This window comes from Tenacibaculum aquaeponti, from assembly GCF_052084715.1.
Taxonomy (GTDB): domain Bacteria; phylum Bacteroidota; class Bacteroidia; order Flavobacteriales; family Flavobacteriaceae; genus Polaribacter.
The window spans coordinates 230,687-288,357 of the sequence record NZ_CP197288.1; the positions used below are offsets into that span (position 1 = coordinate 230,687).

Annotated in this window: 54 protein-coding genes and 1 other RNA gene (1 of these 55 cut by a window edge); 39 read left to right on the forward strand and 16 right to left on the reverse strand. The window is 30.3% G+C overall.

The features are described from left to right. The first annotated feature begins 91 nt into the window (after positions 1-91). Both ACSIGC_RS01090 and murA read left to right on the forward strand, forming a co-directional pair. Positions 92-730 carry a DUF4290 domain-containing protein gene (locus tag ACSIGC_RS01090; protein ID WP_442266339.1) on the forward strand — a complete coding sequence of 213 codons (639 nt, stop codon included), beginning with the start codon at positions 92-94 and terminating at the stop codon, positions 728-730. Next, positions 731-2,044, forward strand: coding sequence for a UDP-N-acetylglucosamine 1-carboxyvinyltransferase (gene murA, locus ACSIGC_RS01095; protein ID WP_442266340.1), 1,314 nt, complete (start codon positions 731-733; stop codon positions 2,042-2,044). A 56-nt stretch (positions 2,045-2,100) separates the two neighbouring features. Here the strand turns inward: murA and ACSIGC_RS01100 are convergent, their stop codons facing one another. After that, positions 2,101-2,292 (reverse strand): hypothetical protein, encoded by a 192-nt coding sequence (locus ACSIGC_RS01100; RefSeq protein ID WP_442266341.1) that lies wholly within the window; start codon positions 2,290-2,292, stop codon positions 2,101-2,103. 200 nt (positions 2,293-2,492) lie between these two features. Here ACSIGC_RS01100 and ACSIGC_RS01105 point away from each other — a divergent pair, with 200 nt between their 5' ends. From ACSIGC_RS01105 to ACSIGC_RS01145, 9 genes are all read left to right on the forward strand, one after another. After that, on the forward strand, positions 2,493-3,077 hold the full coding sequence (locus tag ACSIGC_RS01105) for a nucleotide exchange factor GrpE (RefSeq protein WP_442266342.1): 585 nt from the start codon (positions 2,493-2,495) through the stop codon (positions 3,075-3,077). 55 nt (positions 3,078-3,132) lie between these two features. Continuing rightward, the gene (gene dnaJ, locus ACSIGC_RS01110; protein WP_442266343.1) at positions 3,133-4,257 is read left to right on the forward strand and encodes a molecular chaperone DnaJ; all 1,125 of its coding nucleotides are present in this window, start codon (positions 3,133-3,135) and stop codon (positions 4,255-4,257) included. A gap of 159 nt (positions 4,258-4,416) precedes the next feature. Beyond that, an RNA gene (gene rnpB, locus ACSIGC_RS01115) (RNase P RNA component class A) lies at positions 4,417-4,732 on the forward strand. 409 nt (positions 4,733-5,141) lie between these two features. Next, positions 5,142-7,916, forward strand: coding sequence for a bifunctional aconitate hydratase 2/2-methylisocitrate dehydratase (locus ACSIGC_RS01120; RefSeq protein ID WP_442266344.1), 2,775 nt, complete (start codon positions 5,142-5,144; stop codon positions 7,914-7,916). 152 nt (positions 7,917-8,068) lie between these two features. Then, positions 8,069-10,336, forward strand: coding sequence for an aconitate hydratase (locus tag ACSIGC_RS01125; RefSeq protein ID WP_442266345.1), 2,268 nt, complete (start codon positions 8,069-8,071; stop codon positions 10,334-10,336). 117 nt (positions 10,337-10,453) lie between these two features. Further along, on the forward strand, positions 10,454-11,665 hold the full coding sequence (locus ACSIGC_RS01130; RefSeq protein WP_442266346.1) for an anti-sigma factor: 1,212 nt from the start codon (positions 10,454-10,456) through the stop codon (positions 11,663-11,665). Between the two features lie 62 nt (positions 11,666-11,727). After that, entirely contained in the window at positions 11,728-12,411 is a 684-nt protein-coding gene (locus ACSIGC_RS01135; protein WP_442266347.1) for a peptidoglycan DD-metalloendopeptidase family protein, read from the forward strand. Next, on the forward strand, positions 12,401-12,868 hold the full coding sequence (locus tag ACSIGC_RS01140; protein ID WP_442266348.1) for a DUF6495 family protein: 468 nt from the start codon (positions 12,401-12,403) through the stop codon (positions 12,866-12,868). Before ACSIGC_RS01135 ends, ACSIGC_RS01140 begins: the two co-directional genes overlap by 11 nt. A 65-nt stretch (positions 12,869-12,933) precedes the next feature. Next, positions 12,934-13,311 (forward strand): lipocalin family protein, encoded by a 378-nt coding sequence (locus tag ACSIGC_RS01145; RefSeq protein WP_442266349.1) that lies wholly within the window; start codon positions 12,934-12,936, stop codon positions 13,309-13,311. On the opposite strand, the gene ACSIGC_RS01150 is transcribed toward ACSIGC_RS01145, so the two are convergent. Then, positions 13,288-13,980, reverse strand: coding sequence for an SIR2 family NAD-dependent protein deacylase (locus ACSIGC_RS01150; RefSeq protein ID WP_442266350.1), 693 nt, complete (start codon positions 13,978-13,980; stop codon positions 13,288-13,290). The genes ACSIGC_RS01145 and ACSIGC_RS01150 overlap by 24 nt on opposite strands. Positions 13,981-14,014: 34 nt before the next feature. Here ACSIGC_RS01150 and ACSIGC_RS01155 point away from each other — a divergent pair, with 34 nt between their 5' ends. Beyond that, positions 14,015-14,683 carry a TrmH family RNA methyltransferase gene (locus tag ACSIGC_RS01155; RefSeq protein WP_442266351.1) on the forward strand — a complete coding sequence of 223 codons (669 nt, stop codon included), beginning with the start codon at positions 14,015-14,017 and terminating at the stop codon, positions 14,681-14,683. A 566-nt stretch (positions 14,684-15,249) separates the two neighbouring features. Here the strand turns inward: ACSIGC_RS01155 and ACSIGC_RS01160 are convergent. Both ACSIGC_RS01160 and ACSIGC_RS01165 read right to left on the reverse strand, forming a co-directional pair. Next, positions 15,250-16,293, reverse strand: a complete 1,044-nt coding sequence (locus tag ACSIGC_RS01160; RefSeq protein WP_442266352.1) for a T9SS type A sorting domain-containing protein — start codon at positions 16,291-16,293, stop codon at positions 15,250-15,252. Between the two features lie 389 nt (positions 16,294-16,682). Continuing rightward, positions 16,683-19,004 (reverse strand): DNA topoisomerase 3, encoded by a 2,322-nt coding sequence (locus ACSIGC_RS01165; protein ID WP_442266353.1) that lies wholly within the window; start codon positions 19,002-19,004, stop codon positions 16,683-16,685. A 107-nt stretch (positions 19,005-19,111) separates the two neighbouring features. On the opposite strand from ACSIGC_RS01165, the gene ACSIGC_RS01170 reads away from it, so the two are divergent. Beyond that, positions 19,112-19,558 carry a hypothetical protein gene (locus ACSIGC_RS01170; protein ID WP_442266354.1) on the forward strand — a complete coding sequence of 149 codons (447 nt, stop codon included), beginning with the start codon at positions 19,112-19,114 and terminating at the stop codon, positions 19,556-19,558. Between the two features lie 54 nt (positions 19,559-19,612). Here ACSIGC_RS01170 and thrC read toward each other — a convergent pair whose 3' ends face one another. The 12 genes from thrC to ACSIGC_RS01230 all read right to left on the reverse strand — a co-directional run bounded on the left by thrC (position 19,613) and on the right by ACSIGC_RS01230 (position 34,837). After that, on the reverse strand, positions 19,613-20,896 hold the full coding sequence (thrC, locus tag ACSIGC_RS01175; RefSeq protein ID WP_442266355.1) for a threonine synthase: 1,284 nt from the start codon (positions 20,894-20,896) through the stop codon (positions 19,613-19,615). A 2-nt stretch (positions 20,897-20,898) separates the two neighbouring features. Next, positions 20,899-21,828 carry a homoserine kinase gene (locus tag ACSIGC_RS01180; protein WP_442266356.1) on the reverse strand — a complete coding sequence of 310 codons (930 nt, stop codon included), beginning with the start codon at positions 21,826-21,828 and terminating at the stop codon, positions 20,899-20,901. A gap of 11 nt (positions 21,829-21,839) precedes the next feature. Beyond that, the gene (gene thrA / locus ACSIGC_RS01185; RefSeq protein ID WP_442266357.1) at positions 21,840-24,281 is read right to left on the reverse strand and encodes a bifunctional aspartate kinase/homoserine dehydrogenase I; all 2,442 of its coding nucleotides are present in this window, start codon (positions 24,279-24,281) and stop codon (positions 21,840-21,842) included. A 414-nt stretch (positions 24,282-24,695) separates the two neighbouring features. After that, positions 24,696-25,694 (reverse strand): NAD-dependent epimerase/dehydratase family protein, encoded by a 999-nt coding sequence (locus ACSIGC_RS01190; protein ID WP_442266358.1) that lies wholly within the window; start codon positions 25,692-25,694, stop codon positions 24,696-24,698. A gap of 57 nt (positions 25,695-25,751) precedes the next feature. Further along, complete coding sequence (locus tag ACSIGC_RS01195) at positions 25,752-26,318, reverse strand: Crp/Fnr family transcriptional regulator (protein WP_442266359.1); 567 nt, start codon at positions 26,316-26,318, stop codon at positions 25,752-25,754. 73 nt (positions 26,319-26,391) lie between these two features. Further along, the gene (locus ACSIGC_RS01200) at positions 26,392-28,626 is read right to left on the reverse strand and encodes a M1 family metallopeptidase (protein WP_442266360.1); all 2,235 of its coding nucleotides are present in this window, start codon (positions 28,624-28,626) and stop codon (positions 26,392-26,394) included. 134 nt (positions 28,627-28,760) lie between these two features. Beyond that, positions 28,761-30,899 carry a M1 family metallopeptidase gene (locus ACSIGC_RS01205; protein WP_442266361.1) on the reverse strand — a complete coding sequence of 713 codons (2,139 nt, stop codon included), beginning with the start codon at positions 30,897-30,899 and terminating at the stop codon, positions 28,761-28,763. Positions 30,900-30,958: 59 nt separating this feature from the next. Further along, positions 30,959-31,450 (reverse strand): DUF6702 family protein, encoded by a 492-nt coding sequence (locus tag ACSIGC_RS01210; RefSeq protein WP_442266362.1) that lies wholly within the window; start codon positions 31,448-31,450, stop codon positions 30,959-30,961. 58 nt (positions 31,451-31,508) lie between these two features. Beyond that, positions 31,509-32,300, reverse strand: coding sequence for a hypothetical protein (locus ACSIGC_RS01215; protein ID WP_442266363.1), 792 nt, complete (start codon positions 32,298-32,300; stop codon positions 31,509-31,511). Positions 32,301-32,375: 75 nt separating this feature from the next. After that, a complete protein-coding gene (locus ACSIGC_RS01220) occupies positions 32,376-33,176 on the reverse strand; it encodes a hypothetical protein (protein WP_442266364.1) in 801 nt (266 codons plus the stop codon). Continuing rightward, positions 33,176-33,943 (reverse strand): hypothetical protein, encoded by a 768-nt coding sequence (locus ACSIGC_RS01225; protein WP_442266365.1) that lies wholly within the window; start codon positions 33,941-33,943, stop codon positions 33,176-33,178. Before ACSIGC_RS01225 ends, ACSIGC_RS01220 begins: the two co-directional genes overlap by 1 nt. A 102-nt stretch (positions 33,944-34,045) precedes the next feature. Next, positions 34,046-34,837: a hypothetical protein gene (locus ACSIGC_RS01230; RefSeq protein ID WP_442266366.1), complete on the reverse strand. Its 792-nt coding sequence runs from the start codon at positions 34,835-34,837 to the stop codon at positions 34,046-34,048. 81 nt (positions 34,838-34,918) lie between these two features. Between ACSIGC_RS01230 and pepE the strand changes: the two genes are divergently transcribed. From pepE to ACSIGC_RS01360, 26 genes are all read left to right on the forward strand, one after another. Next, entirely contained in the window at positions 34,919-35,632 is a 714-nt protein-coding gene (pepE, locus tag ACSIGC_RS01235; protein ID WP_442266367.1) for a dipeptidase PepE, read from the forward strand. 43 nt (positions 35,633-35,675) lie between these two features. After that, entirely contained in the window at positions 35,676-36,365 is a 690-nt protein-coding gene (locus tag ACSIGC_RS01240; RefSeq protein ID WP_442266368.1) for an NUDIX hydrolase, read from the forward strand. A gap of 65 nt (positions 36,366-36,430) precedes the next feature. Then, the gene (gene prs / locus ACSIGC_RS01245; protein WP_442266369.1) at positions 36,431-37,258 is read left to right on the forward strand and encodes a ribose-phosphate diphosphokinase; all 828 of its coding nucleotides are present in this window, start codon (positions 36,431-36,433) and stop codon (positions 37,256-37,258) included. Between the two features lie 218 nt (positions 37,259-37,476). Then, on the forward strand, positions 37,477-38,112 hold the full coding sequence (locus tag ACSIGC_RS01250; RefSeq protein WP_299840071.1) for a DUF4291 domain-containing protein: 636 nt from the start codon (positions 37,477-37,479) through the stop codon (positions 38,110-38,112). Between the two features lie 16 nt (positions 38,113-38,128). Next, positions 38,129-38,947, forward strand: a complete 819-nt coding sequence (locus ACSIGC_RS01255; protein ID WP_442266370.1) for a TIGR02452 family protein — start codon at positions 38,129-38,131, stop codon at positions 38,945-38,947. A 65-nt stretch (positions 38,948-39,012) separates the two neighbouring features. Further along, positions 39,013-39,981, forward strand: a complete 969-nt coding sequence (locus tag ACSIGC_RS01260; protein ID WP_442266371.1) for an ADP-ribosylglycohydrolase family protein — start codon at positions 39,013-39,015, stop codon at positions 39,979-39,981. Then, entirely contained in the window at positions 39,974-40,408 is a 435-nt protein-coding gene (locus ACSIGC_RS01265; RefSeq protein WP_442266372.1) for an NADAR family protein, read from the forward strand. The genes ACSIGC_RS01260 and ACSIGC_RS01265 overlap by 8 nt, the downstream gene beginning before the upstream one ends. Next, positions 40,405-40,827, forward strand: a complete 423-nt coding sequence (locus tag ACSIGC_RS01270) for an ADP-ribosylation/crystallin J1 (protein ID WP_442266373.1) — start codon at positions 40,405-40,407, stop codon at positions 40,825-40,827. Before ACSIGC_RS01265 ends, ACSIGC_RS01270 begins: the two co-directional genes overlap by 4 nt. A gap of 140 nt (positions 40,828-40,967) precedes the next feature. Further along, entirely contained in the window at positions 40,968-41,474 is a 507-nt protein-coding gene (locus ACSIGC_RS01275; protein ID WP_442266374.1) for an O-acetyl-ADP-ribose deacetylase, read from the forward strand. Positions 41,475-41,578: 104 nt separating this feature from the next. Continuing rightward, positions 41,579-42,052, forward strand: coding sequence for a macro domain-containing protein (locus ACSIGC_RS01280; RefSeq protein WP_442266375.1), 474 nt, complete (start codon positions 41,579-41,581; stop codon positions 42,050-42,052). A gap of 82 nt (positions 42,053-42,134) precedes the next feature. Continuing rightward, entirely contained in the window at positions 42,135-43,001 is an 867-nt protein-coding gene (locus ACSIGC_RS01285) for an MBL fold metallo-hydrolase (protein ID WP_442266376.1), read from the forward strand. Positions 43,002-43,084: 83 nt separating this feature from the next. Further along, positions 43,085-43,630 (forward strand): RNA 2'-phosphotransferase, encoded by a 546-nt coding sequence (locus ACSIGC_RS01290; protein WP_442266377.1) that lies wholly within the window; start codon positions 43,085-43,087, stop codon positions 43,628-43,630. Between the two features lie 7 nt (positions 43,631-43,637). Next, positions 43,638-44,186 carry a prolyl hydroxylase family protein gene (locus tag ACSIGC_RS01295; RefSeq protein WP_442266378.1) on the forward strand — a complete coding sequence of 183 codons (549 nt, stop codon included), beginning with the start codon at positions 43,638-43,640 and terminating at the stop codon, positions 44,184-44,186. A 21-nt stretch (positions 44,187-44,207) separates the two neighbouring features. Further along, positions 44,208-44,807 (forward strand): macro domain-containing protein, encoded by a 600-nt coding sequence (locus tag ACSIGC_RS01300; protein ID WP_442266379.1) that lies wholly within the window; start codon positions 44,208-44,210, stop codon positions 44,805-44,807. A 10-nt stretch (positions 44,808-44,817) separates the two neighbouring features. Then, positions 44,818-45,411: a DUF4291 domain-containing protein gene (locus ACSIGC_RS01305; RefSeq protein WP_299677949.1), complete on the forward strand. Its 594-nt coding sequence runs from the start codon at positions 44,818-44,820 to the stop codon at positions 45,409-45,411. Positions 45,412-45,656: 245 nt separating this feature from the next. Continuing rightward, on the forward strand, positions 45,657-46,469 hold the full coding sequence (locus tag ACSIGC_RS01310; protein WP_442266380.1) for an SIR2 family NAD-dependent protein deacylase: 813 nt from the start codon (positions 45,657-45,659) through the stop codon (positions 46,467-46,469). Between the two features lies 1 nt (position 46,470). Beyond that, positions 46,471-47,247 (forward strand): metallophosphoesterase family protein, encoded by a 777-nt coding sequence (locus ACSIGC_RS01315; protein WP_442266381.1) that lies wholly within the window; start codon positions 46,471-46,473, stop codon positions 47,245-47,247. 311 nt (positions 47,248-47,558) lie between these two features. Further along, a complete protein-coding gene (locus ACSIGC_RS01320; RefSeq protein ID WP_442266382.1) occupies positions 47,559-48,101 on the forward strand; it encodes a DUF6939 family protein in 543 nt (180 codons plus the stop codon). Between the two features lie 12 nt (positions 48,102-48,113). Next, complete coding sequence (locus ACSIGC_RS01325; RefSeq protein WP_442266383.1) at positions 48,114-48,665, forward strand: NADAR family protein; 552 nt, start codon at positions 48,114-48,116, stop codon at positions 48,663-48,665. Next, positions 48,662-49,654, forward strand: coding sequence for an ADP-ribosylglycohydrolase family protein (locus tag ACSIGC_RS01330; protein ID WP_442266384.1), 993 nt, complete (start codon positions 48,662-48,664; stop codon positions 49,652-49,654). Before ACSIGC_RS01325 ends, ACSIGC_RS01330 begins: the two co-directional genes overlap by 4 nt. A 105-nt stretch (positions 49,655-49,759) precedes the next feature. After that, entirely contained in the window at positions 49,760-50,095 is a 336-nt protein-coding gene (locus tag ACSIGC_RS01335; protein WP_299621980.1) for a hypothetical protein, read from the forward strand. Positions 50,096-50,097: 2 nt separating this feature from the next. After that, on the forward strand, positions 50,098-50,955 hold the full coding sequence (locus ACSIGC_RS01340; RefSeq protein ID WP_442266385.1) for a hypothetical protein: 858 nt from the start codon (positions 50,098-50,100) through the stop codon (positions 50,953-50,955). A gap of 2 nt (positions 50,956-50,957) precedes the next feature. Then, on the forward strand, positions 50,958-52,031 hold the full coding sequence (locus ACSIGC_RS01345) for an adenylosuccinate synthetase (protein WP_442266386.1): 1,074 nt from the start codon (positions 50,958-50,960) through the stop codon (positions 52,029-52,031). Then, positions 52,028-53,476 (forward strand): nicotinate phosphoribosyltransferase, encoded by a 1,449-nt coding sequence (locus ACSIGC_RS01350; RefSeq protein ID WP_442266387.1) that lies wholly within the window; start codon positions 52,028-52,030, stop codon positions 53,474-53,476. The genes ACSIGC_RS01345 and ACSIGC_RS01350 overlap by 4 nt, the downstream gene beginning before the upstream one ends. 121 nt (positions 53,477-53,597) lie before the next feature. Continuing rightward, positions 53,598-56,978: an amidohydrolase family protein gene (locus tag ACSIGC_RS01355; RefSeq protein WP_442266388.1), complete on the forward strand. Its 3,381-nt coding sequence runs from the start codon at positions 53,598-53,600 to the stop codon at positions 56,976-56,978. Between the two features lie 120 nt (positions 56,979-57,098). Next, positions 57,099-57,671, forward strand: the 5' portion of a protein-coding gene (locus ACSIGC_RS01360) for a S8 family serine peptidase (protein ID WP_442266389.1). 651 nt of this gene lie beyond the right edge of the window; 573 of the gene's 1,224 nt are visible here — the first part of the coding sequence; its start codon is at positions 57,099-57,101; its stop codon lies beyond the right edge, outside the window.

The window sequence follows — 57,671 nt, forward strand, 5'->3', positions numbered from 1 at the left end:
CTCAAAATAATTGTCATTCAACAATAATTAATATGTCTATAATTGTTAACCGACAATTAATCCTTACTTTGCACTAAATATATTAAAGGAAATGACGTTTGATTTAGAATATAATTCAGGAAGAACAAAACTTATAATACCAGAATATGGTAGGCATATTCAAAAATTGGTAGATCATTGTATAGGGTTACCTACTAAAGAAGAAAGAAATACGATGGCCAAAGCTATCATAGATGTAATGGGAAATCTACAACCTCATTTACGTGATGTTCCTGATTTTAAACATAAGTTATGGGATCAATTACATATCATGTCTGATTTTAAATTAGATGTTGATTCTCCTTACGAAAAACCTTCTCAAGAAGAATTAAAGGAAAAACCTCAATCGATGCCTTATCCAAAATCGGCTTCTAAGTATAGGTTTTACGGAAATAATATTCAAAACATGATTGATGTTGTTTTAACTTGGGAAGAAGGAGAGATGAAAGAAGCCTTAGTATACACTATAGCTAATCATATGAAAAAATGTTATCTAAATTGGAATAAAGATAATGTTGATGATGAAGTAATATTAGACCATTTATACGAATTAACAGACGGAGAAATAGACTATAGAGGTAAAGAAGATGAGTTGGCAGATATTAAAATTTTATTAAAACAAAGAAGTAATCAAGGGCAAGGAAAAAAGAAATCAACTCACAACAAAAATTCAAAAAACAGAAAAAAATAAATGGCATCTTTTAAAATTGAAGGAGGACATCCACTAAAAGGTACAATAACCCCTCAAGGAGCAAAAAACGAAGCATTACAAATTATATGTGCGGTTTTATTAACAGCAGAAAAAGTAATTATCAATAACATTCCTGATATTATTGATGTTAATAAATTAATATTCATCCTAGGAGAATTAGGAGTTAAGATTGAAAAATTAGGAGATAACTCTTATAGTTTTCAAGCAGATGATATTAATTTAAAATATTTAGAAAGCGCAGATTTTAAAAGAGATGGAAGTTCTTTAAGAGGTTCTATTATGATCGTTGGGCCTTTATTAGCTCGTTTTGGAAAAGGATATATTCCTCGCCCTGGTGGAGATAAAATAGGAAGACGTCGTTTAGATACGCACTTTGAAGGTTTCATAAACTTAGGAGCTAAATTCCGTTATAATAAAGAAGAATATTTCTATGGAGTTGAAACTGATTCAGGGTTAACAGGTACAGATATGTTACTTGATGAAGCTTCTGTAACAGGAACAGCAAATATTGTAATGGCTGCTGTTTTAGCTAAAGGAAAAACAACAATTTATAATGCTGCTTGTGAGCCTTACTTACAACAACTTTGTAAAATGTTGAATAGTATGGGAGCTAAAATTACAGGTGTTGGTTCTAACTTGTTAACTATTGAAGGTGTTAAAGAGTTAAGTGGGTGTGAACACCGTATTTTGCCTGATATGATTGAAATAGGTAGTTGGATCGGTATGGCTGCTATGACTAAATCTGAATTAACAATTAAAGATGTTAGTTGGAAGGATTTAGGACAGATTCCTAATGTATTTAGAAAACTAGGAATACAGTTAGAAAAAAGAAACGATGATATTTATATTCCTGCTCAAGAAAGCTATGAGATTCAAAATTATATCGATGGATCTGTTTTAACAGTAGCTGATGCTCCTTGGCCAGGTTTTACACCTGATTTATTAAGTATTGTTCTAGTTGTTGCTACACAAGCAAAAGGAACAGTTTTAATTCATCAGAAAATGTTTGAAAGTAGATTGTTTTTTGTGGATAAATTGATTGATATGGGTGCTAAAGTCATTTTATGTGATCCTCATAGGGCCACTGTTATTGGACATAATAGACAATCACAATTAAAAGCAACAAAAATGACTTCACCAGATATTCGAGCTGGTATTTCTTTATTAATTGCGGCTTTGTCGGCCAAAGGAACAAGTATTATTAATAATATCGAACAAATCGATAGAGGTTATGAACGAATTGTTCCTCGCTTACAGGCATTAGGTGCTAAAATAGAAAGAATAGAAGATTAAATAGATGATATAAATATTTAATTTGAAAAAAAAAGCGACTTATAAGTCGCTTTTTTTTACATTTCTTCGTTGCAAGTATACTCTTGTGGGCAAGCAATAACTTGTTCGCAATATTTTGGTCCAGTTACTCTACCAGCACAATCACAACCACAATATTTTGGATCGATTAAGAGAATTCCGCCAGTTAAAGTTTTCTGATCTTTTTTGGTTAAAACAGATACACCATTAATGTTCAATAAGTTTTTCATAATAAGTTTGATTTATGAGGTTAATAAAATTATCAATTATAAAATTAAAAAGTTTTCTTGTTAATTAAAATATAAATTCAGTTTTTAAATGTTAAAAAATCATTTTTAAATCACAAAAAAGATGTCATTATGACATCTTTTTTGTGATGGCAGTATTCTTGCTTTTAGTTTGCAAACTAAAATTAAAGAAGCGATTTACAATGAGTAAAGATCAATATACTAAAGAAGATGAGTTTAACGATGCTATGAAAAGTGCAGAGTATAAATCAAGTGAAGAGCAAGTTAATGATAATGAAGCAGAGAATAAAGAAGAGGATGTTATAGAAGAAGAAGGAAAACCATCTTTCGAAGAACTATTACAAGGTGAAAAAGATAAATATTTGCGTTTATTTGCAGAATTTGAAAATTACAAAAAACGTACTTCAAGAGAAAGAGTGGAGCTTTTTAAAACAGCAAACCAGGAATTAATGACAGTTTTACTGCCAATTTTGGATGATTTTGAAAGAGCTTTAACACATATTGAAGATGATAAAGAAGCAGAGGAATTAAGGAAAGGAGTTTTATTAATTTATCAAAAACTAATTAAAACTCTAGAACAAAAAGGTTTATCTTCTATTGAGGTAAATCAAGGAGATATTTTTGATGCAGATACACATGAAGCTATAACACAAATTCCAGCACCTTCAGACGATTTAAAAGGGAAGATCATAGATTGCGTAGAAAAAGGTTATAAACTTGGAGATAAAATTATTCGTCACCCCAAAGTTGTTGTAGGACAGGCGTAAAGATTGATCAATTGTTAAAAGTTAATGATAATTGTTCATTCATAATTGAAAAGACATGGCAAAGCAAGATTATTACGAAGTATTAGGTGTAGCTAAATCAGCTACTCAAGCAGAGATAAAGAAGGCATATCGTAAGATGGCTATTAAATATCACCCAGATAAAAATCCTGATAACAAAGAAGCAGAAGAGAAGTTTAAATTATGTGCAGAAGCTTATGAAGTTTTAAGTGATGAGCAGAAGAAAGCACGTTACGATCAATATGGTCATGCTGCATTTGAAGGAGGTGCCGGTGGTTTCGGTGGTGGCGGAATGAATATGGATGATATCTTTAGTCAATTCGGAGACATTTTCGGAGGTGCCTTCGGTGGTGGATTTGGTGGATTCGGAGGTGGAAGTCGAGGAAGAGCTAGAGTTAAGGGAGGGAATCTTCGAATTAGAGTTAAACTTACTTTAGAAGAAATAGCCAAAGGTGTAGAGAAAAAGGTAAAGGTTCGTAGAAAAATACAGGCAGAAGGAGTATCATATAAGACATGTAGTACTTGTAATGGAACTGGACAAATAATGCGTGTAACAAATACCATTTTAGGTAGAATGCAAACTGCAACTACTTGTTCAACTTGTCAAGGAGCAGGAGAGATGATTGACAAACGTCCTAATGACGCTGATGCTCAAGGAATGGTTGTTAAAGAAGAAACGGTTTCAATTAATATTCCTGAAGGTGTAACAGAAGGAGTACAGTTAAAGGTTGGAGGTAAAGGAAACGAAGCACCAGGTAAAAATTCTATTCCAGGAGACTTGTTAGTGTTAATTGAAGAAGTACAGCACGAAGCAATTAAACGAGAAGGAAGTAATTTACATTATGATTTGTACATTAATTTTTCTGAAGCTGTATTAGGAGCATCGAAAGAGATTGAAACTGTAACAGGAAAAGTTAAAATTAAAATAGATGCTGGTACTCAATCAGGAAAAATTTTAAGATTAAAAGGTAAAGGTTTACCAAGTATAGAAAGATATGGTACAGGTGATTTCTTAATTCATATTAATGTATGGACACCGCAAGAATTAACAAAAGAACAACGTAAGTTCTTCGAATCTATGTTGGTAGATGATAATTTTTCACCAAACCCGCAAAAAACTGATAAGTCATTTTTTGATAGGGTAAAAGATATGTTTTCTTAAAAAGAATATTTTTTTATTTTTTTTTGTAGAAAGTTAAAAAAAGTTATATATTTGTAGTGTCTGGAAGACGTTCCAGATACTTTTTCTTTTTCATAGCAATTTTCCCACTCAATCTTTGAGTGGGTTTTTTTATGAAAGCTAATAAGTGAAAAAAATAAATTAGCAGACCAGCCTTATCGCTAGGAATTTATTTCTTAGAGGAAAGTCCGGACACCAAAGAGTAAGCATAGCGGATAACATCCGTCCAGTGTAAACTGAGGACAAGTGCAACAGAAAGAATGTACAGGTAATGCTGTAGTGAAATCAGGTAAACTCTATGCGGTGCAATGCCACGTATATTAGAGCTCGAGTGTTACTCGCACGATTCTAAGGGGTAGGCAGATAGATTTTTGCAGTAATGCACTAACTAGATAAATGATAAGGGCTTTTTTGTATTAAAAAGTAACAGAATCCGGCTTATTGGTCTGCTTTTTTCTTCTAAAATATTTTTTTTATCTCAAAATCTAATGTTTAAAATTGTGAAATTGATAATTTACGTTTTCTTTTTTAGTAAATTAATAAAAAACATCTTTTTAAAAATGTTTTTATTATGTAATATTTAATGTTTAACCGAAAACGTTATATTATTTTCAAATATGAATGAAAATTTGTAAATTCGCCAGACTTAAAATTATAAACATTTACTGTGTAATTTACGTTTGTAAGCAGATTATAAAAATCGAGTCTTATTAATAAAATTTACAGAGGACAATAAACTAGAATAGTCTTGCAGATGATATGCAACTATACAAACGACATTGTTACAATTAACTATGGCAAAGTAAGATTAGGTGTAAATAACTAATTGATAAAATTGCCTTTAACATTGAAAAGATTTTTCTATTATGAACTACCAAGATTACCTAAAAGAGATTGAAGAAAGAAAAGAGCTAGGTTTACATCCTAAGCCAATTGATGGCAGCGAATTACTTAGTGAAATTATCTCACAAATTAAAGATGTAAATAACGAGCACAGAAAAGAGTCTCTTAATTTCTTTATTTATAATACATTACCAGGTACAACAAGTGCAGCTGGTGTAAAAGCAAAGTTTTTAAAAGAGATTATCCTTGGAGAATCTATAGTAGAGGAGATTACACCTACTTTTGCTTTTGAACAGTTATCACATATGAAAGGAGGTCCTTCAATTGAAGTACTTTTAGATTTAGCATTAGGAAACGATTTAAGCATTGCTGAAGAAGCTGCAAAAGTTTTAAAAACACAAGTATTCTTATATGAGGCAGATACTGAGCGTTTAGAGAATGCTATGAAAAATGGTAATAGTTTAGCTAAAGATATTATCGAAAGCTATGCTAAAGCGGAATTCTTTACTAAATTACCAGAGGTTGATGAAGAAATTCAAGTTGTAACTTATATAGCAGGAGTTGGAGATATCTCTACAGATTTACTTTCTCCAGGTGCAGATGCACACTCAAGATCAGATCGTGAATTACACGGTCAATCTATGTTCGAGCATAATAAAGATATGCAGAACGAATTATTAGCATTACAAAAGCAACACCCAGATAAGCGTGTAATGTTAATAGCAGAAAAAGGAACAATGGGAGTTGGTTCTTCTCGTATGTCAGGTGTAAATAACGTGGCTTTATGGACAGGTATTCCTTCTAGTCCATATGTACCTTTTATCAATATTGCACCAGTAATTGCTGGAACAAATGGTATTGCTCCAATCTTCTTAACTACAGTTGGTGTTACTGGAGGTATTGGAATCGACCTTAAAAACTGGGTGAAGCAAAAAGATGAAAATGGAAATACTATTGTAGACAAAGATGGTGATCCAATCTTAAAAGAAGTTTATTCAGTTAAAACAGGTACAGTTTTAACAATCAATACTAAAGAAAAGAAATTATACAACGGAAATACTGAATTAAAAGATATTTCTACTGCGTTAACTCCTCAAAAAATGGAGTTTATTAAAGCAGGAGGTTCTTATGCTGTTGTTTTCGGTAAAAAATTACAAACTTTTGCATGTAAAGCATTAGGTATTGATGTGCCTCAAGTATATGCTCCTTCTAAAGAAATTTCTATCGAAGGTCAAGGATTAACTGCAGTAGAGAAAATTTTCAATAGAAACGCTGTAGGAAATACTCCAGGAGTTACGTTACATGCAGGTTCTAATACTCGTGTAGAAGTAAATATTGTTGGATCTCAGGATACTACAGGTTTAATGACTTCTCAAGAGTTAGAAATGATGGCAGCTACTGTAATTTCTCCAATCGTGGATGCTGGGTATCAATCTGGATGTCACACAGCTTCTGTATGGGATGATAAATCTAAGGCTAATATTCCAAGATTAATGAAGTTTATGAATGACTTCGGTTTAATTACTGGTCGTGACCCTAAAGGAGTTTACCATGCAATGACTGATGTAATTCACAAAGTATTAAATGACATAGCAGTTGATGATTGGGATGTTATTATCGGTGGAGATTCTCACACAAGAATGGCAAAAGGTGTTGCTTTCGGAGCAGATTCTGGAACAGTAGCTTTAGCATTAGCAACAGGTGAAGCGACAATGCCAATTCCTGAGTCAGTTAAAGTGACCTTCAAAGGAGATATGGTTCCATATATGGATTTCCGTGATGTAGTACATGCTACACAACAACAAATGTTAGATCAATTTGAAGGCGAAAATGTTTTCCAAGGAAGAATTATTGAAGTTCACATTGGTACATTAACTTCTGATCAAGCATTTACATTTACAGATTGGACTGCTGAAATGAAAGCTAAAGCTTCTATTTGTATTTCTGAAGATGAAACATTAATAGAATCATTAGTAATTTCTAGAGATCGTATTCAAATTATGATCGATAAAGGAATGGATAATGAAAAGCAAGTATTACAAGGTTTAGTTGATAAAGCTAACAACCGTATTGCTGAATTAGAATCAGGAAGCAGACCAGCTTTAAGACCAGATGCGGATGCTAAATATTATGCTGAAGTTGTTATTGACTTAGACAAGATTGTTGAGCCAATGATTGCCGATCCAGATGTAAATAACGAAGATGTTTCTAAGCGTTATACACACGATAACATTCAACCTTTATCTTTCTATGGAGGAACTAAGAAAGTTGATTTAGGTTTTGTAGGATCTTGTATGATTCACAAAGGAGATATGAAGATTTTAGCTCAAATGTTAAAGAATATCGAAGCTCAGCAAGGTGAAGTTAAATTTAACGCACCTTTAGTTGTAGCTCCTCCAACATATAACATTGTTGATGAGTTAAAAGCAGAAGGTGACTGGGATGTTTTAGCTAAGTATTCTGGGTTTGTGTTTGATGATGATGCTCCAAAAGCAGCAGCTCGTACAAAGTATGAAAATGTATTATATTTAGAGCGTCCTGGATGTAACCTTTGTATGGGGAACCAAGAAAAAGCAGAGCCAGGAGATACTGTAATGGCAACTTCTACTCGTTTATTCCAAGGTCGTGTTGTTAGAGATTCACAAGAGAAAAAAGGAGAATCATTATTATCATCAACTCCTGTAGTTGTGTTATCTTCAATTTTAGGAAGAACCCCAACATTAGAAGAATATCAAGCAGCTGTTGAAGGTATTGTGTTAACTAAATTCAAGCCATCACAAAAGCTATTAGTTGTTTAATTAACAACTTTTATATCATATTATAGAGCCCAAGTTTTACTTGGGCTTTTTTTATTTCAATACCTTATTTAAACTCATTATAATTAAAATAGGTTACGAATTTCTATTACGTTTTTTTGGTAAATTAGTCTACAAACTAAAACTTATAGTTCATGGCTTTCGATATTAATATGATAAAAGAGGTTTACGCTAAAGTAGTTGAAAGAGTAGATGCTGCTCGAAAGATTACAGGTAAACCGTTAACATTAGCAGAAAAAATATTATATACACACCTTTGGGATGGTAATCCATCTAAAGCTTTTCAAAGAGGTAAAGATTATGTAGATTTTGCACCAGATAGAGTGGCATGTCAAGATGCAACAGCTCAAATGGCGTTACTACAATTCATGCAGGCAGGTAAAGATAAAGTAGCTGTTCCAACTACTGTACACTGTGATCATTTAATTCAAGCAAAAGAAGGAGCAAGTACAGATTTGCAAAATGCATTAAACATAAGTAATGAAGTATTTAATTTCTTAGAATCAGTTTCAAATAAATACGGAATTGGTTTCTGGAAACCAGGAGCAGGAATTATTCACCAAGTAGTTTTAGAAAATTATGCATTTCCTGGAGGAATGATGATAGGTACAGATTCACACACTGTAAATGCTGGTGGATTAGGAATGGTTGCTATTGGAGTTGGTGGAGCTGATGCCGTTGATGTTATGGCGGGTATGCCTTGGGAATTAAAGTTTCCTAAATTAATAGGAGTAAAATTAACTGGAAAATTATCTGGTTGGACTGCTCCTAAAGATGTGATTTTAAAAGTAGCAGAAATTTTAACTGTAAAAGGAGGAACTGATGCTATTGTAGAATACTTCGGACCAGGAGCGACAGGAATGTCTTGTACTGGTAAAGGAACAATTTGTAATATGGGGGCAGAAATTGGAGCAACAACTTCTACTTTTGGTTACGACGATTCTATGGAACGTTATTTACGTGCTACAGATAGAGCAGATGTTGCTGATGCAGCAAATGAAATAAAAGATTATTTAACTGCTGATGCAGAAGTTTATGCAAATCCTGAACAATATTTCGATCAAGTAATAGAAATTAATTTATCTGAATTACAACCATTATTAAATGGACCTTTTACACCTGATTTATCTACGCCAGCTGGACCTGAAATGACAGAAAAAGCAAATACTAATGATTGGCCTTTAAAAGTTGAATGGGGATTAATTGGGTCTTGTACAAATTCATCTTATGAAGATTTATCTCGTGCTTCTTCAATAGCACAGCAAGCGTTAGATAAAGGATTAAAAACTAAAGCGGAATTTGGAATTAATCCTGGTTCAGAACAAGTTCGTTACACAGCTGAACGTGATGGTATCTTACAAGTTTTTGAAAAACTTGATGCTAAAATTTTCACTAATGCTTGTGGACCATGTATCGGACAATGGGGGCGTTATGAAGATCCAAAAAATGCACCTAAGAACAGTATTGTACATTCTTTCAATAGAAACTTTGCTAAACGAGCAGATGGAAATCCAAATACGCATGCTTTTGTAGCTTCACCTGAATTAGTTGCAGCAATTGCAATTGCTGGGAGATTAGATTTTAATCCAATTACAGATACATTAATAAATGAAAATGGTGAAGAAGTTAAGCTTGATGAACCAACAGGATGGGAATTACCTCCAAAAGGTTTTGAAGTTAAAGAGAATGGATATTTAGAACCAGTTGCCGACGGAAGCGGAGTAGAAGTAATTGTAAATCCAAATTCTGAGCGTTTAGAATTATTAACACCATTTACACCTATCGGAAGCGAAATTAAAGGAGCCAAACTTTTAATTAAAGCTTTTGGTAAATGTACAACTGATCACATTTCTATGGCAGGTCCATGGTTACGTTATAGAGGACATTTAGATAATATATCAAACAACTGTTTAATTGGGGCAGTAAATGCGTTTAATAAACAAACAAATTTTGTAAAAAGCCAGATTAACGGTGAGTATGATGCCGTACCAGCAACGCAAAGAGCTTATAAAGCAGCAGGTATTCCTACTGTAGTTGTTGGAGATCATAATTATGGAGAAGGTTCTTCTCGTGAGCATGCCGCAATGGAACCACGTCATTTAGGTGTAGTAGCAGTCATTGTTAAATCATTTGCTCGTATCCATGAAACAAACCTAAAAAAGCAAGGAATGTTAGGTTTAACTTTTGCTAATGAATTAGATTATGATTTAATTCAAGAAGATGATACATTTAATTTTTTAGATTTAAATGAATTTGCTTCAGGAAAACAATTAACAATTGAGGTTGTGCATTCCGATGGTTCAAAAGACGAAATAAAAGTAAACCATACTTATAATGAAGGTCAAATAGAATGGTATAAAGAAGGTTCTGCTCTAAATTTAATAAAAAAACAAAACGCTTAAAATATATTTACTTTTTTTGATATTAAATTAACTCCTGAATAAAAAGTCAGGAGTTTTTTGTAAGTAAGAGTATGGTTATCGACTAAAAGGCTATAATTAACTAAAATCTAATTAATAATGAAAAAACTAATTTTAGGAGCACTTGCTTTGGCTTTTACATTAACGTTTACTGGGTGTAACGATGATGAAGACGTAACAATAACAGAGGCAGGAACTTTAACTGGTGGACCATTTTCTTTTTTAGTAGATGGTATAGCAGATAATGTGTCTGGAATTTCTGTTGGAGGAAATACTGTAGGAACTAACACATCTTTTATTATAACTGATGAAGCTGGAATGATTTTAGGATTACCAGGAGACATTGCCGCTTTGGAAGGCGTAAATTTCGATGGAGCAGGAGCAGGAAAATGTTTTATATGGTTTATTGCCTATGAGAACGGTTTAGAAGGTTTAGAAATGGGTAAAAATGCCAATAACCTTTCAGGTAATTATGATTTATCTAATAATATAGAAGTTGATAGAATACAAGGAGCTAGTTTATCACTTAATTTTACAGGTTTAGAAAATTTAGGAAATGATTATAAGTATGAAGGTTGGATAATTGTGAATGGAGCTCCAGTTACTACAGGTGTTTTTACAGTTGATGATTCGGGAACTTTGTCTCAAACAGAGTTTTATGTTAAAAAATCTGACTTAGATGCTGCAACAGCATTTGTTTTATCGATTGAACCAGCTGTTGATCCAGATCCAGCTCCAGCTGCAACTAAATTGTTGTCAGGAGATTTTTCAGGAAGTTCTGCTAATGTTACTTCTACAGGTGTTGTAGCTGATTTTAGCGGTTCAACAGGTAAGTATATTTTAGCAACACCTACAGACACTGATGATACAAATGAATATAGCGGAATTTGGTTTTTAGATAATTCAGGAATGTCTCCTGTTGCAGGATTAAATTTACCAACTTTACCGGCAGGATGGAAATATGAAGGATGGGTAGTTATTAATGGAACACCAATTAGTACAGGAACATTTACAGATGTATCTAATGCTGATGACAATGCAGCAACTTCACCATTTAAAGGAACTTCTAATAACGGACCTTCTTATCCAGGTGAGGATTATGTTATGGGAAGTGTTGGAAGTATTACTTTTCCTATTGATTTAAGAGGAAATACAGTTGTTATTTCTGTTGAACCAAGTCCAGATAATAGTTCAGCACCATTTACCTTAAAGCCTTTGGCACAAGGTATTCCAGCAATGGCGATGGACCATTCAGTACTAAATATTGGAGCAGGACCAGTTCAAGTAATTTCTGGTACAGTAACAAGATAAAACATCATTAAATTATAATGAATTAAAGTGCAGTTTTAACTGCACTTTTTTATTTTTATGTCATGAAAGAAATTCTCAATTCTATATCAAAAACTAGTTTGAAAGTGATAGATACTAGTTTAGCTATATCCGATTACACAGCTGTTTCTATATCAACAAAAAATACTGATTTAAGTACTTTTGATGTCAGTTCTTCTGAAGAATGGTCTGTTTACTTAGAGAAATTTTTAAAAGAGAAAAAAGCAAAAGTAGCTTTTGGTGGGTATTTTGAAAAAAGAGATATTTATAAAAGAAGTGCTTACTTCAATTCTTCCGAAGACAATGAGCGAAATATTCATTTAGGAATTGATTTATGGTGTGATGCAGGAACAAAAGTCCTTGCAGTTTTAGATGGAGAAATACATAGTTTTAAAAATAATTTGAATCATGGAGATTATGGGCCAACAATAATTATTAAGCATCAAATTAAAGGTATAGAATTTTATAGTTTATATGGTCATTTATCTTTAGATTCATCAGAAAATATTGAAGTTGGACAAAGAGTAACTCAAGAAGAAATTATTGGGTATTTAGGAGATAATATAGTAAATGGTGATTATGCACCGCATTTACATTTTCAATTAATTATAGATATGCAAGGTAAGCAAGGAGATTATCCTGGGGTTTGTTCAAAAGAAGATGTAGATTTTTATCAACAAAATTGTCCAAATCCAAATTTACTATTAAAATTGCCAAATGAAATATAGACAGCTAACAAAAGAACAGTTCGAAAGTTTGCATGAAGAATTTTCAAAGTTTTTAGCAACACAGGGAGTAGATTTTAATGAGTGGAAAAAAATTAAAGAAAACCAACCTTCTTTAGCAGAAAATGAATTGAATTTATTTAGTGATATTGTTTGGGAAAATGTATTAAATAGAACTGAGTATCTAGAACATTTTTCTAAAAATACGATTAATCTTTTTAAGTGTAAAGAAGAAAAAATATCCAGAATTGTAATTAAAGTTCATAAAGAAGTTGATTTATTGACTCAAAATGATTATAATTGGTTACTGGAAAATTATGATACTGAAGACGTAGAGTTATTTAACGGAACAAAAACGTATTCTTTAGAGAGAAACGTAGAAGTATTTGATTTAATAGAAAAAGGAAGTACCATAAGTAAAGGAGATTTGTATAATTTTTTTGAAAAAATTATAAGTTAATTATCAACAATTACAATTTTGGTCTAACTTTTGTTTATTTTTGAGTAAAAACACAATCTATCAAAATGAAGAAATTAGTATTAGCATTATTTTTAGGTTTATTAACTTTTACTGTTAAAGCACAAGAAGTTGAAACAATCTTAACTTCAGGAAAATGGTTCATTGAATCTATTCAAGAAAAAGGCGAAGAACCTGAATTAGCATCGAATAAAACCGATGAATGGTTAGTATTTTCTAAAGATGGAAAAGTTGAGGAGAATCATTTTGGTGATTCTAAAACCTTTTCATGGACTTACGATAAGAGTAAGAAAATGATTAAACTTTCTGGAGATGAAACAATTTTCCACAGAGTTATTGAAATTTCTGAAAGTAAACTTATCATCGAGTTAGTAGAAGATCTTGAGAACTCAGACGACAATTTAATGATTACTTACGTTAAGTAATTCTAATAATTTTTTTGTCCCCAAAGAAGCTACGTCTTTAATAATTGTTAAATTGTTAAAGGCGTTTTTATTTACCATAGGTTTAGGATCAATGAAATATATAGGTGTACTTTCTTTAATAAAATTGATTAAACTTGCTGCAGGGTAAACTTGCATAGAGGTTCCAATGATAACTAAAACATCTGCTTGTTCAACAATTTCAACAGCTTTTGGTATCATAGGTACATCTTCACCAAACCATACGATGTAAGGACGCAATTGAGAGCCATCTTTAGCTTTATCTCCAATATTTATATCTTTAACCCATTCACAAATAAAATTATCTGTAAGGGAGCTTTTTGCTTTTAAAAGCTCTCCATGCAAATGAATAATATGTGAGCTTTTAGCTCGCTCATGTAAATCATCTACATTTTGTGTAATGATATGTACTTCAAATTTATCTTCTAACTTTTTCAGATTATAATGAGCTTCATTAGGTGAAACATCAAATAGTTGTCTTCTTCTTTGATTGTAAAAATCTAAAACCAATTCAGGATTATTTCTAAAACCTTGTGGTGAAGCTACTTCCATAATATCATGACCTTCCCATAATCCATCAGCATCTCTAAAAGTATTTATTCCGCTTTCTGCGCTAATTCCAGCTCCTGTAAGTACAACTAATTTTTTCATGTTTCTAAAGTAATAATTTTTATAAGTTTGCGGTATGATAGATGAAGAATTATTACAATATTTAGAAGGTTACGTTACAGACAATAGAAAGCAAACGTTTAAAGAAGTATTAGATAATAGAACTAAACATTTTACTGTTGTTTTAGAGAATGTTTTTCAACCACATAATGCAAGTGCGGTAGTAAGAAGTTGTGATATTTTCGGAATTCAAGATGTATATACTGTAGAGAATAGCTATGTAAATAAAGTTTCTAGGAAAATAGCTAAAGGGAGTCAAAAATGGTTAGATTTTCATCGATTTAAATCTCAAAATAATAACACTCAAGAATGTTACGAAGATTTAAAAAGTAAAGGATATCAAATTATTGCAACAACACCACATAACGATTCCTGTTATTTATCTGATTTTGATATTACCAAAAAATCTGCTTTTGTTTTTGGAGTAGAAAGAGAAGGTGTGTCTGAGTTTATGATGGAGAATGCAGATGGTTATTTAAAAATTCCAATGGTAGGCTTTACAGAGAGTTTAAATATATCTGTAGCAGCAGCTATTATACTTCAAGATGTAACAACTCGATTAAGAAAATCAAATGTAAATTGGAAATTAACAAAAGAAGAACGACTAGTTATTTATTCAGAGTGGATTGAAAAATCAATTAAGAATGTAGATAAGTTCAAAAAATTTTATTTGGAAAATAAATAATTAAATGTTCACTAATTTTGGATTTATTATATTATAATTTTTTCTATATTATCTACATTCTTAATTGATTTTATGAGCTTCTTTGAAAAGAAATGCTATAAGTTTTATTAATTTCCATTGAAGAATTTATTTAAACTGTTTGAATCCAGATATTGAAATACAATTCAAATTTTCTTCTTGAAATTTTGATGTAATTAAAGTGATTTTATCAATGTGTTTTTCTTTGATTTCAATAACATTTAGTTTCACAATCCTACGGTAAATTAATGAAATCTACTTTAGTGTGATGCTTATTCCCTAATTCGTTTATAGCTAAGGTTTTAAATTGATAAGGAGCACAACACGAAGTAGAAATGATAATAATTTTAGTTTTGTTTTTTATTTCATTATTAATAGAAAGAGTATCTCCGATTAATGTTACAAAATTATAATTACTAAAATTTTTCCAACTAAATTTTCATCTTAAATGGCTTGAGAAAAAAACTAGATTATTAAAATAATAGAAAAGCTACAATGAATACTTTTTTTCATAAGTGCTTCAGAATATTTAAGATTTAAATATAAGATTATTGTTTTATTATTTTTTTCGATTTTTTCCCATCAATAGATAAAAAGTACATACCTGTATTTAGCTTACTAATATCAATCTTTTGATTTGAAATATTTCCTTTTAAAACGATCTTACCACTTAGATCATTAATAATATATTTCTTGTATTTATCACTAGATATATTAATGAAATCCTTTGTAGGATTAGGATATAAAATACTTGTATCTTTATCAAACTTATCAGTATTAAGTCTATTTAAATTTACTCTCCATACACCATGACCAAATTGTTGAGCCATGTATAAATAATTATCATGAAATTCTAATCCCCAAACAGGGTTAGCAAGATTGTCAACAATCACTTCAGGAATAGGATTAATATCATTTATATTTATTTTTGAAACTTTATTACCATTATCATTTGTTGAAAAATACAAATCATCTCCAACAAATAACAGTCCTAAAACTCCTCTAACAGCAATAACTTCATTTATAGTAGGATTAGAAACAGTAAGATCTATTTTTGATATTTTTCTATCAGTAGCTTGAACAAAGTACAATTCATTATTATGAATTTTGAGATCAACTAAATTACCTAAACCACTTAGTACTTCAACAGGAGGAGTATCCAAGTCTAATAAATTATACTTAATAATTTTACCACCATTGTAATAAGCAGCATACAAATCATTATTATATATAGCAGTACTAACTAAAAATGTATCAGAAGCTATTTCTTTTAATTTAGTAGAAGTATTATTGGTTATATCAAATACAGTCAAAGTATTAATTCCCGGTACATAAAGAATATTACCAACTTTTTTAAAAAAGCCAGGGAATCTAATATCATTAATAAATTCATTTAGTGTAGGAGTTGTTTCTTTTAAATTTACTCTGTAAATTTTTTGTTTTCCAACCGATCCTATTAATAAATCATCTCCTTTAACTAATAACCCAACTGGATTACTTTGGAAGCCAGTTGAAATAAAAAAGTCTGCTTGTGCATTTGAATTCAGATAAATAATGAAAAGAATAATGTGTAAAACGTAGTTTTTTCTCATAACATTCAATTTTGTTTAATTATTTAGTTTTAAAAAGGCTTAAATACAGGGAAATATAGCTTAGTAAAAATTAATCATAGCAATATTAAATTTTAAGCGGTGCAAATATAAATATTAATCTATAATAAACTTTATAATAAAAAAACTTATTTAGTTTAATAACAAGCTTATGGCCAAATAAAGAAAATTTTATGAATTAATTTTCAAAGTTTAAGTTTTCAGGTTTTTTCTAACTTTTCTCTTCCAGTTATTTTAGTTATTTCTATTTTTACTTCAACTTTTGAATGATCTAACTATAATTTTAACTTTTTACTTAGAAGTCTTCAGAAGAACAACTTTGTATTAAAATACTTAATTCAAAAGCATGTAACTTTTTCGAATTTGATAGGTTACTCAAACTTAGTTGTTAAAAAATCATACACCATTTCTTTGGTAATATGTTTCCCGTTAGCTAACTCTTTAATTTTTGTAAAAGGAAAAACATAAGTACAACCATTACTATACTCTGAGCAGCCATAAGCAGATTTACCTTTTAAAATAGTACCTTTTTTACATTTAGGACAGGTAATTTTATCAGGAACAGCTTTTGCTTTTTCTGTACCACTTTGTTTAGGTTCTAACTTTAAATTGAAATGATCATCAAAGCGAACTAAACCTTCTACTTTTCCGTGTTCAGTTTTCCAACCTTTTAAATTCGTAGTACATCCTTTATCAAGTAATCGAATTAATTGACTTTCAGAAATATTTTTCTCTAAGAAAGAGAATGGGAGTTTAAAACCACAACCGTTTTTATAATTCGAACATCCGTAAGCAGAACTACCTTTTAACAAGTTTCCTTTTTTACATTTCGGACATTCTTTTCCAACTACTGTCTTTTTAGTAGTTGTTTTCTTTTTTGTTTTTTTCGCAGTCGCATTTTCTGTATTATTTTCTGCAGAAAGTCGAACAGTTTTTTTACTAGAACGAACTTCATAAACTAATTGATCTACCATTTGTTTCATTTGTTTAATAAATGTACTTGCATGGTAATCTCCACGTTCAATTTCTTTTAAACGCTTTTCCCAAAGTCCAGTAAGTTCAGCAGATTTTAAAAGTTCATTATCAATTAATTGAATTAAATCTATACCAGTTTTAGTTGGTAGAATTAATTTTTTCTGACGTTCAATATATTTACGTTTAAAAAGTGTTTCTATAATACTTGCACGTGTAGATGGACGACCAATTCCATTTTCTTTCATTAACTCTCGCATTTCATCATCGTCTACTTGTTTACCAGCAGTTTCCATAGCGCGTAATAAACTTGCTTCTGTATAATTTCTTGGAGGTTTGGTTTCCTTTTCTAAGAAACTTGGTTCATGCGTACCTTTTTCTCCTTCTTCAAAATTAGGAAGTAAACTTTGATCTGAAGTTATTTTTTTAGGCTCTTCATTGAATTCAAAAACAACACGCCACCCTTTAGTTAAAATCTCTTTTCCGGTAGTTTTAAAAGATACATCATCGGCTTTACCAATAACGGCTGTATTGGCAATATCACTATCAGGATAAAAAACAGCTATAAAACGACGAACAATAATATCATAAACTTGTTGCTGATTGTATTGTAAATTCGTTTGAACTCCAGTAGGAATTATAGCGTGGTGATCTGTGACTTTTTTATCATTAAAAACACGAGACGATTTCTTAATTTTCTTACCTAATAAAGGCTGAGCTATTTCAGCATAATTAGTTAAATTTTTAAGAATACCAGCAACTTTAGGATATATATCATTTGGTAAGAAAGTAGTATCAACCCTTGGATAAGTAACTACTTTCATTTCATATAGTTTCTGAACAATTTTTAAGGTTTCATCAGCTGAAAATCCAAATTTATTATTGCAGTAAACTTGTAATCCAGTTAAATCGAAAAGTTTAGGAGCATAATCTTTTCCTTTTTTCTTTTTTACAGAAACAATTTCAAAATCCGATTCTTTTACTTTATCTGCGAATTTTTGTCCATCTTCTTTCTTTAAAAAACGACCTTCTTCACAATTAAAGAGTGTATCTCTATAAGTAGTTTGAAGTTCCCAATAGGGTTGAGGCTTAAAATTTTCAATTTCTAAATGACGATTAACTAACATCGCTAGGGTTGGAGTTTGAACTCTTCCTATTGAAAGTACTTGTTTGTAGCCACCAAATTTAACAGTATATAAACGTGTAGCATTCAATCCTAATAACCAATCTCCAATTGCTCTAGAATAACCAGCGTAGTATAAATTGTTATAATCTTCTTCTTTTTTAAGGTTATTGAAACCTTCTTTTATAGCTTCTTCTGTTAATGAAGAAATCCATAATCGTTCTACTTTTCCTTTGTAATCAGCTTGGTTAATTACCCAGCGTTGTATTAATTCTCCTTCTTGCCCTGCATCTCCACAATTAATAACCACATCGGCTTTTTCAAATAGTGATTTAACAATATTAAATTGTTTTTGGATTCCAGAATCAGCTGTGACTTTGGTTCCAAATTTCTCTGGAAGCATGGGTAAATTGTTCAAATCCCAGCTTTTCCAGTGAGGTTTATAGTCTTTTGGTTCTAAAAGTGTACATAAATGACCAAAAGTATAGGTAACGGCATAACCGTTTCCTTCAAAATATCCATCATGTTTGGTGTTGGCTCCCAAAATGTTAGCGATTTCTCTTGCCACACTAGGTTTCTCAGCGATACAAACTTTCATTATTCATTTTTAATCGCCGAAAAATAGTAAAATTGATATAATAATTCTATTTTTAGGCGTTATTAAAGTAATTAATAAAAATACGAATCCCTAAAATTAGAAGAATTATGAGAAAAGCTTTATTGTTATTATTGTTAGTTGTTTCAGGATCTGTGTATTCACAAATCGAATTTATTGAAACAAGCCAAAGTGAAGTTGTAGGAAAAATTAGTTATGTGTATTTAGAGAAGGTTGGTGAAAATGATTACAATTTTTTCTTTAAAAACATTAATGCAATCGGCCATGAATATGTAAGCTTTAGTTTTAAAAATATAGATAACGATATAGATAAATTATATAATGGATTAATGGCAGGTTTTCAAAGCGTACCAAGAGATCCGTTAAAAATGAAAGCAAACGGACAAATTGTTTGGTTAAAGTATTCTAGAGAAGATGGAGAAGCTTTCTTACAAATTCAAATGACTAGTGGAGATAATCCTGTAGATGTTGAAGAAAATGTAAAAGTATCTAGATTATTAACTGCTGAAGATGTCACAAAGTTATTCAAGAAATAAGTAATAGCTTAAGAAAATAAAAAAGCGTTTCTAAAATTAGAAACGCTTTTTTATTTATGAATTCAAAAAAGACTTTAATTCTTCGTAAGTACTAATTTGAATAGATTCTTTCTTTTTTGTTATGATTTCTTGAATTTCTTCTGGGATAGGAATTTTTTGAGATAATGTTTCCTCAACCACATCTAAAAATTTTACAGGATGTGCAGTTTCTAAAAACACACCAAACTCTTTCTCTTGTAAACCATAAGTTTCTAAACCTAAATAACCAACAGCACCGTGAGGATCTGCTACATAATTAGATGTTTTGTAAATTCTTTTCATTGCATCTTTAGTAAGATCATCTGAAAATGAAAAAGAAGAGAATCTAGTTTTTAAATCTTGAAAATCGTTATTAAATAACTTTTGAATTCTAATAAAATTACTCGGATTTCCAACATCCATTGCATTAGATATTGTAGCTTTAGAAGCTTTAGGTTCGTATTTCCCTGCTTTCATAAATTGAGGAACAGTATCATTTACATTTGTAGCAGCGATAAAATGTTTAATGGGTAAACCTAATTTTTGAGCCATCATACCAGCGCAAATGTTTCCGAAATTTCCACTTGGTACAGAAAAAACAATATCTGCATGTTGTTTGTATAGTTGTTTGTAAGCAAAGAAATAATAAAACATTTGCGGTAACCAACGTGCTACATTTATAGAATTTGCAGAGGTTAATTGTCGTGTAATACCTTCATCTAAAAAAGCAGATTTAACCATGTCTTGGCAATCATCAAAAACTCCATGAACTTCTAAAGCAGTAATGTTTTTACCTAAAGTAGTTAATTGTTTTTCTTGAATTTCACTGACTTTACCACTAGGATATAATATAACAACATCAACACCATTTACACCTAAGAAACCATTAGCAACTGCCCCTCCAGTATCTCCAGATGTTGCAACTAGAACAGTTACTTTATCTGGGTTTTGAGAATTAAAGTAACCTAAACACCTAGCCATAAATCTAGCACCAACATCTTTAAAAGCTAGAGTAGGGCCATGAAATAATTCCAGAGTTCCAATGTTTTCTTCTAAAGAAACAACAGGAAAATCAAAATCAATAGTCTCTGAAACGATTTTTTGTAAAGTTTCTTTAGGAATTTCATTTCCAACAAACTGTTTAATTGCTTCAAAAGCAATTTCTTCATTAGAATATTGATCAATATTAGTAATGAACTCTTTAGATAAAGGTTGAATTTCTTCGGGGAAATATAAACCTCTATCAGGAGCTAATCCTTGTATTACAGCTTCACTAAAAGAAACAGATTTAGCATTATTATTTAAACTATAGTATTTCATGATTAATTAGATTCTAATATGGTTACTCCTTGTGTGTTTATTTTTGATAACACCATGGTATAATCGATACCAGTTTTTTGATATAATTCATCTATTTGTTGATGTACTTTTTTAGCTGTTTCTTCCCCTTTACAAAGTGCAAAAATTGTTGGTCCAGAGCCTGATATACTAGCACCTAAAGCACCGTGTTTTAAAGCTGTTTTTTTAACCTCATCGAAATACGGGATTAAATGTTTTCTTGCAGGTTCAACAATAATATCTTTAAGAGAATTAGTTATAGATTCATAATTATTAGTATATAAACCACTAATTAAACCACCTACATTAGCCCATTGTGTTACAGCCTTTTTTAAAGATATTTCTTCTGGAAGAACTTCTCTAGCATCTTTAGTTTTTACTTCTACCTGAGGATGAATTGCAACTAAAATTAATTCTGAAGGTACAGGGATTTTAATAATATTTAAAGGATAATACTGTTGTACCAATATAAAACCACCATAAATTGCTGCTGCGACATTATCGGCGATAGGAGTACCACAAGCTATCTGCTCTCCTAGCATAGCGAATTTAGTTAGCTCCAATTGGGTAAAAGGCTTTCCTAATAGTTCATTAACAGCAAAAGCAGCACCAGCAGAACTAGCAGCACTACTTCCTAATCCACTACCTGGAGCATATCCTTTATGAATTTCAATTTCCAAACCAAAATCAACAGGATGTTTTTCAAACATGGATAAAGCAACTCCACTAGCAGCATTTTTATCTGTTTCATAAGGTAAGTTAGCACCAGTAATTTTTGTTATTTTAATTCCTTTCTCTTCGGTTTTTGTAAATGTCATTGTATCTCCAATATCATTAACTGCAAAACCTAAACAATCAAAACCGCAAGAGACATTGGCTACTGTAGCTGGTGAAAATATCTTAATTTGATTCATGTCGTACTTTTTTAATTATTACCAACTCTAATTACATCAGCGAAAATACCTGAAGCTGTTACATCTGCACCAGCACCAGCACCTTTAATTTGTAGCGGCTGAATAGGATAACGATCTGTAAAAAACAGTACAATATTGTCGCTTCCTTCTAAATTATAAAAAGGGTGATCTTGTGGAATATGTTGTAAACCAACTTTAGCTTTACCATCTATAAATTCAGCGACATATTTTAATTTACAATTTTCATTATTTGCTTTAGTATAAATTTCTTGAAAATGAGATTCAAATTTTGTTAAGCTTTCATAAAAATCTTTATTGTTTGAAGTATCTAAGCTTTCTTGCGGTAAAAATGATTGATTTTCTATATCTGATAATTCTAGTTCATAACCACTTTCTCTTGCTAAAATTAAAATTTTTCTAGCAACATCTACACCACTTAAATCAATTTTAGGATCAGGTTCTGTATACCCTTCTTTTTGAGCTTGTTCTACAATATCATGAAAAGTATTAGTATTATTAAAATTGTTGAAAACAAAGTTTAAACTACCAGATAAAACAGCTTGTATTTTATGAACACGATCACCTGAAGCGATAAGGTTTTTTAAAGTATCAATAATAGGTAAACCAGCTCCAACATTAGTTTCAAATAAGAAAGGAGCGTTAAATTGTTTAGAAACTTTTTTTAGTGTCTTATAATTGTTTAATTCAGAAGCACAAGCAATTTTGTTACAAGTAACTACTGCAATATTGTTTTCTAAATACTGTTGATACATTTCTGAAACATTTTTATTAGCAGTATTATCAACGAATACACTGTTTCTTAAGTTTAACCCTTTAGCTTTTTCATGAAAAATATCTAAGCTAGTAGTTTCTCCCTTATTTAAAAGTAAATCTTTCCAATGTCGTAAATCGATTCCTTGTTCATCGAAATACATTTTTTTAGAATTTGAAAGGCCTATAACTCTTACATTGAGTTTAAGTTGTTCTTGTAAATATTCTTTTTGTTGTTGTAATTGTGCTAAGAATCGATTTCCGACATTACCTACACCAGTAACGAAAAGATTTAATTGTTTGGTTTGATCTCCAAAGAATTGTTCATGTAATGTGTTCAATGCTTTTTTAGCATCTGAACTTTTTATCACAGCAGATATATTTTTTTCAGAAGCACCTTGCGCAATAGCTCTTATGTTTACATTATTTTTTCCTAAAGCACTAAACATTTTTCCACTTAATCCTTGATGATTTTTCATATTATCTCCAACTAAAGCTAATATGCTTAAACCTTTTTCAGTATGTATAGGATCTATTTTTTTTAGATTAATTTCTATGTTAAATTTTTTACTGATACTAGTTACTGCTTTTTCAGCATCTTCTTCTAAAACCCCAACACAAATTGTATGTTCAGACGAAGCTTGTGTTATTAATATTACATTTATATTATCTTCAGATAAAGCTTCAAATAAACGTTTAGAAACTCCAGAGATACCAATCATTCCACTACCTTCAATGGTTAGTAAAGCAATATTTTCTATATAACTAATTCCTTTAACCGATGAATTTTTGTTAGTATTTAATGTGATTAATGTACCTTCATCTTTAGGAGCATTTGTGTTTTTTATTACCAGTGGAATTCTCATTTCTCTTACAGGTTGAATTGTAGGAGGGTAGATAACTTTAGCTCCAAAATGAGACATTTCCATTGCTTCTTGATAGGATATATGACGGATAGGTTTTGCTTGTTTTACAATAGATGGATTTGCAGTGAACATACCACTAACATCTGTCCAAATTTGTAATTCTTCCGCATGTACTGCTGCAGCATAAATTGAGGCAGTATAATCTGAACCACCACGTCCCAAAGTAGTTGTTTGGCCATTGTAACATTTAGCAATAAAACCTGGTAATACTACAACTTGAAATTTATTGTTGTTAAAATAAGAAGAACAATTACTATAAGTTGTTTCGAAATCTACTTGAGCTTTTAAATAATTATCATCTGTAATTATTAATTCCTGGCTGTCTTTATAAGTTGCATTTAATCTTTCTTTAGCTGCCTCAGATATAATATATGAAGATAAGCGTTCTCCGAAACTACTTATAATAGCTTTAGCTTTAGGAGAAAGTTCTTCCAATAAATAACAGCCTTTATATAAGGTTTTTAATTGATTGAATAATTCATTTGTACGTTCTATAACATTGTTAGAATTATTACTAATTAAATTTTCAATAGTTTTTAAATGGTGTTGTTCTACTTGATTAATTAAGTTCAAATAACTGTCATCTTTATTTTTTGCAAGTTGAGCACTTTTTAATAAAGTATCTGTAGTTTTACCAAACGCAGAAACTACTATTGCTAATTGATCTTCTTTTGATTTTTCTTCAATGATGTTCAAAACCTTTTTTATGTTTTGATAATCTTTAACTGATGAACCTCCGAATTTTAGGACTTTCATTTTAAGTGAATTAAGGTAAAATGATTATTTTGTGTGATTTATTTTTAGTCTTTTTTTAAAAAAAGACTTACCCCGAGAATTATATGTAGAAAAACAACCCCAAAAGGGTCGTAATAATTGTAGAAATAATCGTGTAAGCGAATCCAAACGTAGTAGTTACGTCTTTAAGAACATGAATATTTATTTTATCCGCTTTCACGCCGATAAAAGTACTATTAATTTTTTAATAAAAAAATGGAGATATATTTTAATCCATAAAAATTTACATATAATCTTTAGGAAAAGAAAAGGAGTTGTTTGTTAAAGTATCAATTTGATAAAATAAACTGCTTTTAAGTAGATATATTGTAATTCTATGTCGATTTATATTTGTAATAATTTTGTATATCATAAAAATGATGTTTTCTAAAAAAATTAATGATTCCATTCATTTTTGATATAATTAAGAGCTTCAATTAGAGCTTTTTTACTCGATTTAGGAGTGAAATTTAATTCAGATTTGGCTTTATTGATGTCATAATCTTGTTTTAAACCATAAAACATATCAATATATTCTTTTTGTAATAGAGGTTCTTTTCCCGTTATTAAACTTCCAGTTTTCATAAAAAAGGCAATTATATAAAGTAATGGTTTCGGTATTTTTGGGGGAGTTTTTAACTTTAATTCAGGAAATGTTTTAGCAGCTATAGCTACACTTTCTTGAATAGAGGTATGTGTTTCATTCGCTAGAATATATCGTTCACCATTTCTTCCTTTTTTCATGGCAGAATAAGCTCCTAAAGCAACATCTTTAACATCAATCCAGTTTAAAGTAATATTTGTATCAGCAATCATTTCACCATCTAAAATCTGTTTTACTAATCGATTGGAGTAACTTAATTGATGAGCTTTACTACCAATCATAGCTGATGGTAAAATAAGTACAGTTCTAATATTAAATTTTTTGCCCAACTCTAAAGCTAATTTATCCGAATCATTTTTAGAATTGTAATACCAATTTCTTCGATCTGTATTATAGCCATTGCTTTCTTTTGCTGGAAGTTTAGTAAAATCCAATGAAGCTACAGAACTCACATAAACAATATTTTTTACGCCGCTTTCATTAGCTGCTTCAAACAGTTTTCTTGTGCCCTCTACATTGTTATCATAGATGTCTTTTTTTGGATTTTTTGACCACATTTTAAAAGACGCAGCTACAGCATATATATTCGTAACTCCATAAAATGCTTTTATCATAGCGTTTTTATCCATAATATCAACAGGCAAAGTTTTGCATCCTAATTCAGATAAAATTTTTCGGTTTTTAGGATTTCTATATGTTGCAATTACGTTTTCACCTTTTTCTAAAAGTATTTTACATAGATTATAACCTAAATGTCCGTTAGCACCAGTTACTAAAGAGATTTCATTCATAATTTTAAAGTTTGGACCAAAATTGATCTTTTAAAATGATGAAAAAAATGACAAATGTTAGAAAACTTGTTTTCGTATTCTACTTAATGAAGATGGTTCTATACCTAAATAAGAAGATAAATCACTTATTGATACTTTTTGAATTAAGGTAGGAGAGTTGTTTAGAAGCTTTAAATAGCGTTCTTTAGCATTTAATGTTTGAAAATCTTGTAAGCGTTCCATTTTGCAGGATAAAGATTCTTGAAGAATTTTATTTAAAGTAGTTTGAAATGTTAGAGATTTATGTTTAAATACTTGAAAATCTTCATAACCTATTTTTAATACTTCTATGTCTGTTATAGCTTGATAATTTTCGTTAGTGTTTTCTTTACTCATAAAACTATCAAAGTCTGTAAAAAAGTTATTTGGTTCTATAAGGTGTTGAATAACGATTTTTTCCTTTTCATATTCAAAACCCTTTACGATCCCTTTTATTAAAAAAAATATATAATTCACTCTTTTTTGGGAAGTAATAATAAATTCTCCTTTACTAAATTTTTCATAAATGAAGCCGTTTTCTATATAATATAAATCAGAATTGCTTAATTTTGCATAGCTATTAATATAGTTTTTTAGCTGTATCATTTATAGATTTAAATTAATTACTACTAAAAAAACCGCAATGTAAATTGCGGTTTTTTGTTTTTAAAAGTAAAAATTACTTTTTATTATTTTTAAACTTATCGAATTTACTTTCAGTTTTCTTAGGCCAACTATTGTTAGAAGTATCAATATCTGCAGTCTCTAAATCAGGATCTACTACAATACTTTTAACTTCTTTAGTTGATGTAAATACTCTATAAGCTTTAGTGTCATCTCTTCTCCAAATTTGAGCAGGAAATTGTTCACGTTTTTTAGTACCATCAGCATATGTTAATTCTACAATTAAAGGTAAAACTAAGCCTCCAGGTTTTTCGAATTCAACTTGATACATATACTTAGGTATTTCTTTTAGTTTAGCTTTTTTATCAGCTGGTAAACCTTTTATATAATTCTCTAATTCGCTTGGATCAGCCTCTGCTTTTTCAGTAGTTATATGAATTAATTTTCCTAATGATGCAAAATAACCTGGATATTGTTTTTGTAATTGTTTAGTTCTTTCGCTAGGCTTGTTAGTTAAGTATAATGGCTTAACTTCTTTAATTCCTATGTCACAGTAATCTGTAGTATAGAACCAACCTCTCCAGAACCAATCTAAATCCATACCTGAAGCGTCTTCCATAGTTCTAAAGAAGTCAGCAGGAGTAGGGTGCTTAAACATCCAGCGTTGAGAATATGTTCTAAAAGCATAATCGAATAACTCTGGTCCCATAATTGTTTGTCTTAACATGTATAAACCAGCAGCAGGTTTTGTATAAGCATTTGGACCAAAATTTTTCACATAATCTCCTTGAGACATAATTGGAGATAAATTTTCTTGATCGTAGCTCATGTAACGAACAATATCTTTAGGTAAGTTATTTGTATTAAAATTAGGATCATAATCTAATTCAGCTAAGATTTCTACAAACGAGTTAATACCTTCATCCATCCAAGTCCATTGGCGCTCATCTGAATTTACAATCATAGGGAAGAAATTGTGCCCAACCTCATGAGTAATTACACCAATCATTCCATTTTTAGTTCTGTCTGAATAAGTTCCGTCAGGATTTGGACGACCATAGTTAAAACAAATCATAGGATATTCCATACCTTGTCTGTCAGCATGAACAGAAATTGCTTTAGAATAAGGATAATCAAAAGTTAATTTAGAATATTCTTCTAAAGTGTTAGCAACTACTCTTGTAGAATGCTCTTCCCATAAAGGATTTCCTTCTTTAGGATATAAAGAAACTGCCATAACAGTTTTCCCGTTAATATCAACTGCCATTGCATCCCATATATACTTTCTAGAAGAAGCGAAAGCATAATCACGAACGTTTTTAGCTTTAAAGTGCCAAGTTTTAGTTTTATCAGTACCTTTTTTCTCGTTTTCTTCAGCTTCAGCTTGTGTTACAATGAATACAGGATCTTTAAAAGATTTTCTAGCTTTTTCAAATCTTTTACGTTGCTCTTTAGTAAGAACTTCTTTTTCATTCTGAAGATCTCCAGTAGCATCGACGATATGATCAGCAGGAACAGTAAGTTTTACATCGTAGTCACCAAATTCTAAAGCAAATTCGCTACGGCCCCAGAATTGCATGTTTTGCCATCCTTCAACATTGTTATACACACATAATCTTGGAAAGAATTGAGCTATGGTGTAAGCTTTATTTCCATCTTTGAATTGTTCAAAACCAGATCTACCTCCATCGGTAACAGAATTATTAATTAAATAGTTCCACTTTATTTTAAATTTGAAATTTGCTCCAGGAGCTAGAGGAGTTGGTAAATTAATACGCATCATTGTACGATTAATTGTATGAGATAAATCTCTACCATCTTCATATTTAACGGCTTCGATTTTAAATCCAAAATCTTTTTTAGTTCCCATATTTTTAGTAACAAAATCTTCTGGAGTTTCAAATAAATTAGCACGTGTAGAGTTTGATAATGGAGTTTTAGAATCTGGAGCACGCATGTTCTGATCTAATTGTAACCATAAATATTCTAAATGGTCTTTAGAGTTGTTATAGTAAGTGATTGTTTCATCTCCATATAATTTATTGTTTTTTTCATCTATACGAAGATTCATTACATAGTCAACTTTTTGTTGTGAATATTCGTGTCCTGGTGCACCTGAAGCTGTTCTATTCGAATTAGGTGTGGCTAAAACATCTTTTAATTGGCGAAATTTATTATTATCTACATGACCTTTTTGAGGCTTTTTTTCAGTATCTTTTTTGGTTTCTTGACCATATACTGAGGAAGTGATTAAGATCACAGTAAGTAGTAAAGCTGATAACTTTCTCATTATAAAATTTAGTTGATTTTAAAATAATTTTTTGAAATTAAAGAAATTATATTGGTAAGTTAAAATTTGTTGTAAAAATTAACAAAGTTTTATAAAAATAAAGCCGATAGTTTAACTATCGGCTTTATTAATAATTATCCTTTGACCTTATTTTTAAATTTTTGAAACTTATTATTTTGTTTCCTTGGCCAACTATTATTTTCAGTATCTACATCTGCAGTTTCTAAATCAGGATCAATTTCAATATTTTTGATTTCTTTATCAGAAGAGAAAACTTTAGTAACTTCATTATCGTTAAGTCTCCAAATTTGAGCAGGATATTTTTTCCTTTCTTTTGTTCCATCTGAATAAGTAAATTCAACAATAATAGGCATTACTAATCCTCCAGGTTTATTATATGTAATTTCATAGTGGTATTTTGATTTTGGATTTTTCGCAGTTCCGAAACCTAAACCTTCAGTTTTATCTTGAATAAAATCGACAGTGTCTCCTTTTCCAGGTTGAGTATAGAATTTTTTAACAGCTTTAATTCCTATGTCTGTAACATCTGTAGTATAAAACCAACCTCTCCAGAACCAATCTAAATCCATTGCTGAAGCATCTTCCATAGTTCTAAAGAAATCTGCTGGTGTTGGGTGTTTAAATTTCCAACGCTTAGAATATGTTTGGAAAGCATAATCAAATAATTCTGGCCCCATAATAGTGTTTCTAAGTATATATAAAGCGGTGGCTGGCTTACCGTAAGCATTATTTCCAAAGCTGTATACATTATCTCCTTTAGACATAATAGGAGCAATTGTTGCTTGATTACCATCCATATATTTTATTATGTTTTTAGGCAATCCTCTTACAATAGGGAAATTAGGATCATAATCTAATTCAGCTTGCATTTCCATGAAAGAATTTAATCCTTCATCCATCCAAGTCCATTTTCTCTCGTCTGAGTTCACTATCATAGGAAAGAAATTATGTCCAACTTCATGAACAGTAACTTTGATCATTAAATATTTTGTTCTATCAGAATAAGTTCCATCAGGATTAGGACGTCCTGGGTTAAAACAAATTTGAGGATATTCCATTCCCATTTGACCATCTACAGAAATTGCTTTGTGGTATGGGTAATCGAAAGTATAACGAGAATATGTTTTAAGAGTTTGTGCAACTGCTCTTGTAGAATGATCACCATATAAAGGATTTGCTTCTTTAGAATATAGTGAATAACCCATTACATTTTTTCCATTAATATCTACAGCCATAGCATCCCAGATAAACTTTCTAGATGTTGCAAAAGCATAGTCTCTTACATTTTTTGCAGAAAATTTCCATGTTTTTGTTTGTTTAGACTTATTTTTTTCAGCTTTGGTAGCTTCTTTTTGAGTAACAATTAAAACAGGTTTATTGTAGGTTCTTCTAGCTTTAGCTAATCGCTCTTGTTGCTTTTTAGTTAAAACTTCACTTTCATTTTGTAAAACACCAGTTGCACCTAAAATATGATCTGAAGGAACAGTAATATTCACATCAAAATCACCAAATTCTAAAGCAAATTCACTTCGTCCCCAAAATTGGTCATTTTGCCAACCTTCTACATTATCATACACACATAATCTTGGGTAAAATTGTGCTATAACATAGTTGTTATTGTTATCTTTTGGGAAATGCTCATAACCAGATCTACCTCCCTGAGTTCTGTGATTGTTTATGTTGTACCACCATTTGATATTAAATTTAAAAGTACCACCTGCAGCTAATGGTTTAGGTAAATTAACACGCATCATTGTTCTATTAATGATATAAGGTAATTTACTACCATCTGCATTGGTTACTTCAGTAATTTTAAAACCACCATCAAAAGGTTTTTCTGGAAAGAAACGGTTAAAGTTACGCTTACTAATGTTTTTTGGAACTTTAACAGAAGTAATATCCGGAGTTTTAGAATCTGCAGCTCTCATATTTTGGTCTAATTGCACCCATAAATATGGAAGTTCGTCTTCTGAATTATTATGATATACTATTTGTTCACTACCAGTTATTCTCTGTTTCTCATCATCTAAAAAGATGTCCATTTTATAATCAACTTTTTGTTGAGTATACTTTTTTCCTGGTGCACCTGAAGCGGTATGAACTTCATTTGGAGTCGCTAAAAGATCTTCTAATTGTTTGAATTTATTTTCGTTAGTATGACCTTTCTGCGTTTTTCTAGTTCTACTTTGTGCATCTACAGAAATTGTGATAGCAAAGCAGATTAGAAAAAATGAATAAAAAATTTTTTTCATTATCTGTTTATAATTTGAATGTAAGATTTGATAAAGTTAAAGTTTAGTAAATATATTGATTAAAACTTTAACAAACCTTTATCATTTTTTTTAGTTAGAAAAAGGCTTTTTCGATCTCCATTTACTTTTACTTTTATTAAGTTTTGTTGATCGGAGAAGTGTTGAACTAAAACATCATTTTCAACTTCAATACTTTTTACTTCATTTATGTTTTCAATTTCTAAATAGAAGTAAACGATATTTCCATCATATTCTTTACCAATAAAATTATAGTCTACTTGTTTTTCATTAATAGAAATCTTAAAATGATTTTTTAAGTATTTAGTAAGGTAAGAATCTGTATTTTGATGTTCCTTTTGAGTGTTTAATTGTAGGTCAGTATTATAATCAGTATTGATAGCTTTTTCTATATCATCAACAAAAACATTCATAATCATTTCTACTGAATTGTTTGTAGAATTATGCTCAATTTCTGTTAATGCAATGTAGTATTTGTGATCAGTAAAGGATAAAAATGAAATCCCTATAAATAGAATTAGAATTTTTTTCATGACTTGTAAAGCTTCAAAAGCTGAGCCAAATTATTGATTTTTTATAATAAAAGTGAGTTTAGTCCTTTAATTTTTTCAAATATAAAATACTTTTTTCTTTTAAGTTCTCAATAACTTTAAAATGTTCTTCTCGTTGTACATTCATTGTAATTTCATCATCGATACTATAATTGATAAAATTAAGTATTTGATCTTCTGGAATTTTAATTGTTTCTGTAAAGTTTTGTTTACCAACAATATTCATTATTCTTTCTGGTAAATGATCACGAAATACTTCTTTTTTAATACGTTGTTTTAATCTTTTTTCTTCGCTCGAAGTGAATAGAGAAAATTGAACTAATGTTAATCCTTCAAAAGCTAAAATTGGATCTGATTTCATTTCAGATTCACTTTTCTTAATAGCACTAGATAACACAATATTATCTGTTGTTTTTACATTTTCAAATTTAGTTGCTTTTTTTGATTTTTCTACTCCGATATTTTTTGGAGTTTTTTTAATATCTGATGTAAGTCTTTGTAATAATGTAGTTTTTTTTATTTCAATTTCTTCTAGAACGCGTTCTTGTATTTCTAAGAGAATATTAATTTTTTTTCGATCCATAGTAATTGAAGAAATCTTCATTTTTTTACCATAGTGTTGTATTGAAGTAATTTGAAGAACATCTCCGATTTGAGCATTAATTAAGAAGTATCCTTTAGCATCTGAGAAAGTACCTTCTGCTGATGTTAAGTTAATTACATGAGCGTTATCTACTATTCCTAGATTATCAGAAATAGTTCCAGTTATTTGTGTTCTTTGTGCGTAAAAATGAATTGTAAAAATTAAAAATAGAAATATGATTTTTTTCATAGGAAAATAGGTCTAAATGTGAAATAAAAATTCTCATTTAAAATACAAAAAATATTACTCTTTATGAATAAAAAATTATTGTTTTTTTATAATGTTTAAATAATTTTTATGTTCTTTAAAGAAAATATCCATTACTCCAATTAAATCTCCATTTTTAAACTTTTTTTCGATTCCTAATGGTTCACAATACAAAAGGAAATTATGATATTTATCTTTAGGAATACCTAGCTTTTTATGGAAAAAATCATCTCCCAATTTATCTTTTAAAAGTTTAGGGAAACTTTCTTTATATTTTAAATCTTTCTTTTGTTTTTTGTTTTTTTTAGAATTAAAAAAAGAAAGGAAAAAACCAAAATTTATACCTTCAAATTGTTTTGTAGGATCTACAATATTGTTTAAGCGTTTGTTAATTTCATCATTTTTATTGTAATTTAAATTGGCTTCAGGTTTAACGTTAGAAAAATTTAAGGCACCTTTAGAGCTAGCTATGGCTATTTTTTCTAATTTAGGATCTCTTGTTTTATGAAAGGCACTAAATAAATCGCCATTAGTAACTTCCACCTCATTTAATAGGTTACTTTTCAAAAATACTTCACAGTCTAATTTTTTAGATTTTAGAATTTCATTTGTAATTGTAATAATTCTTTTATAGTGTTGAATAGTACTGATCTCTAAAATATCGTTTATCTGTACTTTAATTTCAAATTTACCATTATCATTAGAAATAGTTCCTTTTTTAGTATTTCTATTTAATATATGAGCATTTGAAACAGTTCCAGTTTTATCCTTTATAATTCCATCTATTGTAATTGTTTTTTGTGCAATAGCTATTACAGGTGAAAGAGAGATAAAAAGTATGGTTAATAGATTACGCATTATTTATTATTCTTTAGTTTTTTAAATAATTTAGCTTGCTTTTGAAGAAATTCTATCATTCCAAACTCATTAGATTTACTTATTTTTTTAAAGTCACTGTCGAGGTGACAGAAGTAAATAAATCGAGAAAGATCTGTTGAATCTATTTTTAGTTGATGGATAATATACATTTTATGAGTTTTTTCGATAGCGTCCATTTTTTGCTCGTTTTCAAGAAGTTTCTTCTTTTTTTTAAGTTTAGCAATTCTTCCAGAAAGAGTATTAATAATCAAGTCTAAAGGTACTGGTCCAGCACTAGATGAAGCTGTAAATATTTCACGATCTATTTGTGGTATTTTTTTAGGAAAAGGATTAAAACCTAATTTTTCCATTAGTAATTGTTCTTCACTTTTCTTAATTATTTTGGCATCAGTTCCTATTGTTCCACTTAAATATGTTTTTTTTACTTCAACTTCTTCTAATAAATAATCTTTCAGAATTAAAACTAATTCTAATCGTTTATTTTTTATAATTACGTTGGCAATTATTAAATTTTCTTCTTCATGTTGGATTGAAGTAATTTTTAATTCATCACCTAGTTTTACAGGTAAAACGAAATTACCATTTTCGTCAGAAAAAGTCCCTTGTTTAGATGTAGTATTGATGATATGTGCATTAACAACCTTTCCTGTAGTATCGGAAAGACTCCCTGAAATTTCTATTCTTTTGCTCTGTGAATAGGATAAGAAAGAAATGAGTGAAATAAGATAAAGTAATAGTTTTTGCATATAATTGGTTGAAATGCAAATTAAAGAACTATACTTCTTAAAAAGTTTTAAGGACTCTGTAAATATATGTTAAAGAAAGGCGTGAAGTAAGTTTTGTTTTTGTTAATTATTTTCTTTTTCTAATGTTTTATATAATTGAGCTTGCTTTTTTAAGAATAAAATTAAGTCTAAATTTCCGTTATCATAAGCATTTTTAAAACCATTGTCAAAGTGTGAGAAATATAAAAACCTTGAAACTTCTGTAGAATCTATTTTTAAATCATTAATAATGTAACTTTTATATGTTGATTTTAGTTTTTCTAATTTATCATTATTGTCTAGTATTTCTTTTTGTTTTTCAAGTTTGTCTATTCTTCCTGAAATAGAATTAATAACATAATCTACAGAAACAGTTACACTTATTAAATTATATTGTATGCCACCAGCATAAGCTGTTTTAATTTCTCTCTCAATTTTAGATAGTTTTTTAGGAAAAGGATTAATTCCTAAATTTTCCATTACTTTTTGACGATCACTTTTGCCTATTATTTTAGCGTCAGTTCCTAACCTTCCACTTAAATATGTTTCTTTTATTTCAACCTCTTCTAAGAGATAATCTTTAAGAAATAAAGTTAAATCCAGCCGTTTGTTTTTAATGATAACATTAGCAACTATTAGGTTTTCCTCTTTATGTTGTATGGAAGTAATTTTTAATTCATCTCCTAATTTTACAGGAATAACAAAGTTACCAGCTTCATCCGAAAAAGTTCCTTGTTTCGAAGTAATGTTTATGATATGAGCATCTATTACTTTACCAGAACTATCTGAAAGTGTACCAGATATTTCTATTCTTTTATTTTGAGAATAAGAAAGGATAGAAAAAAATAAAATTAGATAAAGTAATAATCTTTGCATACAATTAATTGATTTACAAATAAAAGAACTATCCTTCTTAAAAAGTTTTAATACAGCTGTAAATTTTTGTTAATTTGAATTATGAAAAGATTAATCATAGCAAGTACTTCAACCGTTCATGGTAGCGGATACTTAGAATATATTTTACCGGAATTATCAATTTTTTTCAAAAATGTAAATACAATTGTATTTATACCTTATGCACGTCCAAGTGGAATTTCTTATGATGTTTATACTGCTAAAGCTAAAGAAGCTTTTGAAAAAATAGGAATAAAAGTAAAAGGAATACATGAATTTGATAATCCTGTAGATGCAGTTAAAAATGCTGAAGGAATCTTCACTGGTGGAGGAAATACTTTTGAATTGGTAAATCAATTATACAAGAATAATGTAATTAATATTCTTAAGGAAGTTTTAGAAAACGGAACTCCTTATTTAGGTACAAGTGCAGGAAGTAATATTTGTGGAGTAACCATGATGAATACGAATGATATGCCAATAGTATATCCACCGAGTTTTGATACCATGGGATTAATTCCTTTTAATATCAATGCGCATTATTTAGATCCAGATCCAACATCGAAACATATGGGGGAAACTAGAGAAACAAGAATTAAAGAATATCATGTTTTTAATGAAACTCCTGTTTTAGGTTTACGTGAAGGAAGTTGGTTGCAAGTAACTGACAATCAGGTTTTGTTAAAAGGAGAATATACTGCTCGTTTGTTTAGAAAAGATGCAGTAGCTGTAGAATTAGATACAGATACTATAATTAAACAGGAAACATTGAGTTAAAAATCGAATAATTTGTAATTTTGTGTTTTATTAACACAAACCTATGCCAGCAATTCAAAATATTAAGGTAGCTGTAGATGCAGTTGTTTTCGGTTACGAAGCCAAGAAAATTTCGGTTTTATTAATAAAAAGAGGAGTAGCACCTTTTAAAGATTCTTGGGCATTACCAGGTGGATTGGTTATGGATGATGAGTCTTTAGAAGATGCTGTAAAACGAGAATTAAAAGAAGAAACTGGAGTTAAATTCGATTATCTAGAACAGCTGTATTCTTTTGGAAAACCTGGTAGAGATCCTAGAAATAGGGTAGTATCTATTACATATTTTGGATTAGTACGTCCTAATCACTTCACTATTAAAGCAGACACAGATGCTAATGATGTACAATGGTTTTCGTTAGATGATTTACCAGAATTAGCTTTCGATCATCAAATGATATTAGATATGGCTAAAGATCGTTTAAAAGCTAAATTGCAATATCAACCCATAGGTTTTGATCTATTAAATAAAGAATTTCCGTTTTCAGACTTAGAAAATTTATACACTACAATTTTAGAACACAAGATTGATCGTAGAAACTTCAGAAAAAAAATATTGAGTTTTGAAATTGTAGAAGAAACCGACAAAATTCATCAGCAAGGTAGCGGTAGACCTGCAAAACTCTTTAAGTTTAATAAAAAGAAATACGATCAATTAGTACAAGAAGGATTCCACTTTGAAATTAAGATAGTGTAATTTTTACACAAATTATTTTGTCAGTTTGTTTTTATGTTTTAGTTTTGCGTAAAAAAAACACAAAAATGATTTTCAATTTAGATTCAACATTTGAACCATTAGGAGGTAACCAAGTAACATTTAAATCGTTCACTTTTTCTGGAGGAGAACCTCACATTAAAATATCGTCTGATTTAACTAATGTTGAAAAAGTAACGATAACAACTAGAGTTACTTCTTTTAATGATGTAGGATTGTTATTGTGTGCAGTTGATGCTGTTAAAAGATGTGGAGTAAAAATAATCAGTCTCTTTATACCATATTTTCCAGGAGCAAGACAAGACAGGGTTATGATACCTGGAGAACCATTAACGGTAAAAGTGTACGCGGATTTGTTAAATAGTTTGAAATTAAATGAAATTACTGTTTTTGATCCACATTCTGAAGTTACTCCAGCAGTTTTAAATGATTGTAAAGTGATAACTAATTATAAGTTCATTGAAAAAGTAATTGAAAAAATTGGATCTGAAGTGTTATTAATTTCTCCTGACGGAGGAGCTTTGAAAAAGATATATAAAGTGTCGGAATATTTAGGGGGAATTGCTGTAGTAGAATGTTCGAAAAAGAGAAATGTAACAAACGGAAAACTGGAAGGTTTTAAAGTTTACGAAGAAGATCTAAGTGGGAAGAATTGCTTAATTGTAGATGATATTTGTGATGGTGGAGGAACTTTTATGGGGTTAGCAGATGAACTGAAAAAGAAAAACGCAGGTGATTTATATTTAGCTGTAAGTCACGGAATTTTTAGTAAAGGAGTAAAACATTTAAAAGAAAAGTTTACAAAAGTGTTTACAACAGATAGTTTTAAAGATGTTGAAGACGTTCAGCAGATAAAATTGGAAACGCTTATGTAATAATGTCAGTTCGAGTAATTCCGATTTATCGGGATTGTATCGAGAACTATTTAAGAGATGAAAACTTCTCGATAAAAATTGAAATTAATCTTGTAACGTCATTCCGAATTTATTTCGGAATCTCATAAAACTATCAAAGAATAATTCGTGATGAGAACCTGAAACAAGTTCAGGTTGACGTAAGTTTATTATTACAAATTGTAGATAATTATAAAAAAATGAAACTGAAATTAAAAAATTATAAAGAACAATTGAATGAATGGCCAGAATCAGGTCATCATATCATGGCTCAATACGATGAAGAAAAAGTAATTGTATATCAGTCATACAGACCAGCGATCGGGAATTTTGCTGTGAGAAACCAATTTTTTGGAGGTCCATTTAAGTATACAAGAATGACTTGGATTAAACCAAACTTTCTATGGATGATGTATAGAAATGGTTGGGGAACAAAAGAAGGTCAAGAAGTTGTTTTAGCAATTCATTTAAAAAGAACAGCCTTCGAACGCTATTTGAGTCAGGCTGTGTATTCGAGTTATCAATCGCATTTGTACGAAAATGAAGAAGCTTGGAAAGAAGAAGTTCAAAATTCAAACATTCGATTACAGTGGGATCCAGATCATGATCCGTATGGAGCAAAACTAGAACGTAGAGCAATTCAATTAGGAATCAGAAACGAAGAAATAGTAAAATTTGGTAAAGAAGATATTATTGAAATAGAAGACATATCAGCATATGTGAATCAACAATATCAATTCGTATTAAACAAAAATTTAGATGCCTTAGAGCTTCCAGAAGAAAAACCATATTTGAGTTTTAATGAAGAAGTAAATCGGTTTTTGAAGATTAATTAAATAAAATTAAGAAAAAGTGAATAGAGCAGGAAGAAAAATAAAAGCAGAAGAGACAGTAAAAATCTTTGAAGATGGTTTTTATTATGATAAAAATAATAGTCGAGTAGAACTAAAAACAGATATAGATAATTCAGTAAAAAACACAGTACATTATACATCTGAAGATTTAGATGAATTAAATGATAACGTAGTTTTAGATAAAAATTTCGATACGATTTTTGAAGTAACTAATGAAGATTCAATTAGTGCAATTTTAAGATTGTCAAAAAATGAAGAAGTAATGTGTTTAAATTTTGCCTCAGCAAAGAATCCAGGAGGAGGCTTTTTAAATGGTTCATTAGCACAAGAAGAAAGTTTAGCATTATCATCAGGATTGCATGAATCTCAAATGAGTGTTTTTGAATTTTATGAAATGCATAGAAAGATGAAATCTTGTTTGTATACAGATAACATGATTTACAGTCCAAATGTGCCAGTCTTTAGAGACCATACAACAGAGCTTTTATCAGAATATCAACAATGCAGTTTTATTACTTCTCCAGCAGTAAATTTAGGAGCAGTAAAACGTAATGAACCGAATAAAGTTGAAAGTGTTCCAAAAGTGATGAGCAGGCGTATTGAAAAGCTTTTAAGTCTAAGTTATGCAAAAAAACACGATACTTTGATTTTAGGTGCTTGGGGATGTGGAGTTTTTCAGAATGATCCTAATGATATTGCAAAGTTGTTTAAATCGCATCTTGACAATAAGTTTAAAAATCAATTTAAAAGAGTAGTCTTTGCAATCTATTCAAAAAATGAAAAGTTTATAGAAGCATTTCAAAAAGAGTTTGATTAAATATAATTTGGAGTTGGTGCCTGAGGTACTCGAAGGCACCAATTCAAAAAATCAAAACCAACAAAATGAAAAAGAAAATAGAACAAACATTTTTAGGATTAGCAGTAGGAGATGCTTTGGGAGTTCCTGTGGAGTTTAAAACAAGATTTGAATTACAGCAAAATCCAGTAAAAACAATGAGAGCTTTTGGTTCTCATAACCAACCTAAAGGAACTTGGAGCGATGATAGTTCTTTAACATTCTGTTTGGCCGAAAGTTTATGTAAAGGTTATAACACAAAATCTATAGCTACAAATTTTGTACGTTGGTATGGAGATAGTTATTGGACGGCACACGGAGAAGTTTTCGATATCGGAATTGCAACAAATACAGCTATAAATGCTTTTGCAAAAGGAACGCCAGCAACATTAGCAGGTGGAACTGGAGAGTTTGATAATGGAAATGGATCTTTAATGAGAATAAGTCCGTTAGCATTTTATGTAAAAGATATGTCAATCGAAGAACGATTTCAAAAAGTTAAAGAAGTTTCTTCAATTACACATGGGCATATTCGCTCTGTACTGAGTTGTTTCATTTATGTGGAGTTTATGATAGGTTTATTAAGAGGATTGGAAAAATTTGAAGCTTACGAAAATATGCAACACATAGTGAATAAATTCTTAAATGAAAATGGGATTTGTTCAGAAAGTGAAATCAATAAGTTTCATAGAATATTAGAAAATCCAATAGGCGATTATATAATAGAACCTGTATATAAATTGGAAGAAAAACAGATTAGTGGATCAGGTTATGTATTAAATACTTTAGAAGCGAGTTTGTGGAGTTTTTTAACTACAGATTCATATGCTGAAGCAGTTTTAAAAGCTGTGAATTTAGGTGAAGATACAGATACAACTGCTTGTGTTACCGGAGCCTTAGCAGGTTTATATTATGAAGAAGAATGTATACCAAAAGATTGGTTACATGATTTAGTAAAAAGAGAAGAAATAATCGATTTATCACATCGGTTTTCAAAAAGTTTAGATTATGAGTAAAATTAAGTTTTACAGTGTTAATGATAAGTGGGGTGAGTTTTCAAATTTTGCTTTATATCCAATTAAATTAGATGGTAAAATTTGGCCAACATCTGAACATTATTTTCAAGCTCAAAAATTTGAAAGTATTACTTACAAGGAAACAATAAGAAAGAGCTCTAGTCCGATGAAAGCAGCTGAATTAGGTAGGTCTAGAAGAATTAAAATAAAAAAGAATTGGGACAAGGTTAAAGATAATGTTATGTATAAGGCAGTCTATGCAAAATTCACACAGCATGAATACCTTAAAGAAATTCTTTTACAAACTTTAGATTTTGAAATAATAGAACACACAGAGAATGATCTGTACTGGGGGGATGGTAAAAATGGTAAAGGATTTAATAAATTAGGTAAAATTCTAATGAGAGTAAGAGACAAAATCAGATGAAAAAGATAAAGTTATATAGGCCAGTAGGAGAAAAAGAAATGCAATTAATAGCTGAAAGTGGATTTAAAAAATTTCCGCCAAGATTAGAATGGCAACCTATTTTTTATCCTGTTTTAAATGAAGAATATGCTTCAGAAATAGCAAGTAAATGGAATACCACAGATCCTTTTGGTAACTATTTAGGGTTTGTAACAGCTTTTGAAATTTCTGAAGATGAGTTTAAAAAATATCCAATCGAAAATGTAGGCGGGAAAATTCATAATGAATTATGGGTTTCAGCAAATCAGTTGGAAAGTTTTAATGATTCGATACAAGGAGAAATAAAAACACTTAAAGTTTATATCGGTAAAGATTATAAAACTAGTGAAAGTCTACTTGTAAATGAAATTATGAAAACTGTAGAAAATTTTCATAATTAAGTAATATGTCAGTTCGAGTGATTTTTCTGAAGATTGAGTTTATCGAAATCGGAAGAAAAATTGTATCGAGAACAAATTAAAATATCTCGATGCAATTCTAATATATTGGAATCACTCGATATGATAATAAAACAAGAAATATGAAAATAGAATTACATAAAGGAGATATTACTAAAATAGCAGTAGATGCAATTGTAAACGCAGCAAATTCTAGTTTATTAGGTGGTGTTGGAGTAGACGGAGCAATTCATAGAGCAGGAGGGAAATCTATTTTAGAGGCTTGTCAAGAGATTCGAAATCGACAAGGAAAATGTAAAACTGGAGAAGCAGTAATTACAACAGCAGGAAATTTACCAGCTAAAAAAGTAATCCATACTGTTGGTCCGGTTTATAACGGAGGAAATCGATTAGCGTTGGAAAAAGAATTATTAACCAATTGCTATAAAAATAGTTTGTTATTAGCGAAGGAACATGATTTAAAAACGATTGCTTTTCCCAACATTAGTACAGGAATTTACAAGTTTCCTAAACAATTAGCAGCAGAAATAGCTATTGAAACGGTAAAAAAACACCCAGTTGTAGAAAAGCTAATTTTTGTCTGCTTTGATGAAGATAATTACAGGATTTATGAAGATATTTTGAAATGAAAGGAGTAAACCATTATTTGTTTTGATTTTTGATTCTTTGTATCAAGACAAAATGAATGCAACAGATGATATGATGTAAACTCTCAATTAAAAATGATAAAGAAATGAAAGAGATAAAATATATAAAAGGTGATGCAACTTCACCTCAAGCAAAAGGAGTTAAAATTATAGCCCATATATGTAATGATTTAGGAGGCTGGGGAAAAGGATTTGTTTTGGCTATTTCAAAAAGATGGAAAGAACCAGAGACCAGTTATAGGAAATGGCATAGAGAAAGATCAGAAAATGATTTTAAGCTTGGAAACATTCAAATTATACAGGTTGATGAGTTTGTATATGTATGTAATATGATAGGGCAAAGAGGAATGAAAACTGGTAGTAATGGAGTTCCAATACGATATGAAGCAGTTAATAAATGTCTCGCAAAATTGTCTGATGTAGCGAAAGAGTTAAATGCTTCTGTACATATGCCAAGAATAGGATGTGGATTAGCAGGAGGTAAATGGGAAAAAATAGAGCCAATTATCACAGAGAATTTAATAAAAAATGAAATCGATACAATAGTGTATGATTTATAATAAAAGTTATCAAGAATACAAGGAGACAAAATAATCTGTAAATAGATTACTTCTTGTCTCGAAATAATAAAAAAATAAAAAGATGAAACTAACCATACATGGATATTCAACAGCATTATTTTCAACATGGTACTTTATTGAAGAACTTGGATTGTTATTTGATGCTGGCGACGGATTAACATCCAATTTATTAGGAAAGTGTGGTAAAATAAAAAACATTTTTATCTCACATGCAGATAGAGATCATTTAGGTGGAATTTTTCAGTATAATCAATTGTTTGCACATCGTAAACCAAATATTTATTATCCGAAAGATTCAGGATCGTTTCCATTTATACAAAATTTCACTAGTCAATTTGATCCACATACATATGGAACAAGATGGAATAGATTAGAAGATGAACAAATTATTCAGATAAAATCAGGTATCGAAGTTTTATGTTTTGAAAATCAACATATAGATGTGAAGGATCAATTGAAAAGTTTGTCTTTTCAAGTATTTGAAACAAAACATAAGTTGAAGCAAGAGTTTTCGAATTTGTCTTCAAAAGAGATTATCGCTATAAAACAAGATAAAGGAGAAGATTTTATCAAAGAGAAGATTAAAAACTCAGTTCTAGTGTATTCAGGAGATACACCAGTGTATGATTATTCTAAATATGATAATTGTGGAGTGTTAATTCATGAAGCCACATTTTTAAAGAAAGAAGAAGTAGAAAAAGGGAATGATAAAAATAAACACAGTTCTTTAGAAGAAGTGCTAGAAATGGTAAGTCAAATCAATATTGAAAAACTGATTTTAGGTCATTTTTCATCGCGGTATGATATGCAACAGATCGATCAAACAATTAAAGAGCTCATTAAATACTATAATATTAAAATACCAGTATTTAGAGTTCCTTTAGGAAGATATCAAAGAGATATTTTAAATCAAAAACCTTTAAATTAACTATATATAGTTAAAACTTGAGATTGCGTATAAGTGTATAATGTCAAAACGACGCAGTTGAGATCAATTAAAAACAAAACAAAATGAACGAAAGAGAAATAAAAAGTATAAGTAAGTTTCTAAGTCTATTACTAAGACATCAACCTGATTTAATCGGATTGAAATTAGATGAAAATGGTTGGGCAGATGTAGCTGAACTTATTGAGAAATCGAAAAGAAAAGGAAAGCACTTTTCAATAGAAAAACTAGAAGAAGTAGTTGCAACAAACGATAAAAAGCGATTTAGTTTTAATGAAGATCAAACGAAGATTAGAGCCAATCAAGGTCATTCTTTAAAAACGATTGATTTAAAATTAGAAGCTATTCAGCCACCAGAATATTTATATCACGGAACGGTGCCTAAGTTTATGCAATCGATAAGAGAAAAAGGATTGCAAAAAATGAGCCGACAACATGTGCATTTAAGTCAAGATATAGAAACAGCTAAAAAAGTTGGAAGTAGAAGAGGAGTTCCAACGATTTTAACTGTTCGCTCAGGAGCTATGCATATGGCAGGATACGAATTTTACCAATCTAAAAACGGAGTATGGTTAACAGATCATGTGCCAGCAAAGTTTATAGACAAATAAAACAACTATGAAAAAAATTAATGTACACGACGAAATATTTTTAATAGAAAACTTCCTTTCAGAAGAAGAGTGTTTTGAGTATTTACTAAAATACCAGACAGTAGAATTTGAAGAAGCAAAAATTTCTGTAGATGGAAATCAGGTAATGAATAAAGGAGTTCGTAATAACGATCGTTATTTGTTTTTTGATGAAGATTTAGGAAAAGATTTTTGGAATCGATTACAAGATTTTATTCCTAAGAAAGTTGGATTTTATGAAAGAATTGGCTTAAATGAAATGTTTCGAGTGTATAAATACACCAAAGGTCAGCGCTTTAAAATGCACATAGATGGAAGTTACAGAAGGAATTTAGAAGAGCAAAGTTTCTATTCTTTTCTAATTTATTTGAATGATGATTTTGAAGGAGGAGAAACAGCTTTTCGAAACATTGGTACAGTAAAACCAAATAAAGGAACTGCTTTAGTTTTTAGACATCGATTACGTCATGAAGGAAAAGAGTTAATTTCAGGAGTAAAGTATGTGTTAAGAACAGATGTAATGTACAGAAGAGTTTAAAAATTAATCAAGTAAAGTGTCATGAAAATAAAACTAGTATATAAAGAACCAGAATTAGGTAAAGCTTGGGAATCTTACTTTTCAGAATTTGAAGATGTTGAAATTATTGGAGAAGATATCGTTAAGGTTGCTTGCGACGCTATAGTCAGTCCAGCAAATTCTTTTGGTTTTATGGATGGAGGTTTAGATATTCATTTATCAGAAACTTTAGGTTGGCATATTCAAGACGAATTACAAAAACGAATAGCTCAGTTAGATGAAAGAGAATTATTGGTAGGGCAGTCAATGATAATTCCAACGGAGAATGAAAAAATCCCGTATTTGATATCTGCTCCAACAATGCGAGTTCCTATGAGTTTTAATATTGCAACTTCTGTAAATGCTTATTTAGCAATGAAAGCAATTTTAATAGCGGCAAAAAAACACGAAGAAATTCATACCATTGCTGTTCCAGGTTTATGTACAGGTTGTGGAAGAATGCCTTTTGATATTGCAGCAAATCAAATGTTTTTAGCATACGATGAAGTTATTTTAGGAAATTATAAAGACTATAAAACCTTTGGTGACACACAAAAATTCCAATATCGATTAAATGAAAAAGGATTGATATGGGATTATTAAAATTTAAAAAATGGCTAATTATCAGGAAATAAGAGCCAGTTATGATAAAAATACAATAACTGTTTATCAGGCTTATAACAAAATAATAGCAACGAAAGCTCTTAAAAATAATCGATTTGAATCGCCTTTTTCATTTACCAGAATGACATGGATTAAACCATCATATTTATGGTTAATGGAACGAAGTAATTGGGGGACAAAAAGTAATCAAGATTATATTTTGGGAATTAAAATAAAACGAATTAAATGGGAGAAAGCTTTAGAAATGGGGGTATTAACAGATCCTGATACTAAAGTTTATAAAAGTGGAATGGAATGGGAACAAAAATTTAAAGAAGCTAAAGTTCATATTCAATGGGATCCAGAACGAAATATTAGAGGAAATAAATTGGAACATAGATCTATTCAAGTAGGAATCAGTAGGTGCTTAATACATGAATTTAATGAAGAATGGATTCAAGAAATTGTTGATTTTACTCCTTTAACGAAGAAAATCAATGAGCTGAGGAAGAAAGGAAAATATACCGAAGCCAAAAGACTTCTTCCCAAAGAACGAATTTATAAATTGCCTTCTTCATTAGAAGATAAAATAGGCATAAGATAATTTTAGAGATAAATTATACACTAGAAATAGTTATGATGTACAAAAGAGTTTAAAAGTTAATTATGAGAAGTGTCATAAAGAGAATACACCTAAAAATCTACCACAAGATGTGTTAAGAATGAAAAGCTGTCTGAGTGAAACGAGTTCATCGAGGATATTCTTTTTTAGAGTGATATGATCTTAAGGCTAGATTTTTTGATTCTTTTTTCATCAATGGAAAAAAGAATGATAAATAAAGAAATAAAATGAAAGAGTTAAAAGAAATACTAACTAAAGTAAATTCAAAAAATAATAGAAATAACATCACATTCCTTACAGGAGCAGGAATATCATCAGCAAGTGGAATACCAACTTACCGAGGAACAGATGGGATATGGATAAAAGGAACGAAATATTACAAACCCGAATCGTTTGGAACTTTTGAACATTTTAGTAAGAATGCAGATGAAGTTTGGCAATACACATTTTTTAGAAAGAAAATGTTTGCAGAAGCTAAACCGAATGCTTCGCATTTTAAATTAGTTGAAATAGAAAACACTTTACAAGATCGTTTTCATTTAATCACACAGAATATAGACAACTTGCATCAAAGAGCAGGATCTAAAACTGTATACGAAATACATGGTAATTTAAGAGAAATGCGTTGTGCAGATGAATGTTCGAAAGATGTTTATGAAATGTCTAAAGAGATTCAGTTAAAAGCTATAGATGAGGATTTAAGTTATGATGAAAAGCAATTATTAGTTTGTCCAAAATGCGGAACAGATACGCGTCCGAATATTTTATGGTTTGACGAGTTTTATAATGAACGAAATTTTAAATTACACACAACATTAAAAATAGCTAAAAATTCTGGAGTTTTAATAATTTTAGGTAGTTCTGGTGCTACTACTTTACCGAATAGATTAGTAGAACAAACAATTAAATACGGAGGGGCTGTAATAGACGTAAATCTAGAAGACAACAACTTTACAGAAAACTTCGGAGATAAAAAGAAGTTTTACAAGTTTAGAGGTACAGCGCTAGATTTTTTAACACAATTTCAAGAGGCATTATAAAATGGAACCAAGAACATTTACCATAGGAGATATACACGGAGGCTTATTAGGCTTACGTCAGTTAATTGATAAATTAGAATTACAACAAAACGATACCTTAATTTTCTTAGGAGATTATGTAGATGGTTGGAGTGAATCTGCTCAGGTTATCGATTATTTAATGAAATTAAGAGAAAAACACGATTGTATTTTCATAAAAGGAAATCACGATGAATATTGCGAAAACTGGTTAAGAAGTGGAATAACGAATGACATTTGGTTATTTCATGGAGGTGTTAAAACAATTGAAAGTTATGAAGGGTATACAGAATATGATAAACAACAGCACTTACAGTTTATAGAACAGATGAAATTATTTCATATTGATGCTGATAATCGATTGTTTATTCATGCTGGTTTTTCATCAATGCACGGACCGCAAAAAGAAGTGTATGAATCTAATTTTAATTGGGATCGAACACTTTGGGAAACGGCAATTTCTTTAGACAAAACTTTAGATAAAGATTCACCATTGTACCCGAAACGATTGACCTTATTTCATGAGATTTATATCGGACATACACCAACAACAAGATATAATCAATTTGGGCCAATGAACGGAGCTAATGTTTGGAATGTAGATACCGGAGCAGCTTTTAATGGATGTTTAACGGCTTTAAATATCGATACGAAGGAGTTTATACAAAGTAAAGAGTTATATTCATTATATCCAGATGAAAGCGGAAGAAATGAAAGTTCATATAATGTTATTAAAAAGAAATATAATATTCCAGATTAATAAACTTTATAATTATTCGAAATGTATAGTTAAAGAATACACGTCAACCTGAATTTATTTCAGGTTCACATCAAAATAAGATTGAAGAATATAATATTTTAAATTAATAATAAATATAAGCTGTCATTAGAAAATAAGCCTAAAAATCCACCGTAAGACACGTAAAAAATAAAAAGTTGTTTAAGCGAAGCGAGTTCTTTTTATTTAGTGTCGAGGATGAGGTTTTAGAACGTAATTTTCTTAAGACTAGATTTTTTTGATTCTTTTTTCATCAATGGAAAAAAGAATAATTAACTATTTAAACTAATTTCATGATTGTTATTCAAAGTAAAAGAAGAAAGATAGAAAACATTTTAAAAGATTTTCCAGATGCAGTTATAGTTGATGTAACTTCAAAAGGAGAAATGCCAATGGTAAAATTTAGTCCGTTTTATCCTTTAGGAAATATTCCAATTCCTTTTTCTGAAGGTAAATATTCAGCTTCTGTAGAAGGAATATGGCAAGGATTAAAAGTTTTTGAAACACATGATGTAGATGAATCAAAGTTTGAGGTAACTTCCATGAAAGGTTTAAAAAGAACAGTTCGAAAATTTGGAAAACCTTTAGGACATAGAAAAGGAGTAAAAGGAGAGGAGTTGTTAGATTATATATCAGCAAGAAAAGAAATTTATTTACCAGTATATAATTGGGTTTTAGATCATGTTTTACAAGATGAATTAAGAGAGTTAACTAAATTATCTAAAAGTAAAACATTAGTTCTTTTAGATTATGAAACAAATGAAGATATCGAAAATCCTAGAAAACCTCTATCTCATGCTGGATTAATTAAAATGAAAATAGAAGGAAGATTATAGAATATAAAAGCTATGAAATATTCAAATACAACTATACAAGAAAGATATAATACAGGAGAACATTTAAAATACATATTCTTCTGGGGACATCAACCAAAGAAAGACGGAAGTATAAGCAAATCATGCTTTAGTCAGTGGTGGGAGTCTGATTTTGTTATCAACGGAATTGCATACAAAACTGCTGAACATTACATGATGGCAGAAAAAGCTAGATTGTTTAACGATGATGAGGTTTTAGCAGAAATCTTATCCTCAAAACATCCGCATGATGTGAAACAACTAGGACGAAAAGTTAAAGGATTCAATTCATCAGTTTGGGATAATCAGAAATATTTAATAGTCTATAAGGGGAATTTAGCAAAGTTCTCTCAAAACGACGCATTAAAAGAATTTCTAATCAACACTAAAGATAGAATTTTGGTAGAAGCTAGTCCGTATGATAAAGTATGGGGAGTTGGTTTGGCTTCAGATTACAAGAATATTGAAAATCCGAACAGGTGGAAAGGATTAAATTTGTTAGGTTATGTTTTAATGGAAGTTCGTGATAAGTTAGTAGAAAAATGAAGTTATATGAAATATTATTAGGAACAGCAATTGGAGACGCTTATGGAGCAGGTGTAGAATTTCAAGATAGAAATTGGATAAGAAAACACGTTGATTTTTCCTCTTTTGTAAATGTAAGGCACAAGATTCAAGTACCTGATGAAAAGATAAGTGTATTCACTGAAAATTATCATGAATGGGAATATACCGATGATACCGAAATGACTATTGGTGTATTAAAAGCATTACAGTCTAAAGAAAAGTTTTGTGAAGCTTTATTAGTACAAAAATGGACTGAAGAGTATGAAAAAGGAAAATTAGAAAAAGGTTACGGACGAAACGGACATGGATCTATGCGTTGGTGTTTTTCTGGCGAAAAGACTATTGAAGAAATTCGTGAATTTCAAAAAGATCGTCCAAATCCTGGAAATGCTCCAGCAATGCGATCTGTTCCTTTAGGTTTAATAAAAAGTGATCTTATAAATCAATATGCAGAAATCAATGCAAATGCAACGCATCCTAATATAAATGCCATATTATCTAGTCAATGTATCGCCAGAGCAACAGAGTTTTTAATCCAGAAGAATGGTAATGTAAAAGATGTAATAGCTTATTGTTTTAAAACAGTTTCATTAAATGAGGAATACAAGACGTATCTACGTTTGATTGAAGATTTACCAGATTATAATGATTTAACAAATAATGATTTTGTCACTCTTTGTGGAAAACAACCAATAGAAGTTCCTTATTTTTTAAGCGGAATTCATGGAATGCCTTCAGATTCAAAATATACAACAGGTTGCGTTTTGTATATTTTAAAACAGAGTGCAGATGCTTTTGATGCATTACAAAAATCAATTTATTTAGGAGGAGATGTAGATTCAGTAGCTTCTATTACAACTAGTATAATGGCTGGAATACATGGTTTAAAAAGTATTCCAAACTACATGATTGATAATGTAGAAGGGAAAAATTACTTTAAAAAAATAGTTAAAAACTTTAAAATTTAATTTAATTGTGTAAATGTAACGCAAAATATTTTGTAGATATGTTTTCTTGAATTATATTTGTGTTGTAATTACGCAAATGAATTTGTTTGTGATAAAATAAATAGTATGAGTGAAGAATTAAAACCAAGATTTGTTGATGCCTTACGAAGGAATAACGATCAAATTAGAGAAGACAGAGCCAAAACTATTGGAGAAGATGCAGAATTAATCTATCGAAGAAGAGTAGAAGACATCGAGTTAAAAATTAAAAGATTAACTAGAGAACAAGAAGGAGCGATAGACATCAGTCCATTAGATAAAAACAGTTTAACGTTTGCAGATTTTGATCCGGAAAGTTTTGTGATAAAAGACATAGAATTATCCTTAAAAATCAGAAACTTAAACATTCAATTAGAAATTGCACAAAAACGATACGAATACTTATTCGGTAAAAAAATATAATTATGGGAGGAACTAGATACAATTTAAGTAAAAGAGCTTTAAAAGCACAAAAGGAAGGCTACGCAAGTAAGTCAATAAATGAAATCTTTAAGCAGAATAGAGAAAGACGCGCGCACAATTCAATGAATCCGAATGGGGTAGATTTCAGAGAAGCGAGAGATTCAGAAGTACACCCAAATTCATTTCCAGTAATCTTAGCGTTAGATGTTACAGGAAGTATGGGACACATTCCACACGATTTAATTAAAGAAGGTTTGCCTAAGTTAATGGGAGGAATTATTCAAAATGGAGCAGAAGATGTCGCTTTATTATTCTTGGGAATCGGAGATCATGAATGTGACAGTTATCCATTACAAGTTGGTCAGTTTGAATCTGGTGATGAAGAATTAGATATGTGGTTAACGAGAACTTATATCGAATCTGGTGGAGGTGGAAATGCAGGTGAAAGTTACTTGTTATCATGGTATTTCGCTGCCTTCCATACAAGAACAGATGCTTTTGAAAAGAGAAATCAAAAAGGAATTTTATTTACGATTGGAGACGAACCTAATTTGAAACATTTACCAGCTTCAGCAATAAAAGAAATTATGGGAAGCGGTCAGCAAACATTTTCAGAAATGGAATTGTTTCAAGAAGTTCAAAAGAAATATGATGTATTCCATATCAGCGTAAATCATTCCGGAAGAGCAATTCAAGCAGAAAAAGGCTGGAAACAATTATTAGGAGACAATTGTATTTCTGTTAGTGATTACAGAACAATTCCTGAAGTTATTACAAAAGTAGTATGTGAAAATTATCCATCAGCAAGTGGAAAAACAGATATTTCAGGAGTAAATTTTGATGATATAGAAATGTTATAAAGATGAAAAAAGCAAAAATAGTTATAGGATTAGGTTTTGGTGATGAAGGAAAAGGTATTACAACAGATTTTTTGTGTACTAAAAATCCAGAAGCTATAGTAGTTCGTTTTTCGGGCGGACAACAAGCAGCACATACGGTAAAAATAGGAGATAGAAAACACGTACATTCTAGTTTTTGTAGTGGAGCATTACGTGGATTACCTTCTTATTTTAGCGAACACTGTACTATTCATCCTACTTTTTTGCATACAGAATTACAAGAATTAAAAAAGAAGAAAGGCAACGTTACTTTGTCAGTTCATCCATTGGCAAAAGTAACGACTCCTTTCGATGTTTGGTCGAATAGAAAAAACAATAAAAATTTAGTTCACGGAAGTTGTGGTAAAGGGATAGGAGCAACAATGAAGAGAAATGAAGGACCGTATAAATTGTATGCAATTGATTTGGTCGGTCCTAAATCTATGCTTTTAGAAAAACTAAACAGTATTGCAAACTATTACGGATTATATGATATTCCAGAATTAAGCGCTGAAGTAGCATATTTTTTAGATTGTGTTTCCGATTTAGATATAAAAATTAAAGACTATTCTTTTTTAAATACATATGAAACCATTATTTTCGAAGGTAGTCAAGGAGTATTATTAGATATGAATCATGGTACGTTTCCTAATGTCACTTATGCAAACACCACAGCAAAAAATGCCATAGAGATTTGTGAAAAGTTAAACATTGAAAATATAGAAACCTATTATATAACAAGATCTTATGCGACACGACATGGAAATGGTTGGATGCTAAATGAAGAAGAATTAGAATTGGTAAATACTGAAGAAGAAACCTGTGTTTACAACGAATTTCAGAAACATTTACGAACAGCTAAACTAAACATACTGTTATTATTACATGCGAAAAATATTGACCAGATTTATAATAAATCAAAGAAATCAACTTTAATAATGACGTGTTTAGATCAATATGAACCAGAATTAAATTGGGAGTTATTAAAAGAAAATTTTGATGAAATTTATGGCTCTTACGGTGCAGAATCAACAGCAATTAAAAAAATAAACATATGAATCCCTTATTATATACAGACGGATACAAAGTAGATCACAGAAGACAATATCCTGATAACACTACTTTAGTATATTCTAACTGGACACCAAGAAAAAGTAGAATTGAAGGTGTAAACGAAGTTGTATTCTTCGGCTTACAATACTTCATTAAAAAATATATTATTGATGATTTTTCGAAGAATTTCTTTCAGCAATCAAAAGAAGAAATTTCAAAAAGATATGCGAGAAGAATCAACAATTATTTAGGCGAAAATCAAGTGGGTATAGCGCATATTGAAGCATTACACGATTTAGGATTTTTACCAATGGTAATTAAAGCTTTACCAGAAGGAGTTTCAGTACCGATTCGTGTACCAATGTTTACGATGTATAATACATTACCTGAGTTTTTCTGGTTAACAAATTATTTTGAGACTTTATTATCTACAACAATTTGGATGCCTTGTAATTCAGCAACAATAGCGAAGCAATACAGAAAGATTTTAGATAAATATGCTTTAGAAACTTCTTCAATTCCTGAATTTGTAGACTGGCAAGGTCACGATTTTTCTATGCGCGGTATGGCAGGATTAGAAGCTGCTGTTTTATCTGCATCTGGTCACTTATTAAGTTTTACAGGAACAGATACAATTCCATCAGTAGATTTTTTAGAAGAATACTATAATGCAAATTCTGATACTGAGTTAATTGGAGGATCTGTTGCTGCAACCGAACACTCTGTAATGTGTATGGGAACGAATAGTGGAGAAGAAGAAACATTTAAAAGATTAATTACAGAAGTGTATCCTAAAGGAATTGTTTCTATTGTTTCTGATACTTGGGATTTATGGAAAGTGCTAACAGAATATCTTCCGAATTTAAAAGAAGAGGTTTTAGCAAGAGATGGAAAAGTAGTCATTCGTCCAGATAGTGGAGATCCAGTTGATATTATTTGTGGAAATCCAAATGCGAATTCAGAAGTTGAACAAAAAGGAGTAGTAGAATTACTTTGGGATATTTTTGGTGGAGTTACAAATGAAAAAGGGTATAAAGAGTTAGATGCACACATCGGAGCTATTTATGGTGACAGTATCACTTTAGCTAGAGCAACTCAAATTTGTGAGCGATTAAAACAAAAAGGGTTTGCATCTACCAATGTTGTTTTAGGAATCGGTTCTTTTACATATCAATATAATACAAGAGATACTTTCGGGTTCGCTATGAAAGCAACGTACGGAGAAGTAGCTGGAGAAGGAAGAGCCATTTTTAAAGATCCAATTACAGATGATGGAACTAAAAAATCAGCGAAAGGATTAATTAAAATTGAAAAAGTAAATGACACGTACAAATTAGTTGATCAAGTTTCTTGGGAAGAAGAACAAAAAGGTGAATTAAAAGAAGTATATAGAGATGGAAAATTATTAATCGATGATAGTTTGGCTGAAATTAGAAAACGATTATTATAAACCTTGTTAATTAAAGATTTAGGTGTTTTAAATAAACTGAAAAATCAATATATTTGGTTAGAATATTAACCAGATAAATATGATAATTAAAAGTAAAATAAGAGTATTCGTACTCTTATTTTTGTTTACGAGTATACACAGTATTTTTGCTCAAGAAACAAAAAAGAAGAAAGATTCTATTAAGAAAAAGGCTACAAAAACACTCCCGCTTGAGCCTAAAAGAACAATTTCATTTACTACAGATAAAGGAACTTGGATTTCTTTAGATGTTAGTCCAGATGGTAAAACAATTGTTTTCGATTTAATGGGAGACATTTACACAATTCCAATTACTGGAGGAAAAGCAACTCAAATTACTAAGGGATTAGCTTATGATGTACATCCTAAATATAGTCCAGACGGAAAATCATTAGTGTTTATTTCAGATAAAAGTGGTTCTGATAATATTTGGACACTTGATTTAAAAACCAAAAAGGATAAACAAATTACTAAAGAAAGTAAACATAATTTTTTTTCAGCTGAATGGACTCCAGATGGAGATTATATAGTTGGAGGAAAAGGAAGAAGAAATATAAAATTACACATTTATCATAAAGATAGTGGTTCAGGATCACAATTGTTCGATAAACCTAAATCAATAAAAGCAATTGATCCTGCTTTTAGTCCAGATGGAAAATTATTATACTTTTCGCAACGTTTTGGTTCATGGAATTATAACGCAAGTTTGCCTCAATATCAAATAGGAACTTATGATATGGAAGATGGTGATAGATCTGTTATTACCTCAAGATATGGATCAGCTTTTACTCCTACATTATCAAATGATGGAAATTGGATGGTTTACGGAACTCGTTTTGAAGATGAAACAGGTTTGGTTTTACGTGATTTAAAATCAGGAGAAGAAAGATGGCTAGCTTATCCAGTCCAAAGAGATGAACAAGAGTCAATTGCTCCTTTGGGTGTGTTACCTGCTATGTCTTTTACACCAGATAGTAAAAATTTAATAGCTTCTTATGGAGGGAAAATTTATTCAATTCCTGTCTCAGGAGGATCAGCAAAAGAAATTCCTTTCTCAGTAGACGTAAATTTAGATATGGGACCTAGGTTAGAATTTAAATATCCTATAGAAGATACTAAAGAAGCTTTTGTAACTCAAATTAGAGATGCAAAACCTTCACCAGATGGAACCAAACTTGCATTTACGGCTTTAAATAGATTATATGTTATGGATTTACCTAACGGTAAGCCTAGAAGATTAACTAAAAATGATTTTACTGAAGCGTATCCAGCTTGGTCTCCTGATGGGAAAAGCATTGTTTTTACAACTTGGAAACAAGGTGGAGGTCATTTATATAAAATAAATAGTACAGGTAGAGCAAAACCAGTTCAGTTAACAAAAGAAGTAGGTATTTATACTGAGCCTAGTTGGTCATATTCTTCAGATAGAATTGTATTTATTAAAGGAGCTGCACAAGTTTATGATGATGCAGTGAGTCCTTTTACAAGTAGAGTACAAGAGGATTTAGCTTGGATTCCTTCAGATGGTGGAGCTATTACTATTATTGATAAAACAAAGGGAAGAGGAAAACCTCATTTTACTAAAATTGATAATCGCATTTATTTAAATCATTTTGAGAAAGGACTAATTTCTATTCGTTGGGATGGAACAGATGAAAAACAACATTTAAAATTATCAGGAATTACAACTTATGGTTCTGGTGATGTTTTCGGAAAGGGACATAATCATGCAAATGATGATCATTCACATACAGCAATGCCAAGTAATGAAGAAGGATGGAGAGAAAGTAGTAAAGCATCTAAACCTTCAGAAATTCAAATTTCTCCAGATGGAAAATCAGCGTTAGCACAAATTAATAATAATATTTATACTGTTATTATTCCCCGTTTTGGAAAAACACCATCAATTTCATTAGCAAAACCACAAAATGCTTCTTTTCCAGCAATGAAATTAACTATTTTAGGAGGAGAGTTTCCTGCTTGGTCTTCAGATAGTAAAGAAGTACATTGGTCTTTAGGAGCTAGTCATTTCAAATACGATTTAGATGCAGGCAAGAAGTTCAAAGATAGTCTTGCCTCTGCTAAGAAGAAAGAAATGGAACTTAAAAAGAAAAAAGAAGGAGATAAAAAAGATAGTAAAGACAAAAAAGCTAAGAAGAAAAAAACACCTAAGTTTAAAGCACAAGAGTTTAAGATTAAGGTAAAATATATACAAGATATCCCTCAAGGAACATTATTATTAAAAGGAGGAAGAATCATTACTATGAATGGTGAGGAAGTTATAGAAAATGGTGATGTATTAATAGAAAACAATAGAATTAAAGCTGTAGGTAAGTCTGGAACTTTAAATGCATCAAAAAAAGCGAAAGTAATAAATATCACAGGAAAAACAATTGTTCCTGGTTTTGTAGATACTCATGCACATATGTGGCCGTATTGGGGATTACATAAAAATCAGGTGTGGTTATATTCTGCAAATTTAGCTTATGGAGTTACAACAACTAGAGATCCACAAACTGGTACTACAGATGTATTAACATATGCTGATATGGTAAATTCGGGTATGCTTCATGGTCCGAGAGTTTATAGTACTGGGCCGGGTGTAGGTTTTTGGCAATATCAAATTACAAGTTTAGATCATGCTAAAGATGTACTAAAGCAATACAGTGAATATTATAATACAAAGAGTATTAAAATGTATTTAGTAGGAAATCGCCAGCAACGCCAATGGATTATTATGGCTGCAAAGGAGTTAAAATTAATGCCTACTACTGAAGGTGGATTAGATTTTAAATTGAACATGACTCAACTTTTAGATGGTTATCCAGGTCATGAGCATTCATTCCCAATTTATCCAATTTATAAAGATGTTACTAAAACTGTTGCTGACTCTAAAATGGCAGTAACACCAACATTATTGGTTTCTTATGGAGGGCCTTGGGCTGAGAATTATTATTATTCGAGAGAGAACGTTTGGGGAGATAAAAAAATTCAATATTTCACACCTTATGAAGAATTAGCTCAGAAATCTAGAAGAAGACCAGGTTGGTTCATGGATGAAGAACATGTGTTTAAAAAGCATGCTGAGTTTATGAAAGATTTAATAGAATCTGATGGTATTGGAGGTATTGGAAGTCATGGGCAATTACAAGGTTTAGGATATCATTGGGAGCTTTGGTCTGTTGCTAGTGGAGGAATGAAAAACCTTGATGCTTTAAAAGTGGCAACGATTTTAGGAGCAAGAGCTATTGGTTTAGATGGAGATTTAGGAAGTATAGAGAAAGGGAAACTAGCAGATATTTTAATTTTAGATAAAAATCCATTAGAAAATATTCGTAATACTAATACAATTACTCATGTAATAAAAAATGGTAAAGTTTATAATGGAGATACATTAGATGAGATTTGGCCTAAAGAGAAAAAGGCAGAGATATTCTATTGGCAAACTAAAAAACCGAAAGGATTACCGGGAATTAAAAAATAAAATGCAAATATTTTTTTTAACTTTTAAATTGTGGATTTTTTGTTTTTTTTACAGTTAAGTTAAATATATGTTAAATAAATAACTATATTAGCTCGATTTATTTTATAAAAACCTTTCAAAATGAAAAAAATTTATTTAAAATTAACAGCATTGGCAATTACGGGAGTTGCATTTGTTGGATGTAATTCATCTGAAGATACATCAGAAGTTTCTATCGAATCTATTGTTGAGAATTCTTCAGAAATAATTGCAGGGCAATACATTGTTACATTAACTAATGGAACATTAAGTAGACCTTCAGCAAGAGGTACTAAAATAGCTTATGAGAGTACTGTAGCTTCATTAAAAACTGAAGTGTGTAATAAATTTGATGGATTTAAAATTAAAGGAGAAAATATAAAAACAACTTTTGGGTATGCGCTTCAAGGTTTTGTAGCTAATCTTACAGATAAGCAAGTGGCTGATTTAAAAAATGATCCAAGAGTTAAATCTATAGAAAAAGATTATTTAATCACATTAGCACCACCTCCTGGTAAAGGAGGGCCAGGTGGAGGTGGAGGAAGTACTCCTTCACAAGAAACTCCATGGGGAATAACAAGAGTTGGAGGTGCTGTTAGTGGAGCTGGACAAACTGCATGGATAATTGATTCTGGTATTGATTTAGATCATCCAGATTTAAATGTTGATGTAAAT

Coding starts and splice junctions, on each gene's coding strand:
- ACSIGC_RS01105 (WP_442266342.1), top strand. CDS start 2,493: ATGAGTAAAGATCAATATACTAAAGAAGATGAGTTTAACGATGCTATG.
- thrC (WP_442266355.1), bottom strand. CDS start 20,896: ATGAAATACTATAGTTTAAATAATAATGCTAAATCTGTTTCTTTTAGT.
- ACSIGC_RS01135 (WP_442266347.1), top strand. CDS start 11,728: ATGAAAGAAATTCTCAATTCTATATCAAAAACTAGTTTGAAAGTGATA.
- ACSIGC_RS01165 (WP_442266353.1), bottom strand. CDS start 19,004: ATGAAAGTTTGTATCGCTGAGAAACCTAGTGTGGCAAGAGAAATCGCT.
- ACSIGC_RS01335 (WP_299621980.1), top strand. CDS start 49,760: ATGAGTGAAGAATTAAAACCAAGATTTGTTGATGCCTTACGAAGGAAT.
- ACSIGC_RS01350 (WP_442266387.1), top strand. CDS start 52,028: ATGAATCCCTTATTATATACAGACGGATACAAAGTAGATCACAGAAGA.
- ACSIGC_RS01265 (WP_442266372.1), top strand. CDS start 39,974: ATGAGTAAAATTAAGTTTTACAGTGTTAATGATAAGTGGGGTGAGTTT.
- ACSIGC_RS01320 (WP_442266382.1), top strand. CDS start 47,559: ATGATTGTTATTCAAAGTAAAAGAAGAAAGATAGAAAACATTTTAAAA.
- ACSIGC_RS01160 (WP_442266352.1), bottom strand. CDS start 16,293: ATGAGAAAAAACTACGTTTTACACATTATTCTTTTCATTATTTATCTG.
- ACSIGC_RS01150 (WP_442266350.1), bottom strand. CDS start 13,980: ATGAAAAAATTAGTTGTACTTACAGGAGCTGGAATTAGCGCAGAAAGC.
- ACSIGC_RS01315 (WP_442266381.1), top strand. CDS start 46,471: ATGGAACCAAGAACATTTACCATAGGAGATATACACGGAGGCTTATTA.
- ACSIGC_RS01210 (WP_442266362.1), bottom strand. CDS start 31,450: ATGAAAAAAATTCTAATTCTATTTATAGGGATTTCATTTTTATCCTTT.
- ACSIGC_RS01340 (WP_442266385.1), top strand. CDS start 50,098: ATGGGAGGAACTAGATACAATTTAAGTAAAAGAGCTTTAAAAGCACAA.
- ACSIGC_RS01155 (WP_442266351.1), top strand. CDS start 14,015: ATGATAGATGAAGAATTATTACAATATTTAGAAGGTTACGTTACAGAC.
- ACSIGC_RS01250 (WP_299840071.1), top strand. CDS start 37,477: ATGAAACTGAAATTAAAAAATTATAAAGAACAATTGAATGAATGGCCA.
- ACSIGC_RS01330 (WP_442266384.1), top strand. CDS start 48,662: ATGAAGTTATATGAAATATTATTAGGAACAGCAATTGGAGACGCTTAT.
- ACSIGC_RS01145 (WP_442266349.1), top strand. CDS start 12,934: ATGAAGAAATTAGTATTAGCATTATTTTTAGGTTTATTAACTTTTACT.
- ACSIGC_RS01200 (WP_442266360.1), bottom strand. CDS start 28,626: ATGAGAAAGTTATCAGCTTTACTACTTACTGTGATCTTAATCACTTCC.
- ACSIGC_RS01180 (WP_442266356.1), bottom strand. CDS start 21,828: ATGAATCAAATTAAGATATTTTCACCAGCTACAGTAGCCAATGTCTCT.
- dnaJ (WP_442266343.1), top strand. CDS start 3,133: ATGGCAAAGCAAGATTATTACGAAGTATTAGGTGTAGCTAAATCAGCT.
- ACSIGC_RS01090 (WP_442266339.1), top strand. CDS start 92: ATGACGTTTGATTTAGAATATAATTCAGGAAGAACAAAACTTATAATA.
- ACSIGC_RS01295 (WP_442266378.1), top strand. CDS start 43,638: ATGAAAAAAATTAATGTACACGACGAAATATTTTTAATAGAAAACTTC.
- ACSIGC_RS01345 (WP_442266386.1), top strand. CDS start 50,958: ATGAAAAAAGCAAAAATAGTTATAGGATTAGGTTTTGGTGATGAAGGA.
- ACSIGC_RS01225 (WP_442266365.1), bottom strand. CDS start 33,943: ATGCAAAAACTATTACTTTATCTTATTTCACTCATTTCTTTCTTATCC.
- ACSIGC_RS01125 (WP_442266345.1), top strand. CDS start 8,069: ATGGCTTTCGATATTAATATGATAAAAGAGGTTTACGCTAAAGTAGTT.
- ACSIGC_RS01195 (WP_442266359.1), bottom strand. CDS start 26,318: ATGATACAGCTAAAAAACTATATTAATAGCTATGCAAAATTAAGCAAT.
- ACSIGC_RS01285 (WP_442266376.1), top strand. CDS start 42,135: ATGAAACTAACCATACATGGATATTCAACAGCATTATTTTCAACATGG.
- ACSIGC_RS01215 (WP_442266363.1), bottom strand. CDS start 32,300: ATGAAAAAAATCATATTTCTATTTTTAATTTTTACAATTCATTTTTAC.
- ACSIGC_RS01240 (WP_442266368.1), top strand. CDS start 35,676: ATGCCAGCAATTCAAAATATTAAGGTAGCTGTAGATGCAGTTGTTTTC.
- ACSIGC_RS01120 (WP_442266344.1), top strand. CDS start 5,142: ATGAACTACCAAGATTACCTAAAAGAGATTGAAGAAAGAAAAGAGCTA.
- ACSIGC_RS01140 (WP_442266348.1), top strand. CDS start 12,401: ATGAAATATAGACAGCTAACAAAAGAACAGTTCGAAAGTTTGCATGAA.
- pepE (WP_442266367.1), top strand. CDS start 34,919: ATGAAAAGATTAATCATAGCAAGTACTTCAACCGTTCATGGTAGCGGA.
- ACSIGC_RS01310 (WP_442266380.1), top strand. CDS start 45,657: ATGAAAGAGTTAAAAGAAATACTAACTAAAGTAAATTCAAAAAATAAT.
- ACSIGC_RS01100 (WP_442266341.1), bottom strand. CDS start 2,292: ATGAAAAACTTATTGAACATTAATGGTGTATCTGTTTTAACCAAAAAA.
- ACSIGC_RS01190 (WP_442266358.1), bottom strand. CDS start 25,694: ATGAATGAAATCTCTTTAGTAACTGGTGCTAACGGACATTTAGGTTAT.
- thrA (WP_442266357.1), bottom strand. CDS start 24,281: ATGAAAGTCCTAAAATTCGGAGGTTCATCAGTTAAAGATTATCAAAAC.
- ACSIGC_RS01300 (WP_442266379.1), top strand. CDS start 44,208: ATGAAAATAAAACTAGTATATAAAGAACCAGAATTAGGTAAAGCTTGG.
- ACSIGC_RS01230 (WP_442266366.1), bottom strand. CDS start 34,837: ATGCAAAGATTATTACTTTATCTAATTTTATTTTTTTCTATCCTTTCT.
- murA (WP_442266340.1), top strand. CDS start 731: ATGGCATCTTTTAAAATTGAAGGAGGACATCCACTAAAAGGTACAATA.
- ACSIGC_RS01290 (WP_442266377.1), top strand. CDS start 43,085: ATGAACGAAAGAGAAATAAAAAGTATAAGTAAGTTTCTAAGTCTATTA.
- ACSIGC_RS01260 (WP_442266371.1), top strand. CDS start 39,013: ATGAAAAAGAAAATAGAACAAACATTTTTAGGATTAGCAGTAGGAGAT.
- ACSIGC_RS01280 (WP_442266375.1), top strand. CDS start 41,579: ATGAAAGAGATAAAATATATAAAAGGTGATGCAACTTCACCTCAAGCA.
- ACSIGC_RS01130 (WP_442266346.1), top strand. CDS start 10,454: ATGAAAAAACTAATTTTAGGAGCACTTGCTTTGGCTTTTACATTAACG.
- ACSIGC_RS01205 (WP_442266361.1), bottom strand. CDS start 30,899: ATGAAAAAAATTTTTTATTCATTTTTTCTAATCTGCTTTGCTATCACA.
- ACSIGC_RS01305 (WP_299677949.1), top strand. CDS start 44,818: ATGGCTAATTATCAGGAAATAAGAGCCAGTTATGATAAAAATACAATA.
- ACSIGC_RS01275 (WP_442266374.1), top strand. CDS start 40,968: ATGAAAATAGAATTACATAAAGGAGATATTACTAAAATAGCAGTAGAT.
- ACSIGC_RS01325 (WP_442266383.1), top strand. CDS start 48,114: ATGAAATATTCAAATACAACTATACAAGAAAGATATAATACAGGAGAA.
- prs (WP_442266369.1), top strand. CDS start 36,431: ATGATTTTCAATTTAGATTCAACATTTGAACCATTAGGAGGTAACCAA.
- ACSIGC_RS01220 (WP_442266364.1), bottom strand. CDS start 33,176: ATGCGTAATCTATTAACCATACTTTTTATCTCTCTTTCACCTGTAATA.
- ACSIGC_RS01270 (WP_442266373.1), top strand. CDS start 40,405: ATGAAAAAGATAAAGTTATATAGGCCAGTAGGAGAAAAAGAAATGCAA.
- ACSIGC_RS01170 (WP_442266354.1), top strand. CDS start 19,112: ATGAGAAAAGCTTTATTGTTATTATTGTTAGTTGTTTCAGGATCTGTG.